A 56,724-nucleotide genomic window follows, 5' to 3' on the forward strand; every position below is an offset into this window, starting at 1 on the left:
TGGGTGCTGGCTCCCGCGCGATGGCGGGGCCATCGCAAAAAAAGCGCCCCCCGTCGCCCCCCAGCGGGAGCAAGCTCCCTCGCCACAAGCGCTCATCGACAAGACCTGATTCACCCGCTGTCCCGAGATTCAACAAGAACAACATTTCAGGAGAATCATCATGGGCGAAGTCGTCCTGGCTGCGAAAATCTGCCACGTTCCCTCGATGTACCTGTCGGAGCTGCCCGGCAAGCACCACGGTTGCCGCGCCGCCGCGATTGCCGGCCACAAGGAAATCGGCCGTCGCGCCCGTGAGCTGGGCGCCGACACAGCCGTGGTGTTCGACGTGCACTGGCTGGTCAACAGCGCCTATCACGTCAACAGCGGCGAGCACTTCAAGGGCGTCTACACCAGCAACGAGCTGCCGCATTTCATCAAGAACATGGAGTACGAATACGCAGGCGCGCCGGAACTGGGCGAACTGATCGCCGCCGAGGCCAATGCCGTGGATGTGCGCACCCTGGCCCACAACATTCCAAGCCTGGAGTTGGAATACGGCACGCTGGTGCCCATGCGCTACATGCACATGGATGTCCCCCAAGCGCAGAAATTCAACGTCGTGTCCATTGCCGCCTGGTGCGCCTGGCATCGCCTGCAAGACAGCTTCGCCTTTGGCGCCGCGGTGCGCCGGGCCATCGAGAAAAGCGATCGCAAGGTGCTGGTGCTGGCGTCCGGTTCGTTGTCCCACCGTTTCTCCGATGATCGCAACGCCGAAGCCAACATCCACAACTGGACGCGGGAGTTCGACAAGCAGGTCGACCTGCACGTCGGCGAGATGTGGCGCCAGGGTCGATGGAAAGAGTTCTGCGCCATGCTCCCGGACTACGCCGAACACTGCTTTGGCGAAGGCAAGATGCACGACACGGCGATGCTGCTTGGGCTGCTCGGCGGGCCGGACTACGACAAGCCTGCCGAAATCATCACCGAGCCGTTCGGTAGCTCCGGCACCGGGCAGATCAACGCTGTCTTCCCTGTTTGACACCCCGGCCGCACGGCGTCCCCGTGCGGCCTGAAGGAGCCGTTCATGCCGCATTTCATCGTTGAATACACCGACAACATCGAACGCCAAGCCGACCTCCCCGGCCTGTTTGAAAAGGTCCATGCCGTGCTGGGCGACAGCGGCGTGTTCCCCCTGGGCGGTATCCGCAGCCGCGGCGTACGCCTGGACACCTGGCGCATGGCCGACGGCAAGCATGACTACGCCTTCGTGCACATGACCTTGAAAGTCGGCCATGGTCGCGACCTGGCCACCCGCCAGAAAGTCGCGGAAAAACTCTTCGAGGTCATCACCGCGCACTTCGCCGAACTCCAGGCCCAACGCCTGCTGGCCCTGTCGTTCGAGATGATCGAGCTGCACGAACAACTCAACTTCAAGGCCAACAACGTCCACGCCTTCCTCAAGGGCCAGGCCAGCTGAATCCATCTGCCCCGCCCTCCCCATCGGCCTCTCTGACAAAAAGTACAAGATCATGAGCACAGCCAATACCGCCGACACTGTCGGCACCATCGCCCACGACCGCACCCATGCCACCATCACCTGGCGGTTGATGCCGCTGCTGCTGGTCTGCTACCTCTTCGCCCACCTGGACCGCATCAACATCGGCTTCGCGAAGATGCAGATGAGCGCCGACCTGCAGTTCAGCGACACGGTCTACGGCTTCGGCGCCGGCCTGTTCTTCATCGCCTATGCGCTGTTTGGCGTGCCCAGCAACATGGCCTTGGACCGGGTCGGCCCGCGGCGCTGGATCGCTACCCTGATGGTAGTCTGGGGCGCCTTGTCCACCGGCATGTTCCTCATCGAAAGCGCCGCCGGTTTCTACGTGCTGCGCTTTCTGCTGGGCGTGGCCGAGGCCGGTTTCTTTCCCGGCATCCTGGTCTTTCTCAACCGCTGGTATCCGGCCCGGCGCCGGGCCCAGGTGACGGCGTTGTTTGCTATCGCGGTGCCAATGGCCGGGGTGATTGGCGGGCCCTTGTCCGGCGGTATTCTCGAGCATTTCCATGACCTTGGCGGCCTACGCGGCTGGCAGTGGATGTTCGTCATCGAAGGGCTGCCGGTGATCCTGCTCGGCTTGGTTGTGCTCAAGTGCCTGCCGGACAGTTTCGAGGCGGTCAACTGGCTGACACCCCAGGCCAAGCAACAGCTGCGCGAACAACTGAGCCTTGAAGAGCAGCGCAAATCCATCACCTCGTTCTCGGCGATCCTCAACAACCCACAAGTCTGGTTGTTGGTGGCGGTGTACTTCGCCGTGATGCTGGCGGTGAACACCCTGGCGTTCTGGATGCCGACCCTGATCCACGGTGCCGGCATCGGCAGCGACGGCAAGGTCGGGCTGCTCAGCGCGGTGCCCTACCTGGCCGGCTGCTTCTTCATGATCGGCTGCGGGCGCTCCTCCGACCGCCATCGCGAACGCCGCTGGCACCTGTGCGTGCCGCTGTTGATGGCCGCGCTGGGCATCGCGGTCGCCGGGCTGTCCCCTGGCAACCCGACCCTGGTGCTCAGTGGCCTGATCGTCGCCGGCATGGGCGCCAGTGCGGCGTTGCCGATGTTCTGGCAACTGCCGCCAGCCTTCCTGTCCAACGGCACCCAGGCCGCCGGCATCGCGCTGATCAGCTCCTTCGGCAGCATCGCCTCATTCTTCGCGCCCTACCTGATCGGCTGGATGCGCGACACCACCCAGAGCGCCAGCCTCGCCCTGTACGTGCTGGCCCTGCTCATCGCCCTTGGCGGCTTGCTGGTGCTGCGCACCCGGGCTGCCATCGTCAATCCTCAATAAGAGACCCTTGCCATGCTTGACCAGACTTTCATCCAGCAAGCCGCCGCGCGCCTCGACCAGGCCGAACGCACCCGTGAGCAGGTGCGACAGTTTTCCCTCGACCACCCGGCCATCACCCTTGAGGACGCTTACGCCATCCAGCGGGCCTGGGTCGCGCAAAAGATCAAGGACGGGCGCAAGCTGGTCGGCCACAAGATCGGCCTGACCTCCCGGGCCATGCAGGTATCGTCGAATATCACCGAGCCGGACTACGGCGCGCTGCTCGACGACATGTTTTTCGATGAAGGCACCGACATCCCGTTCGAGCGCTTCATCGTGCCACGGGTGGAAGTGGAGCTGGCGTTCATCCTCGGCAAGCCGTTGAAAGGCCCGAACGTAACGGTGTTCGACGTGCTCGACGCCACCGAATGGGTGATCCCGGCGCTGGAAATCATCGATGCGCGCATCCAGCAGGTCGACCCACAGACCAAGGCGACCCGCAAGGTCTTCGACACCATTTCCGACAACGCCGCCAATGCCGGGGTGGTCATGGGCGGTCGTGCCGTGCGCCCGACCGAGATCGACCTGCGCAAGGTGCCGGCGGTGCTCTACCGCAACGGCGTGATCGAAGAATCCGGCGTCTCGGCGGCGGTGCTCAATCACCCGGCCAAAGGCGTGGCCTGGCTGGCGAACAAGCTGGCGGCCTATGCCGTCACCCTGCAACCGGGACAGATCATCCTCGGCGGTTCCTTCACCCGCCCCGTGGCCGCCAACCCCGGCGATACCTTCCATGTCGACTACGACATGCTCGGTTCCATCGCCTGCCGTTTCGTCTGATCGGAGACCGTCTCATGGACATGCCCATCAATACCTTCAAGCAACGCCTGCGCAGCGGCGAAGCGCAGATCGGCCTCTGGCTGGGGTTGGCCGATGCCTACTGTGCGGAGCTGGCGGCCAATGCCGGCTTCGACTGGCTGCTGATCGACGGCGAACACGCGCCGAACGACTTGCGCACCTTGCTCGGCCAGCTCCAGGCCGTGGCACCCTACCCCAGCCAGCCGGTGATACGTCCGGTGGTCGGCGACACGGCGCTGATCAAGCAAGTGCTCGATATCGGCGTGCAAACCTTGCTGGTGCCGATGGTGGAAAGCGCCGACCAGGCGCGCGAACTGGTGCGTGCCATCCACTACCCGCCCCACGGTGTCCGCGGTGTCGGCAGTGCGCTGGCCCGGGCGTCCCGCTGGAACAGCATCCCCGGCTACCTCGACAAGGCCGATGAACAGATGTGCCTGTTGGTGCAGATCGAGAGTCGCGAGGGCCTGGCCAACCTGGATGCCATTGCCGCGGTGGACGGTGTGGATGGGGTCTTTATCGGCCCGGCGGACCTGAGCGCGTCCATGGGTTTTCGCGGCAACCCCGGTCACCCGGATGTGCAAGCGGCCATCGAAGACGCCATCACCCGCATCCGCCAGGCCGGCAAGGCTGCCGGGATTCTCAGCGCCGATGAAAAACTGGCCCGGCGTTACCTCGAACTAGGCGCGGCGTTTGTCGCGGTGGGCGTGGATACGACGGTGTTGATGCGGGGCTTGCAGACACTGGCGGCGACGTTCAAGGACACACCAAAGCCGACGGTAGGCGGCGTGTACTGACACACCAATCTTTGTGGCTAGGGAGCTTGCTCCCTCGCCACAAAAGCTAGCTCCACTTGGCGGTCTCAGCGCCTGATCGCCTTCAGCTCATTGAGCAACCCCAGCAACGTCTGCAACTTTTCTTCCCCCAGTTTTTCCTGCAATCGCTGATAGTTCGCTTCCATGCTCTGGCTCATCGAATCGAAGCTCGCCTGCCCTTGCGGCGCCAGGCGCACCAGTACCCGTCGCTGATCCTGTTCGGCCTTGCGCCGCACCACCATGCCCGCCGCTTCCATGCGCACCAATACGCCGGTCATGCTGGGCTTGAGGATGCAGGCCAGTTCGGCCAGGCGATTGATCTCCAGTTCGTCGTGCTGGCTAAGGATACGGACGACCCGCCATTGCTGCTCGGTCAAGCCGTGTTGGTTGAGGGACGGCCGGAAAAACCCCATGGCCGCTTCGCGGGCCTGGAGCAGGGTCAGGGTCAAGGATTGGCGCGGCTGGGGCATGGATTAGGTTCGCGAGAAGATTTAGTTAATGAGTTAACTAAATCTTAACAGCTTCCAGCCGATGTCGAACTCATCCGTTCACAATATCCGGATTGGGCGATAGACCCTGTGGCGAGGGAGCTTGCTCCCGCTGGGCTGCGCAGCAGCCCCTGGATCAGTCGCATCGGAGTGTCAGGCAATCTGAGGTTGAAGTGTTGGGACCGCTTCGCGGCCCAGCGGGAGCAAGCTCCCTCGCCACAGGCAAGCGCTCGGTATCGATGCGAGCTCAAGCGCCCTTGATCACCCCCTTGAGCACTTGCTTGAAATGCTCGACCTGTTCCTCGCTGAACTGGCCGAACACCTTATCCTGCTGTTCCTTGGCAATCGCCCAGAGCCCCTCAGTCTCATCGATGCCCTTGACTGTCAGGCGTACCCGCTCGCCTTCATCGCTCACCAGGCCCTTGCGCTTGAGGTTGGCCACGGCTTCTTCGATCTCGCGCACCGGCATTGCCACTTCCCGCTGCAGGTCGCACAGGTTCAGTCCGGCGTCGTTCTCCAGCACCATCAACATCCGCGCTTCGCTGGTGCGCAAGCCGGTGGACAACTGACGCGGCTGGTAGCTGGCCTGGTAGGCTCGCAGCGCCTGGGTCATCAGGTAATACAGATTGTGGCTCAAGCGGCCTTGGAAATGACTGCTGGGGGACTGCCCCTCTTCCCGTCTGGTCATGCGGGTGTGGGGCAGCACCATCGAGTAGGCGCCCTGGTGGTAGAGCAACGGCGAACGCCCAAAATCATCAAAGGCCACGACCTTGCCGATCATGATCCAGTGATCGCCACCATCGACCTGCTGGAATTTTTCGCAGTGAAAACGCGCCGAGCAGTCCACAAACACCGGGGCACCGCCTTCGCCGGCCTCGAATTCGATTTCAGCGAAGCGATCATCCTTGGGTCGGGCGAAGTTGTTTGACAGGTCGATCTGGTCGGCGGCCAACACGTTCACCGCGAAATGGCTGGCGGCCTCGAACACTTCGTGGCTGCCGGAGCGCTTATCGATGCTCCACAGGATCAGCGGCGGATCCAGGGACACCGAGTTGAAACTGTTGGCCGTCACCCCGACCTTGCGGCCATCTTCAGTGGCGGCGGTGACCACGGTTACGCCGGTGGCAAAGTTACCCAGGGCCCGGCGGAACGCGCGGGTGTCGAAAGCGGTAGCATAAAGACTGGACATGCAAGACTCCCGGCCGTCTCAAGGGACGGCCTCGATTATTGTTCTAGGGACACGCGGTCAAACCATGGAAGGATCGGGATCGAGCCCCATCAGCTCACGACCGAGGATCTGCGCGCAGACGTCGTAGTCGGTGTAGGCATGGGCGCCGGTCAGGTGGGCGTCGCGAAACAGCCGTTGCAACTCGTTGCTCTCGAACCAGGCGCCGCCGCCGGCCGCCTCTATCAAGCGGTCGACGGCCTGGATGCACATCTTGGTGGCGTAACCCTGGTTGGTCCGCCAGAACGCCAGGGTTTCCCGGCTGGGGTACTCGTGGCGCTCGCCGTGTTCGGCGTGCTCCTGCCAGGTTTTTTCCAGGAAAGCACGGGCTGCCGCCACCTGATGGGTAGACTCTGCCAAGCGCATCAACGCCGGGGTGGCGGCACCGACGGCCGCGCCGGTGTAGGCCCGCACGCGGTTGCGGGTTTTCTCGCGAAAGACTTCCAGCATGCGCTCGGCCACACCCAGGCTGACCGTGGAGAAACCACTGGCGAAGTACGGCCGGTACGGCGAGTAGAAACTCTTGCTGTCCGGGTAGAGGCCGAACCCACCGGACTTGCCTTCCATCATGTCCTTGGCTTTCTGGATCCGGTGTTCCGGCACGAAAGCGTTGTCGATGATCAAGGTCTTGCTGCCACTGCCGCGCATGCCCACCGCGAACCAGTCATCGCGAATGTCATAGTCGCTGCGCGGCAGCACCGCAAAGCAATAGTCCTGGGTGCCTTCGGTGTTTTTGCGGCGGAACCCCACGATCGCCCATTCGGCATGATCGCAGCCGCTGCTCCAGCCCATTTCACCGCTGAACATCACACCGCCGTCGGCCTCTTCGGTGCGGCCAAACGGTGCGATGCTGCTGCTGGCGGTGGCATCCGGGTCATCACCCCAGATTTCCTCCTGGGCCTTGGCCGGGAACATTGCCAACTGATGGCTATGGGTGCACAACAGGCTCATGGCCCAAGCTGTGCTGGCACAGGCACCGGCCAGCAGCGCAATGCAATCGGCGAACTGCGGCAGGGAAATCTCCAGGCCACCGTAGGGTTTGGGCTGGAAGGCCCGGTGCATGCCGATGCTCTTGAGCAAGGCGATATTTTCGGCGGGCACGCTACGGTCTTTCTCCGCCTGGAAGGCGTTTGCGGCAATGGCCGGCAGGAGGGGCTTGAGGTCTTCGAGCAGCGGGTTTGGCTTTTTCATGGACGGGCTCTTTTATTATTGGCGTCTGCCGTTCTCGCCTTTGCCCGGCAACCCGGGGCGCACAAACAGCGGGATCAGTGATTAAGGCCGGTCCAGTATGGGCAATCGCGGGCAGGTGAAAAATGCACCTTCCAGATCCAAGATTGTACTTTTCATGGGGCAGGGTTCGGCGTCCGTGGCGCCCTCGGTCAAATCCCCCGGCACGGATGATCAAGACAAGCGCCTTGCCAAGGCTCTTAATAGGGCCATCCCTTGCGAAGCCTTGCGTAGACGTGGCAACGGCGTTTTCTTTCACTTTGTCAGGTTGCGTCATGATCACTATCGAAACGCCCACCTATTACACGGCCACCAAGAAATACAACCTCAGCTTCCCCACGTTGGAACAGGACGTGGACGCCGATGTCGTGATCATTGGCGGTGGTTTCTCCGGCATCAATACTGCGCTGGAACTTGCTGAAAAAGGCATCACCAACATCGTGGTGCTGGAGGCGCGTTACCTTGGGTTCGGCGGCACCGGGCGCAACGGCGGGCAGATCATGGCCGGCATCGGTCATGACCTGGAAAAGATCAAGAAGGACGTGGGTGAAGACGGCCTGCGCCAAGTCTTCGAGATCAGCGACCTGGGTGCCGACATCATCAAGGACCGCATCGCCAAGTACGCCATCGATGCCGATTTCTGCCACGGTTACGGCTACATGGGTTTCAACGCCCGCCAGGAAAAAACCCTGCGGGCCTGGGAAAAAGATTTCAAATCGATCAACAGCAAGCACGAGATCCGCTTCCTCGGCGGCTCCGACGTGCAGCAGATCATCGGTTCCAAAGCCTATGGCAGCGCCTTGCTGCACATGGGCGGCGGACACGTGCACTCGCTGAACCTGTTGCTGGGTGAAGCCAAGGCGGTGGTCAGCCACGGCGTGCGGATTTTCGAGAACAGCCCGGCCCTGGAAGGCAGCTATGGCGAGCGCATCACCGTGCGCACCGGGCGCGGCTCGGTCAGGGCCAGCAAGCTGCTTTGGGCCTGCGACAGTTTCCTCAACAAACTGGAACCGGAACTGCACCGCTCGACCATCAACACCTACGCCTTCCAGATGATGACCGAGCCGTTGTCGGACCAACTGATCCAGCGCATCAGCCCGATTCGCGGCGCCTACAGCGACATTCGCCCGGTGATCGACTATTACCGCGTCACCAACGAAAACCGCCTGCTGTTCGGTGCCGCGACGCCGTTGGTGGAACACATCCCCCAGGACCTCAAGGCCTGGAACCGGCGCCTGATGCTGAAAATCTTCCCGTACCTCAAGGACGTGAAGATCGACCTGGCGTGGGGTGGCCCGATGGCCTGCAGCCCGAACCTGTTCCCGCAGATCGGCACCCTGCCCGGGCGCAGCAACGCGTTTTTCGTCCAGGGCTACTCAGGCTTTGGCGTCACGCCGAGCCACATCATCTGCAAGGTGCTGGCCGAAGGCATGAGCGAAGGCTCGGCGCGCTACGACCTGGTCAGCTCGATCCACCGCCCGACCATTATTGGCAAAGACGCCATTCGCCCATTGTTGCTGACGGCCGGCAAGTCCTGGCATCAGCTGTCGGGCTACTGGAACGGCCGGCGCTGAAGGCCACGATGCCAGTCAGCCATGGGAAACCTTGTGGGAGCGAGCTTGCTCGCGAAGACGGTGCAACAGTCGACATCAATGCATCCTGGCCCACCGCTATCGCGAGCAAGCTCGCTCCCACAGGGTCCGGGGTTTGACTGACTGGTATTGGACACATCCACCTCTATTTTTTCAATCATCAGGAGTCACTGCCATGCCCCTTATCACCCTTGAAAAAGACATCCAGCTGTCCGACCTGGACGCCTGGGGCACCGTCGCCGATCTCGGTTCGCAGATTCTCGAAGGCGAGGTCAAGGCCTTCGGCAAGATGACCTTCGGCGCCCCCACCGACCCGGTCAGCAGCGCCTACTTCGGCACCACCCAAGGCAAGTTCCGGATGGTCTACCCCTTCGCCGAACAAGCCACCGTGGTCACCGGTGAAGTGGTCCTCACCGACGAGGCCACCGGCCAGAGCACCCGCTACAAGGCCGGCGACAGCTGGTTCGTGACCAAGGGCACGCCGGTGCTGTGGGAAGTGGTCAGCGAAAGTTTCGTCAAGCACTACTTCGCGGTAGCCTGACCGGACAGGGCTGCCGGCCCCACCGGCAGCCCATTTGCGAAGGTAGCGACCATGAACGTCATCCCGACCCAGGACATCGCCGGCCAGTGCCTGCACGCCTTCACCCAACTGGTCCCGGTCAGCCGGGCGGCGTTCTACTGCGTGGATCGACACCTGCAGGTCCATGACTTCAGCCTCCATGGGATGAGCGGCGAGATGCACCGCGACTACCTGGACAACTACCGCCAGTTCGACCCGCTGCACCCGCGCCGCTGTGCGCCCAGCGAACTGGCCGTGGTGCCGTTGGGCCTGGCGATGTCCCGCCAACCGCTGCGTGACAACCATCGTTATCGCGACTTCCTGCAACGCTACGGCGTGGTCGACGTGGTGGAAGTCTTCGCCCATCGCGACGGTCAGCCGCAAGCGGCTATTTCGTTGCTGCGCACCGCCGAGCAAGGCGTCTTCACCCCTCAGCAGTTGAGCCAACTCAGCGCGTTGCAGGCCTTGCTGCAACTGGCCGTGGCCCATTTGCCGGCCCATGAGGATGCGCTGGCCGACCTGACACCCAAGGAGCGCCAGATCGCCTGGCTGCTGCGCCAAGGCGTCAGCAACAAACAATTGGCCCGGGAACTGGAAGTGGGTTTGCCGACCATCAAGACTCACCTGATCCACCTCTTCCGCAAAGTCGGCGTGAGCAGCCGCACCGAGTTGGTCAGCGCGCTGTTCCTCTGATCAACCATTCGGTTGATAGGCCGCCGTTGCCCGGCGCCTCATGATCCGAGTGGTCAATTCAACCACCGGAGCCTTGCAATGAGCACATCTTCAGACTGGATCACCGTCGGCGCCCTGGCCGATGGCTTTGCCCCCGAAGCCTTCATCCTGCCCAACCTGGCCGACCTGGACGGCAAGACCTTCACCCTGCATTTCGCCAATGGCTGGCAGATCGAGCATCGCTTCGAGCAGGACACCCTGACCTGGAACGCCGCCGATGGGCACTCCAGCGGCACCGCGCCCTACCGGGCCACTTCGGTGCGCCCGGGCCTGTACCTAGTGGACTTCATCAAGCGCGAAGGCGAGCTGACGTCGTCGATAAGCCTGGTGCTCGATACCGCCAACGCCGCGTTCACCGCCGTGATCGGCCGCATGCCCAGCCAGGAACAGACCGGCGAAGGCCTCTACCTCCGCGCGTTGGCCGGCAAGCCACTGACCTCGGTTCAAGCGCAGTGCCTCCACGGCAGCCTCGCTCGTCCCTGGCAACCTGGCCTGTGCCCGCACGCGCCAACCACCGAACTGGTGGGGCTGCGCAACCTGTATCGCTACAGTCCGAGCGAAGTCTACGAACACATTTACCTCAACGACCAATTCTACTCCTGGCAGTGCCTGAAGGGCGTTGAACAAGGCCTGTGCGACACCGATCGCTGCGACACCTACAAGATCGCCGACCAGTTGTACCTCTTCGTCTGGCGGGAAAAGATCATCCCGACCCTGGGCCTGGTACTGATCGACCTGCAACAGCACCGCAGCGACGGCAAGATCTTCGGTTACGCCGGCGCGTCGTTCGATGAGTTTTCCAATTTCCCGGTCAGTTCCTACTGCCAAGTGCTCAATCAGACGGAGTATCCCGATGCCTGACTCACGCACCGTGGTGATCACCGGTGCCGGCACCGGCATCGGTGCCGCTTGCGCCCGGCTGTATGCCGGCGAAGGCGCCAACCTGGTGCTGATCGGCCGCCGCCGCGAGCCCCTGGAAGCACTCGCCGAGGACATTGGTGGCTTGGTATTGGTGGGCGATGCGGCCTGCCCGAGCACCTGGGACGGCTTCATCGAGCAGATTCATGCGCGTTACGGCCGACTCGACGTGTTGCTGGCCTGTGCCGGCGGCTTGGGCATGGGCAGCGCCACCGAGACTCAGCCATCGGCCTGGGAAGCCGCCCTGCGCAGCAATCTCGACAGCGCTTTCTATAGCGCCCGGGCGTGCCTGCCTCTGTTGCAGGAAAGTGCCGGCAACATCGTGCTGATCGCCTCCATCGCGTCATTGGCGGCAGGCCCCCACGTGTGCGGCTACACCACCGCCAAGCATGCGTTGCTCGGCCTCAATCGCTCCCTGGCCAGGGATTACGGGCCTCACGGCGTACGGGTCAATGCGGTCTGCCCAGGCTGGGTGCGCACGCCCATGGCCGATGAAGAAATGCAGGCATTGATGCAGTTCCATGGCGAAACGTTGCAGCAGGCCTACGACCGGGTCTGCGCCGACGTGCCGTTGCGCAGGCCGGCCAGCGCGGAGGAAATCGCCAACGTCTGCCGGTTCCTGGCCTCGCCTGATGCGTCGATCATCACCGGGGCGACGCTGGTGGCCGATGGCGGCTCCAGCATCGTCGACGTGCCGACCCTGGCCTTCAGCCGGATGGAGGCCCGCGATGCCTGACGATCTGGATTTCAGCGGCCAGACCGTACTGGTCACGGGCGGTGCCCAAGGTATAGGCCGGGCCATCGTTGAAGCGTTTGCCCTGCGCGGCGCTCGCGTGGTGATTGCCGACCTGGGCCTGGCCCGGGCCGAAGCAGTGGCCGGCGAATTGACCGCCGTGGGCTGTCAGGTACAAGCGGTGGCGGTTGACCTGGCCGACGCGACGGCGATCTTCGACATGATGACCGCGCTGGAACAACGCTTGGGGCGGCTGGATACCTTGGTGCACAACGCCGGGTATTTCCCGTTGACGCCGTTCGCCGAAATCACCCCGGCGATACTGGAACGAACGCTGGCGGTGAACCTGTCGGCGCTGTTCTGGCTGACCCAGGCCGCATTGCCGATGTTCCGGCGCCAGGGCCGAGGCTGCGTGCTGGTGACCTCCTCGGTCACCGGCCCGCGGGTGGCGTATCCGGGGCTCAGCCACTACGCGGCGTCCAAGGCCGGGGTCAATGGTTTCATTCGCAACGCCGCGCTGGAACTGGCGGCCGAGAATGTCCGCGTCAACGGGGTCGAACCGGGCATGATCGCCACACCGGCCATGGCCAACCTGGGCGACGACGAGGTCAACCAGGACATCGCCCGCCGGGTGCCGCTGGGTCGATTGGGCCAACCGAGCGACATCGCCGGGGCCATGTTGTACCTGGCGTCGAGCCTGGCTGGCTATGTGACTGGGCAGACGTTGGTGGTGGATGGGGGTTCGACTTTGCCGGAGGTTTGAACCTGTGTGGGGTAAGTCAGCTTGCGGTGAGGGTGGATGTACCACCGTCATCGCGAGCAAGCTCGCTCCCACCGGTTTTTCCGAGTTGTTCACAGCATCGGCGACCACCACCGATCCCCTGTGGGAGCGAGCTTGCTCGCGATAGCGATCGTCAAGCCAGCGACGCCTCCCTCAAGCCCCCCCCTGCCCCACCTGCAAACGACTGGAACGAAACGCCTTGGGCGCCTGCTCGAACTGCTTCTTGAACGAACGGCTGAAATGCGCCGAATCGGTGAAGCCCCACTTGTAGGCAATCGAGGTAATGGACTCGTCCCGCAGGAACGGGTTGATCAGGTCATCGGCGCTGCGCTTGAGCCGGGCTCGCTGGATGTAGCGGCACACGCTGTCATCCTGCTCTTCGAACAAACGATACAGATGCCGCACCGAAATATTCAGCCGATTGGCCAGGCCCACGGGGCTGAGGCCTGGCTGGGTAAGTGATTCGTCGATGACCTTCTGCACATAGCTGCGCAAATGGCTGCCCTGCAACGCCACCCCTTCGTCACGGCCATCGCTACCCTGTTCCAGGGCCGAGCCCAACAGCGAAACGAAGGCACTGTGCAAGGCTTCACCCTCGCCCGCCGCGCCCTCGCCGTCCGGTGTGTCCTTGCACAGTTGATCCATCAATACATGCAGCATCCGCCCACACGCCTTGCTGGACGAAACCTTGCCGAAGGTCTTGGTTTCCCCGCCCAGTTGCCGCGACACGTCCTGGCGAGACAAGGACAGCACCGCGTGCTCGATCAGGCCGAACGGGGTGATCTCAAGCGCGCCTGCCGAATCCATCAACAACAATTCACCGGGCGCCAACTGGATGCTCCGGCCGTTCTGGGTAATGCGGCAGTAGCCGCTGCGCTGGCTGACCAGGAGGCAATCCTGGTCATCATCATGATCGGCGTTGGGGGAGTGACGCTTGATGTTACCGGCATTGGTCCGCAGGTTGGCGAGGGCAAGGCCTCCCCGATGAAAATTCGACACTTCACCAATGAACAGCGCGCGATTGAAGGCCAGCTCGGTATCGAAGTGGCCGCAAGTCGCCCGCAGATCCCGGTTCCAGGTGTCCAGACCGTCCTGCCCAACCTGTTGCATGCTCATGGCATTCTCCGCAGTGGCTTTTTGTTTTTGTGCGGCAATAGTTAACATGTTATCTATATGCACGCAACAAGTACCTGATCGCCAGAGCCGTAGCAGGAATAATGCCAGGACAGCACAACAGAATCAGAGCGTTGCCAATACCCGCTGCAGGCCGCTCAAGGTCGCCAGCAGGACGCCGCGCTGCTCGCGGCTCAACGGGATATAACGACGAAAGGCCGGCATGCGATTGACCACTTCGCTACCGCCCATGTGTTCCAGGCGCACGCACCACTGGCGGCCCTGCAGATCGATGCGCAGCCGCTTGAAATCCAGCGGCATGAGGGCCTGATACACCACGCGGACCTTCTCCACGGCCGCCTGCACCCTGGCCGCCAGGTCGCAGCGCCCGTCACGCTGCCGGCAACGAATGCCACTGCGCCGGACAGCCCCGCCGTGGTGCAATTCCAGGCGCGCCGTGCCCTCTCGGGAAGCAGGCACGCGTAGCACGAATTCGGTCATCACCAGGTGCATCAACAACTGCGATTCGGTGCGCTCGACAACTTCCAACTGCAAGCTGCCGTCGTCGGTGACTGCCGTGGCGACGGTCGGGCCTGTGACCTCGAATCGCGCCAATGCGAGGTTGCGCCGCACATGTTCCAAGGTCACCCCGGGCCGATAACCGGCCGGGGCGCGCTGGGCGCTGAATACCTCAGACAGCTTTTGCAGCAGGGTCGACAAACTCGCCCACAGGTTGCCCTGGCTCATGGGAAAACTCCTTGGCCAGTACGTCTTCCACCAACGCTGGCTTGAATGGATTGACCTTCTGCACCACCAGGGTCCAGAACAAGGCGTACGCCGCGGTGCCGCCGAGCATCACCGCGAAGGGCACGTAGATGTCCGCCGGATTCATGCCGGGCGGTGTGATGAACCACATGCCCAGCAGAATGCCGACACTGGACAGGATCTGCGGCAACGGGAACCACGGTGAGCGATAGGCCCGCGGCAGATCGGGGCGACGAATCCGCAGGCTGACCACCGACACGGTCACCAGCAGGTAGGCAAAACTCCAGGCGCACACCGCCGCCAACACCAGGTGCATGATGTTGTCGGGATTGCCGCCCAGCCACCACGCATGCAGGCAAGGAATCAGCATCGCCACCAAGATGCACAGCAACGGCGTCTTGAAGCGAGGATGCAAATAAGTGAAGACCTTCGGCAATGCGCCGTCCACCGCCATGCCGTAGAGAATCCGTGGCACGCCGGCCATCAGGGTGTTGATGGTCGCCGCACCGGCGAACAGAAAGCCGATGCCCAGCCACATCGGGCCGATATCGCCCATGACCTGTTCGGCGAACCGCGGAATCGCCATGGGGGTGTCCAGCAGATGCACGCCGCTGGTGGCATCGAGCAGCACGTTTTCCACCTGGCGCTTCATCGCCGCACCGTAGATGAACATGCAGGTGGCGACGCTGAACAAGCCCAGCATCATGGCCCGGGGCATGGTCCGGGCGGAATTGCGCAGGTCCGGTGCCAGGGGCGTGACGAATTCGCAGCCGACGAACATGAACATGGCCATGCCCACCAACGACAACACCGTGACCAGATCGGTGCCCACCACGGAGGCGCCGAACCAGCCCTCCAGCTCCACCGCCGGCGCGGCGATCAGGCCCAACACGCCGAACACCATCAGGGTGGTCCACATGCCGAATGTCAGGATGATCTCCGCCCGGCCAAAGGCGCTGACGCCGAACGCATTGAGCACCCCAAACACCACCACGAAGCCCACGCCCAGCAACCAGGAACCGCCCGCCGATTCGGCCAGGGTGTTGAGGTGCTCGAAGTTCACCAGGGCCATGACCCCGGCCAGGATGGTCTCGGCGGTGCCGGCGAACACATGGACAATCAGATAGGCCGACAAGGTGCCGGTAATCGCGAAGAAACGGCCCATGCCACAGTTGATGTAGTCATAGACCGAGCCGGTGGTGGGAAGAATCGACGCGGCCTCGGCGAACGTCGTCGCCTGGGCCAGCATCATCACCACGGCGATCAGCATCGCCATGGCAAAGGCGCTGCCGCCGATGCCAAAGCCCATGGTCGCGGTGAGAATCACGGGGCTTGCCATGATCAGGCCAATGGTGCTGGCCAACGCGGTGGGAAACCCCACCGAACCCCGGTTCAAGTGCTCGGTGAGCCTGTCATTGATCGACATGGTGCAAGGTCCTCGAAAGCGCATTTTTAGTATGGATGCCACAGCCGTCCAGGACCCGGCGATCATGCCTTCCCCAACCGGTCCCTGATCGAAACGGCGTTGCGTGCAGCCTTACTCTGCGCCGCCCCGCCCCAGGCGTCTTGCCCGTGTCTGCCGGTGGTTTTGTTGCTGCCTGCCAACACCGCCACGCTGGCGGCCTGGGTCAACTCCTTGGCAGGCAGGTGAAAGACTTCCCTGGGTGCCGCTCCCTTTAATGCGCGCTCTGCTGTCCTATCACACTGGGGAATCCACCATGGAGCACACACGCCGTACACCTTTGCTGCGCAACGCCATCGGTTTGGGCATCGCCCTGCTGGTCGCCGACTCATCGGCCCAGGCCTATGAGCTTTACGCCGACGAAGACACTACCGTCACCGGTAACTTCCTGGCGGTCTACGGGCTGTTCAACAGCCGCAAGAACTATGACGGCACCTCCGGTGGTTCGAGCTGGCGCGAAGGTTTCATCAAGTATGGCCTGAGTATCGACCAGACACTTGGCAGCCTGGGCAGTGTCTACGGGACGGCCAATCTGGTCAGCTCCGGCACTTGGGGCGATGGCGATGCGGCCGGCCTGAGCGACGGTTCCGAACGCACCACCAAGTTCGACGAAGCCTTTGCCGGCTGGCGCTCGGGGGACTTGTTCCCGGCATTGGGCAAGGACGGTGTCGATCTGTCCTACGGCCGCCAAGTGATTACCCTCGGCGACGGTTTCATCATCAATGACGATGGCCTGAACCTGGGCAAAGGCGTGGCCGATGGCGAACTCAACCGTGGCGGCGCCTATTACCTGGCGGCCCGGCATGCCTTCGACGAAACCGCCGTCGTACGCCTGGGCGGCAAGGACGGCGTGCATGGCAGCCTGATGTGGATCAAGTCCGACAACCGCGCCCAGGCCAACACTGAAATGGCCGCCGGCACCCTGGAATACACCGCCGCACCAGGCACCCTGGGACTGACCTATATCCATGGCCTCGATGTCGACGACCGCTACGCCAGCGATTTCCAGAAGCAACGCGACGGCATGGACATCTACAGCCTGCGTGGCGCCGGCAATGCCGGCATCGAAAATGCTCATTTCTCTTTCGAGTATGCCTGGCAGGACAAGGACGCGGGCCCGGAGAAGGCCTGGTACGCCGAAGCCGGCTACACCTTCGCCGACCTGCCCTGGACGCCGGACCTGACCTATCGCTACAGCCGCTATTCCAAGGATTGGGACTCGATGTTCAACGGCCAGAACCGTGGCTACGGCACCTGGTTCCAGGGTGAAGTGGCGGGCAACTACGCCGGGCCATTCAACAGCAACACCGCCATCCAGCACGTCGGCCTCAAGCTCAAGCCGGCGGAAAACGTGACCCTTGGCGCGCTGTTCTTCGACTACCAGACCCTGCACAGCCGCCATGCGCTGAACCTCGATGCCCGGGAGCTGGACCTGTACGTGGAATGGGCGGTGAATGAACACTTGATCGTCACGCCGCTGGTGGGTTTGTACACGCCTGAGAAGGATGCGGACAACGGGGGCAATCAGGTGGGCGGCAACGGCACCAACGTCTACAGCCAGTTGGTGGTGGCGGTTCCGTTCTAGACGACCGACGGTAGGAGCTGCCGTAGGCTGCGATCTTTTGATCTTTCGCTTTCGATGCAAGTGTCTTTGGGAAGATCGCAGCCTCGTTGCACTCGTCAGCTCCTACGGGATAGCGATTGGTCTGTTATCTGTGTTGGTGCAACATGGTCTGGATCTGGTGGGTTGCCAGCCGGGTGCTTTGCGCCAGCTTGCGCACCTCATCGGCCACCACCGAGAAACCGCGCCCGACATCTCCGGCCCTGGCCGCCTCGATCGCGGCGTTCAAGGCGAGCAGATTGGTCTGGTCGGCAATGCCCTTGATCACCCCCACCACCATGGCAATCTGGGCGTAGGTCACCTGGTTCTGTTCCAGCATGCGCTGGTGGGTGGACTGGGCCGAGCGCTCATCGCTGATATCACGCACCGCACCGATGACCCGCACCAGTTGCCCATGGGGGTCACGTACCGCCCGACCGCGCTCGCGGCACCAGATGTAATCCCGGCTCTTGTGACGCATGCGGTATTCGAAGACGTATTCGCCGCTGCCCTGGGAACCGAGAATCTCGCGGTCGAAAATGGCCATGATCTTCGGCAGGTCGTCCGGGTGGGTGATGCCGACCTGGGCATCCCAGCCGTCGGGCAGGTCGCCAGGACCGTACCCCAGCAGCGCACGGAACTGACTCGAAAAACGCATGCCACTGGCCGGGTGCTGGAGATCGCCGTCGACCACGGTAATGTCCCAGCAGCCTTCCGTCAGGGTCGACTGCAGCAGTTCCCAGATCTGCGTGTCCTGCCGATGCTGATGCAACCGCAGGCAGTGTTCGTCCAGGCGTACTTCAAGCACCTGCTCCCGCTCGCGGGCTTGCTCCAGTTGCTGGCGAGCCAGGTTCAACTCATGCTCGCTTTGCTGCCAGCGCAAGGTTTGCGCTTGCACTTGTGCCTCGGCCTGGTGCAACTGCGCGGCAACGCTCGCCATTTGCCCCGCATACTGTTCAAGGACCATCCGCAGTGGCGGATACGCGTCGAGCATCGGCGTGGCCTCCGTTTCGCCGGCCAGCACACGCTGCACCTGTTCGATCAGCGCCAATTTCTGTTTGTTGGTCTGGAGAAACATCGCCCCCCCCCTTTGCCCATCAATTCGAAACCGAATCTGATCGCAAACCGGCCAGGCTGGCTTGTCCCTGGCTGCACAGGGCCTTGCTCCTGGCTGCCAATCGCTCGGGCTGGCAGCCACAGACATACCGCGCGGCAGGCACAGTCAAGCCGGGCGGTGGCACCGGGATTACCCTCGGGCTTTCCCTTGTTCGCGATCAGGAAACCCTCATGAGCGATATTGCCCTGCTGCCTCTGGTCGAAGCCTTCCTCGCTAGACATCCCGCCCTGTTCATCGACGGTGGCTACGTCGAAAGCCAGAGCCGCCAGACGTTGGACGTCGTCAACCCCGCCACCGGCCAAGTCATCGCCCAGGTCAGCGACGCCGCCCCCGGCGACCTCGATGGGGCGGTGGAATCGTCCCATCGCGGCTTCAAGCAGTGGTCGCAAACCGCGCCAGCGGTCCGCGGCCATGTGCTGCTCAAGTTGGCGGACCTGTTGGAGCGCAACCGCGAGGAACTGGCGCAGATCGAAACCTGCCAGTCGGGGAAGATCATCCACATCTCCCGGGCCTTCGAAGTCGACCAGGCCGCGCACTTCCTGCGTTACTACGCCGGCTGGGCGACCAAGATCGGTGGCGAGACGATCACCCCCTCGTTGCCTTCCTTCGCTGGCGAACGCTACACCGCGATCACCTTGCGTGAACCGGTCGGGGTGGTGGTCGGTATCGTGCCGTGGAATTTTTCCACCATGATCGCCATCTGGAAACTGGCCTCGGCCCTGGTCACCGGCTGCAGCATCATTATCAAGCCCAGCGAGTTCACCCCACTGACCATCCTGCGCATCGCTGAACTGGCCATGGAAGCCGGGCTGCCGGCCGGTGCCCTGAACGTGTTGACCGGTGGCGGCCAGGTGGGCAAAGGACTGATCGAACATCCTGGGACCAATAAGGTGTCATTCACCGGTTCCGTGCCCACCGGCCTGGCGGTGGGCCAGGCGGCCATGGGCGCCGGGTTGACCCGTGCGACCTTGGAACTGGGCGGGAAGAATGCCGCGGGGTTCCTGCGTGATATCGACCCCGAGGTGGCGGTCAACGGCATCATCGAGGCGGGCTTCCTGCATTCGGGACAAATCTGCGCGGCGGCGGAACGGTTCTTTGTCCATCGCTCGCAGATCGAGTCGATCATGGACAAACTGGCCCAGCGCTTGAGTAAGCTCACCATTGGCTCGCCCCTGGACGAACGCACCGAATTCGGCCCGGTGACCAACCGCCAGCACCAGCACAAACTCGGGGATTTCTTCGCCAAGGCCCGCGCGCAGAACAACACCATCGTCCACGGCGGCAAGCTGATCGAGGGGCCGGGTTGCTACGTCGAGCCGACCATCATCCTCGCCAACCGCCGCGACGACAGCCTGCTCAACGAAGAAACCTTCGGCCCGATCGCCACGTTTTTCCCTTACGACACAGAGGAAGAACTGCTGGAACTGATGAACGACACGCCCTACGGCCTCAGCGCCAGCCTCTGGACCAATGACCTGGGCAAGGCCCTGCGCATGGTTCCCGCCATCGAAGCCGGCACCGTATGGGTAAACATGCACACCCTGCTCGACCCGGCCGTGCCCTTTGGCGGCAGCAAATCTTCCGGGATGGGCCGTGAATTTGGCAGTGCATTCATCGATGACTACACCGAACTGAAATCGGTGATGATCCGCTACTGAGCAACAAAAGGGCTCTGGAGCAACATCCCAGAGCCCAACCCACCCAAAGCCCCTTAGCGGACTGTGTACTGCTACTTACTTAAGAAAAATGATGGGCCCGTGGCGAGGGAGCTTGCTCCCGCTTGAGTGCGAAGCGCTCACAAAGGGGCCGCTGCGCAGCCCTGCGGGAGCAAGCTCCCTCGCCACAGGTTTGTCGGCGGCCTTAAACAAACAGTCCCCCTGTGGGAGCAAGCTCGGCTCCCACAGGGTAATGGGCTGCACAAATTCCGGGGTTCGCCACAAATCCCCCCTGTGGGAGCAAGCTTGCTCGCGATGGCGGAGGGTCAGTCAATGATGAGCCCTCTGCCCCAACGCCTTCGCAAGCAAGCCCACTCCCACCGTTTCACCGCCGGCAGGCGTTGACCGGCGGTACTCGGCCGCGCCAGGGTTGGGCGCGTTCCAGTTGGGCGGCCAGGGCCAGCAAGGTGTTTTCTTCACCAAAGCGCCCGGCGAAATGCGCGCCCATCGGCAAGCCATTGGCGTTCCAGGACAATGGCACCGACATCGCCGGCTGGCCGCTGGCATTGAACAGTGCAGTGAATGGCGAATAGCTGTGGTAGCGCTCGATCAGTTGGTCCAGGCTCATGCACACATCCTGCAGGTCCAGCTCGCCAATCCGCACCGGCTCGCGGGTCAGCACCGGGCTCAGGATCACGTCGTAATCCTGCATGAATACCGCCAACTGCCGACCGAGGGCATGAATCCATCCCACCGCCGCGGCATATTGGGCGCCGCTGACGTTGCCCTTGTCCCGCAAGATAATCCGGGTACGCACCTCCAGTTCTTCCGCCTGCACGGCAAACCCGCGCATCTGGCCCAACAGGTCGACATAGTGCCGAGAGCTGGCGCCAATGATGGTGAACACATGGTCGAAAAACTCCAGCAACCCCACCGGCAGGCTCACCGGTTCGACACGATGCCCCAACGCCTCGCACAACCGTGCCGCCTCGCCCACCGCCTGGAGGCTTTGCGGCGAAGTAGGCCAGGGGTCGAGCTGCTCGACCAAGGCGATGCGCAGCGGCTTGGGATCCGCCTGCACCGCCATCACATACGGCAACGCCTGGACCGGCGCGGCATAGGGCGCGCCCAGGTCCATCCCGGCGGTGGCATCCAACAGCGCCGCACTGTCGCGTACTGACAGCGTGATCGCATGCGGCGTGCCCATCCCCGCCCAGCCCTCGCCCATTACCGGTCCCGACGGCATCAGCCCACGGCTGGGCTTGAACCCGAACACACCACAACAGGACGCCGGCACGCGCAATGAACCGCCGCCGTCGTTGCCATGGGCGAACGGCACCCCGCGGGCCGCCACCAACGCGGCAGCGCCGCCGCTGGCGCCACCGGCACTGTGTGCAAGGCTCCAGGGGTTGCGGGTGGCACCGAGGCGCGCGGACTCGGTGGAATACGACGTGCCGAACTCAGGCGAGGTGCTGGTGCCCATCACCTGGCATCCGGCACGGCGCAGACGCGTCACGACTTCCGATTCGAAATCCGCCCGACAGTCGCCCAGCGCGCGCGAGCCGTTGGTCATCGCCGCGCCAAGCACCGGCGAGAACAGATCCTTGATCAAGGTCGGCACACCGGCCAGCAGGCCTTGGCCAACCTGTGGCGTGCGCGCCGCCTGCCGGGCCGAATCGTACAAGCGCTCGGCCACCGCATTGAGCTGTGGCTCGACCCGTTCCAGGCGCTCGATGGCGGTTTCCAGCAGTTCGCCGGGCTGGACTTCGCCACGCCTGACCCACTCGGCCAGCGCCGTGGCATCTTCACTGTCCATCAGTTGGTGAATGTCTTGCATACCCATGTTTCAGGTTCCTTATGTCACGACGATTGATGTGAGCCGACGGTGCTTGCTTGTCCCTGAGCCCTTCTCCGCAGGCCGACAACGACCCAGAGCAGCGCCAAGGCAAAACTGCTCAGGGCCAGCCACTGGATGGCGTGACGCAGGTCGCCGGCGAAGACAATGACCAAGGCCACCACCAGCGGACTGACGAATTGGCCGATGTACAGGCACGAGGTAAACCCGCCCATGCCCCGGCCGCGGGTGCTGGCGGTCAAGGCATTCATCACCGGCGCCATCACGTTGGGCACCAGCAACCCCGCCCCCAGGCCTTGGACGAACACCGCCACCAGCACGTCGTTGTAACTTTGCCCGCGCATCCGCAGCCACAGCCCCAGGCCCATCAGGCCGAGCAGCAGTGCGTTGCAACCGGCGATGCCGAAGCGGCGGCGCAGCAACGGCCACATCATCGAACCGCCCAAAGTCGCCAGCAGGCTCAGCCCGGCGGCCAGGCCGATCATGGTGCTAGAGGTGATGCCCAGGCTGACCAACAGCGTCGGCGCCTGGATCGGCATGACGAACGTCAGGACCATGCCGCCCAGGATCATCAGGTAGCCGGCCAGCAGTGGCAGCACGGCGACCTTGGCCGGCCCCGACTCGTCGACGCGTGGCTCGGTCAGGTGTGGCTTCGCCACCGGCGGTTCCCAGAGCACTTTCAGCATCGCCGGCACCAGCAGCAACGGCAGCAGATACAGCAGGAACGGCGCACGCCATGAATGCTCGCCGAGCACACCGCCCACCACGAAGAACAGCGCGCCCACCAGGCCGATAGTCACCACCTGGCGATTGACGTAGCGCAGCCGCTCCTCGCCCTGCCAATAGTCGGCGATCAGCGTCGCGCAGCAGGTCATCACCGCCGCCTCCGTGCAGCCGAATAACAGCCGCGCCCCCACAATCGAAGGCAGGCTATCGAGCAGTGCCGGCAACGCGCCGAGCAAGGCGTAGAGCACCGTGGCAATTACCAGCAAGGCCTTGCGTCCAACCTTGTCGGCCAACCAGCCCGCCAAAGGCGCGCACACGGCAATCGCCAGGGCCGGGCCGGTGATCGCCAACGGCACCAGCAGATCGGCCCGAGGTTCCAAGGGGCCGAATTCGGCGCCCAGCCTGGGCAGGATGGGCGTGACCATCACCGCGCCCATGATCGTCAGGCTGCTGCCCAACATCAGCACCCCGCCTTCGCGCCAACCGGCCTGGCGCGACGGGGTGGCCGCCGGTGAAACGGAATTTGATTGGTTCATGGCGAGCCTCTTTTAGAAACTGTGAGAAATACGCAGCGCCGTGGTGTAGCCCTCGGCGCGGTTTCGCGCATCGAGCTCCTTGTAGACATGCAGCCACACCGGGGGTATGCCGGGCTTGAAGTAGCTCACCGCCGGCCCGCCCGCCAACACCCGGGCGCGATTGCCCGCTTCCAGGCCCGGCGCATCGTCGTCAGTGAATTGCCGGTAGTAAAAACCGCCCACGCCGACGGTGCATGGGCCGACGTGTTGGCCCACGGCGAATTCGTGACGGTACTCGACGCCATTCTTGTAGTCGGTGGCGTGGTTGCGCGTATTGATGTCGGCTTCGAAGCTCGAAGACACCTCGAAACCGCTGTCGGAGATGTACGTGGCGTTGAGGATCGGTGAGAAGGTCCAGTGGTTGAGACCCGGTGAGATCAAGCGATCCTTGTCGTAGTCGCCCGTGGGGGCCTGGATCTGGAACTGGGCGTTGACGAACAGGTTCGGCGACAAGGTCCACTGCAGGATCACCGGCAGCACCTGTATATCGGCCATGCGGAACAGATCGGCGTCCAGGTCCAGCGGCCCGACAGGGGTCTGCACCCGTACCGAGGCGTCCATCTGGAAGAACGGCACGACGGCGCCGAAGCCATACTTGGCGCCCAGCACGGTGTGATCGGTCATGTGCATGTAGGCGACGCCGAGGGACAAGATATCCAGGGACAAATTGTTGTCCACGGACTTGCCGTGACGATCCTTCTGCACGTTGGCCGAGTAGAACGCGGTGCGCAGGCCGACGGTGCCAAAGGGCGTGGCCGGCGGCATCATCCCCGCGCCGAAGTCGTAGACCCCGAACGCCGTGGTCGGCGCACCGTTTTCGGTGCCATGGGCAGCGCCACACGCACCGATCAGCCCCAAACTCAACCCAATACAGCGCCAGGCGTTTGCTTTTTTATTTTGATTCATCGAATGCCCCTCCAACCCTGTGGTGTTGGGGCCATCCTAGGGAGCCGGCCAGATCAGCCGTTATCCGTTTTCAGCACAGTTGGGTACGGCGCAGGGTTTGCGAAGGTGTCTCGCCGAACAGCACCCGATAATCGCTGGAAAACCGGCTCAAGTGCCAGAACCCCCAGCGTGCCGCCACCTCCTGCACACCTTGGGCATGGCCGCCGCTGCGCAGCTCACGGCGCACGGCATTGAGGCGCAACGCCCGCAGATAGGCCACGGGGTTGATACCCAGGGTCTCCTGGAAGCAATACTGCAGTTTGCGCCGGCTGGCACCAATGTGGTTGCACAGGTCGAGGATCGACAGCGGCTCATCGACATGGGCCAAGGCGTACTCCCGGGCGCGGTCGACCATGCGTTTGCGCGCCGTGGGGTTGAGCGGCGGCGCCGCGTCCGGCGCCACCAGTTCCAACAGGTGCAACATCACCGTGTCGCGCAGGCCACGGCGAATCGACTCGTAGCCGAGCAATGAGTCACGCCCCTGCACGCCCCCTTCAAGCTCATCGAACATCGCCGCAAGCTCGGCGGGCAGCGTCGAGTCGCCGAGACGGTAACACTTGGGAAGATCGGTAATTCGAAAGCGACTGCCTTGGCGCTCCAGCACATGCTCCAACGCCTGCTCGTCGACGGCGACACCGAGCAGGTCCAGATGTTGGGGCGTGCGCAACTCAGGCAGGTTATGGCCACGAGCAACCAACAGGCTCGACTCGACAATCGGGTGGCCGGAGCAAAAGACCGGCCCGTCCGCACTCAGCGGCACGCTGAAAGTGATGGAGCCCTCCCAGGCCATGCCTTGCTTGGTCAGGGCCTGGTTAGAGCGGTCGCGCACCAGCTGCATCCACTCCGAGCGGAACTCGATCAATTCGCCGTCGAAGCGCCCGGGGGTCAACTGGTCATAGCAAACCTGCCAACCGCCCATGTTCCGGGCGTGCTCGTCGATGTCCGTGGTGCGAAACCGATTGATCGGCAGCATCGGAAACCCATCCGACGAGACCACGGGCTGCACCATGTTGTCATTGTTCATTGACCCGACCTTTGATGATTCCAGGGCATACGGGTCAAAGCTCAGGCAAGTTCCATTCCGCCCCGTGGGCCGGTGGTGCAATTGTTCCGAAAACGGATAAGCGGCCCGGGTTCAGCTGCCAGCGTCGGCATGGGCCTCTTCGAAGAAATAGTCCTTCCAGCTGTCGGCCTTGTTTTTCAGCACGCCCAGTTCATGCAGTTTCTCGGCATAGATGTAGGTGCGTTGCGGAACGACGGTGAAGTCGATTTCAGGGTCAGTGACGATTTTTTCCACCAGCGCCAGCGGCAACTTGGACTGCTCTACACGGATATAGGTCTGGGCCGCGGCCGGCTTGTCGGCCTTGATGATGCGTTGCGCCTCCACCAGGGCGTCGTAGAACGCCTTGTAGGTCTTGGGATTTTCGTCGTGGAATTTTTCCGTGGTGTAGAGCACGTTGAACGTCGCCGGCCCGCCCAGCACGTCATAAGAGCTGAGCACCTTGTGCACGGTGGGGCTTTGCAGTGCCTGGTACTGGAACGGTGGGCTGGAGAAGTGCGAATTGATTTCCGACTGACCGGCGATCAGCGCCGCCGTTGCATCGGGGTGCGGAAGGCTGACCGAGATATCATCGAACTTCTTGAAGTGATCGTTCCCGAACACCTTGGCGGTTTCGATCTGCAACGTGCGCGACTGGAACCCGACGCCCGCCGCCGGGACGGCGATCCGGTCCTTGTCGGTGAAGTCCTTGAGGCTCTTCACGTTCGGGTTGTTGGTCAACAGATAGTTGGGCATCGACCCCAGCGAGGCGATGGCCTTGACGTTCTGCTTGCCGCGGCTCCGATCCCAGATCGTCAGCATCGGCGGAACGCCCGCCGACACCACATCCAGGGCGCCGGTCAGCAAGGCTTCGTTCATCGCCGTCGCGCCGGAAATGCTGTTCCAGTCCACTTTGATATCCAGGCCTTGAGCCTTGCCGTGCTTCTCGATGAGCTGCTGGTCGCGGACCACATCGAGGATCAGGTAGCCGATACCGAATTGCTGGGCGATGCTGATCTTGCCTTCGGCGTGGGCCAAGGGGTTGAGCAGCGCCGTCGCCGCCAGGGAAACCAACAAGGTGAGCGCAGAACGCTTGAAAGCCATGGTCTGGTGAACCTCACAGTAAATAGACAAGACGATCACGACTTTAAAGCTATAAGAATATTAATTTAAATACCTAAATAGCATATCAATAGCACCTGAATGTTCGACATGCGGCCCCATGAATTCGCACTCACGAGCGCGATCCCTTGATAACCTTGCAGACCTCCCTGACGAACACCCGGCGCGAAGCGATCATGAACGAGATGAGCCTGGACATCGGCATCGCCGCCGAGTCCATTACCCAACCGCGCACCGTGGTATTCCTCGCTTACCCGCAGATGGGCCTGCTGGACCTGACCGGCGCCCAGACCGTGTTCTGGGCCGCCACCAAAGCCATGACCGAACGCGGCCTGCCCGGCTACGCCATGCACACCGCCAGCCTGGCAGGCGGGTTGATGCAAAGCGCCGAGGGCCTGGTCGTGGACACCCGTGCCCTGCATGAACTCGATGGGACGCTCATCGACACCCTGATCGTCCCCGGTGCACCGGACATACAGCAAGCGATGATCGACTGTGTCGACCTGGTGCAATGGCTGCACGATGCTTCGGCCCACGCCAGGCGCACCGCATCGGTGTGCAGCGGCACCTTCCTCATGGCCCAAGCCGGGTTGCTGGACGGACGCCGGGCCGCCACCCATTGGGCCATGTGCGAGATGCTCAAGAGTGGGTTCCCGTTGATCGAGGTGGACCTCGATGCGATCTTCATCCAGCAGGGCAACGTGTGGACCTCGGCCGGGGTCAGCGCCGGCATCGACATGGCCCTGGCATTGGTCGAAGCCGACTGCGGTCGCGACGTGGCCTTGCAGGTAGCCCGTGAGTTGGTGGTGGTTCTCAAGCGCCCCGGCGGGCAGGCGCAGTTCAGCCAGTTGTTGCAATCCCAGACGCAGGACAGTGCCGGGTGCGACGAGTTGCACGCCTGGATGACCGATCTCCTGGACGACAATGACCTCACCGTCGAACGGTTGGCCCGCCAAGCCAGGATGAGCCCACGCAATTTTGCCCGAGTCTACAAACGCCATACCGGACGAACCCCGGCCAAAGCCGTGGAAATGTTCCGCCTTGAAGCCGCGCGTCGAATGCTCGAAGACTCCCAGCGCAACATCGACCAGATTGCCCGCGCCTGTGGCTTCGGGGACGAGGAACGAATGCGCCACACGTTCCAGCGCCACCTGTCGATTTCCCCCCGGGAGTATCGCAACCGGTTTTCCCGCTGAGCGCGAGCCCTGCGGCGTCGTCCTGTCAGGCCACTCGCCTGGATCCCTCCTGCGACTCGCCCTGCTCGGCCAGGAGCGCGCTGCACCGGGAACGCAACCACCGCTCCCCCGGGTCATTGTGCGAGGCACCGCGCCAGACCATGGAAAGCGCGTGCTGGGGCAAGCAGATCGGGGCCGCTTGCGCGCGCATGCCGGTCGTCACCGCCATGGCCTGGGCAACGTAATCCGGCACAATGGCGATCATATCGCTCTCGGCCAACAGCATGGGCAAGGCGCTGAACTGCGGCACGGTCAAGACCACCCGGCGCTGGCGGCCCATCAGGCATAACGCGCGGTCCGAATCATCGATGACATTGCCCATGGACGACACCACGGCATGGGGCCGACGGCAGAATTCGTCCAAGGTCAGTTCGCCGGGCTGCGAGTCGGCGCGCAACAGCACCGGCCGAATTGGCCGCAGTGTCTTGCGCCGGGCATTGGCCGGCAGTTCCAGGGTCGGGCTGATGCCCAGGGAAATCTCGCCGCTGGCCAACAGTTGGGATACCTGCCATTGATCGGCCCGACGCACCACCAAGGTGGTGCGAGGTGCCTCGACCCGCAGGCGGCGCAACAGCTCCGGCAGCAGCGCGTACTCGACGTCGTCGCAAAGGCCGACATGGAAGGTCGCCTCGCTGGTGGCCGGCTCGAATGCCTGGCAACGGCTCAAGGCAGCGGCGATGCCGTCCAGGGCCGGTGACAGATTGGAGAAGATTTCCCGCGCCCGGGAGGTCGGCTCCATCAACCGTCCGGAACGGATGAATAAGGGGTCATCGAACATCAACCGCAGCCGCGCCAGGGCGCTGCTGATCGTTGGCTGGCCGAGAAACAGCTTTTCGCTGACGCGGGTCACGTTTCGCTCGTGCATCATGGTTTCGAAGACCACCAGCAGGTTGATGTCAGCACGACGCAGGTCATTTCTGTTCATCATAGTCGTCGCCCCAGGCACCAGGCCATTGAGTCAGGAGTGGACACGTTCATCGCCTGCGTCCTCCATCAAGGCCTACGGCGACGAGGTGTTGAAAGCGTAATCCCCGCGGCGCACCCGGTCTGTTGTACGTGGGGACCCTCGCCTCACCCTTTGGGCCATGCCATCAATACTTCGGTATACACCCAGGCCCGGACAAACCCTGCCTTTGTGGCGAGGGCGCTTGCTCCCGCTGGGCGGCGCCGCGGCCCCAACACTGTCAACGCGGTGTGCCAGGTTGATCCAGTCCGCTTGGATTGGGGGTGCTTCGCACCCCAGCGGGAGCAAGCTCCCTCGCCACAGGTTTGTGTTTTGTTGGCCGATGGCGTGGATTGTTCAAATCCCATTATTTGCGCCCCCAACCTGTGGCGAACCCTGCCGTTGTGGCGAGGGAGCTTGCTCCCGCTGGGCCGCGCAGCGGCCCCCTCTTTGTCACGGCCTGGCGGAATTTCAGGGTTTTATGTCCTACCTCAAGCAAAGCGGCGCTTCGTAAGATACGAACCGATGCTCTGCCCCCGACATCCCAGAGCGAGACCACGTAATAACAGAAGGTCTGCCAGCGTGCCCCTACCCTCCGCGATGCTCAAGCATGTCTATGACAGCCTGCGATACACGCCAAGCCAGGGCGGGTCTCGGCCGTCGATGGGCATCAGCACCCACCCACTGCTCAACGCCCTGGGCTGGGCGGTGGGCCTGGTGGTGGCCTGCGGGATTGTCATCATCAATTCCGAAACCCATTCCGACCTGGCCCCGACCCTGCTGTACATCACCTTGTTGTTGATGGCGGCCAACCTGTTTTCCATCAACCTGGTGATCACCGTCGCGCTGATGTGCATGGGCTTGCTCACCGCGATGTTCTTGTACAACGGCGGCTATCATCGCTGGGAATCGACCACCGGTTTCTTCCGCTGCCTGACCGCACTGTCGGCCATTGCCTTCCTGGCCCTGCGCAGCAAGCAGGCATCCGACAGCCTGCGGCACAACGAGCTGTACCTGATCGGCGCACAGCGCCTGAGCCAGACCGGCAGCGTGGGTTTTCACGGCGATCGGCAAGCGATGTCCTGGTCGGCAGAGTCGGCGCGGATCTTCGAATACCCACCCAGCAGAATCCCCACGGTGTCGATGCTGCTAGAGCGCACCCATCCCGAAGACCTGGAGCTGGCGCGCGGGGTTTTCCAACAGGCCGCCGCTGGCGAACCGCAGATCGAGGTCAAGCTACGGCTGCTGATGCCTGATGGACGCATCAAGCACATCCACATGATCGCCAGCCCGCTGCTGGTCCAGCATGGCCGTTGCCAGTACCTCGGCGCACTCATGGACATCACCGCCAGCAAACAGGCCGAAGAAGCCTTGTTCCGCACCCAGAGCCAACTGGCCCATGTCACTCGCTTGACCTCCCTGGGGGAAATGGCCGCATCCATCGCCCACGAGGTCAACCAGCCGCTGACGGCCATCACCAGCAGCGGCGAGGCCTGCCGCCGGTGGCTCGAACGTCCCGAGCCGGACCTTGGAGAAGCCTTGGATTGCCTCGATCGGATCGTCGCCAACGGCTGTCGCGCCAGCGAGGTCATCAGCGGTATCAGGGCGCTGTCGCGCAAGTGCGACCCGCTGCGCCAGCCCGAGCGACTGGACGACATCGTCCGCGAGACCCTGAACCTGGTCCAGCAGCAACTGGCGCATCATAAAGTCCGGGCGAAGGTGGACCTGGCAGCGACCGACGGCGAAGTCAGCGCAGACCGGGTGCAACTGCAGCAAGTGATCATCAACCTGATCATCAATGCCTGCCACGCCATGGACGGGGTCAAGGTCCACGAACGAACCCTGCTCATACGCACCTGGACGGAGAATGACGAAGTGCTCCTGGAGGTGACCGACCACGGAACCGGCATTGCGCCCGAGGTCTTGCCGTCATTGTTCAATGCGTTTTTTACCACCAAGGAAAACGGCCTGGGCATGGGCCTCTCCATCTGCCGCTCCATCATCGACTTCCATGACGGCAGGATCTGGGCGACCAGCGAGGCCGACCAAGGCACCTCGTTCAAGTTCGCGCTGCCGCGGCTCACTTGCACCGCTCCGTCGGGAAACAGCCAATGAACGCCATACAGCCCACGAGTCCGGTCATCGACAACGACCCCATCGTCTATATCGTTGACGACGACGCACCGCTGCGCCAATCCCTTGGGAGCCTGCTGCGCTCCATCGGCTTGCAGGTCCATCTGTTCGGTTCGGTCCCGCAGTTCATGGACCATCCCAGGCCCGACGTGCCCAGTTGCCTGGTGCTGGATGTCCGGCTGCAAGGTACCAGCGGCCTGGTTTGCCAACGGCAGCTGGCCGCCGCCAATGTTCAATTGCCGATCGTGTTCATGACCGGTCACGGTGACATCGCCATGACCGTGCGGGCGATGAAAGCCGGTGCCGTGGACTTCCTCGCCAAACCGTTCCGCGAACAAGACCTGATCGACGCCGTGACCGCCGCCCATCACCAGGACCGCCAGCGGCGCGAGTCCGAACGCAGCCATCAGCAAGTGCTTGACCGCCACGCCACCTTGACGTCCCGGGAACAGCAGGTCATGGCGCTGGCGGTGTCGGGCCTGATGAACAAGCAGATCGCCGGGGAACTGGGCTTGAGTGAAATTACCGTAAAAATTCACCGCGGCCAGGCCATGCGCAAGATGTGCGCGCGCTCGTTCGCCGATCTGGTGCGCATGGCCCAGGTGTTGGAACTGCGCGGCGAGCATTAGAAAGTTCATACCCACGTATACTTGGCGGAACCATCGGACGGCGTATCTTGCAGTGACACGGGCGCCTTTATGGCTACCTGATATCACCTCCAGGTATCGACATGTCCAACACGGCAATTATTTCAATCATTGATGACGATGAGTCAGTTCGAATTGCATTGGATGGCTTGTTACGCTCCCACGGTTACCAAGTTAAAACATACGCCAGCGCCTTGGATTTTCTATCGTTCGGTGAACTTGAAAGCACGGCGTGCCTGATATCGGATATTCAAATGCCTGGCATGACCGGTATTCAAATGTACGATCGATTGGCGACCCTGGGCATTCTTATCCCGATCATCTTCATCACTGGATATCCCGGCGTCCCCCCTCCTGTCAGCGTTGCCGCACCCAAGCCAGTCGCATTTTTGCCGAAACCCTTCGACTGCGCTGAGTTGATCGCCTGCATCGAATCGGTATTTGCCCGGTCTGCTTGACCACTGCGCCCCCTCATACCTTTGTATAGATCACCCCTACCCAGGCATAGCCCCGATGACCTTATGTAGAAGTGTTAAACACAGGTCCTGCCAATAAGCTTTCCCACAGCGAACCGAAACTGAATGTGCTCGATATCAATTCATTGAAGCCAGGCGTTTTTGGAGTACTTCGCGACACGGTCACGCTGAAACAGTTAAACAAATCAACGTATCGATTTTGTCTTCGGGAGCTCATCATGAAACACCATATTCTGGTTGTTGGCGCAGGTTTCGGCGGGGTCTGGAGCGCATTGAGCGCCGCCCGGCTGCTGGACCAACACGATCGCAATGACGTGCAGATCAGCGTCCTGGCCCCCCAGGCTGAACTGCGCATCCGACCTCGCTTCTACGAGCCAGACGTCCATACCATGGCCGCACCGTTGGGTGACCTGTTCGACGCGGTGGGCGTGAAATTCGTCCAAGGCTCGGCGAGCAGTATCGATGTCGACAATAAGCGGGTTGGCTACGTGGATGCGTTCGGCACCCAGGGCACCCTGGGCTACGACCGCCTGGTGCTCGCGGCGGGCAGCCAACTGGTTCGCCCTGACCTCGAAGGCATGATCGAGCATGCGTTCGACGTTGATGAAATCGAACAGGCGGCCCGTCTCGAGGCCCACCTCAAATCCCTGAAAAATCTACCAGACAGCCCGGCCCGCAACACGGTGGTGGTGGCCGGCGGCGGCTTTACCGGGATCGAAACCGCCACCGAAATGCCCGCACGCCTGCGCGCAGTCCTCGGCGAGGATGCGGACATCCGCGTCATCGTGGTGGATCGCGGGCCGCAGATCGGCGCAGCGTTGGGCGACGGTATTCGTCCATCCATCGTCGAGGCGTCGGAGCACCTGGGTATCGAATGGGTCCTCAACGCCTCGGTCGAGTCGGTGGATGCCGGTGGCGTTACCCTGTCGAGCGGCCAGCGTATCGAGTCCCAGACCGTGATCTGGACCGTGGGGTTCCGCGCCAGTCCGCTGACCCAGCAGGTACCCGGCACCCGTGATCGCCAGGGTCGCCTGCACGTCGATGCCAACCTGAAAGTCTTGGGCCAGAACGACATATTTGCCAGCGGTGACGTGGCCTACGCCGCCACCGACACCCTGGGCAACTACGCGGCGATGTCCTGCCAACACGCCATCGCCCTGGGCCGCTATGCCGGCAATAACGTCGCGGCCGACTTGCTGGGCGTCGCGCCGATGGCCTACAGCCAACCCAAGTACGTGACCTGCCTGGACCTCGGTGCCTGGGGCGCGGTGTATACCGAAGGCTGGGATCGCCAACTCAAATTGGTCGGGCAAGAAGCCAAGGAGCTCAAGACCCAGATCAACACCGTGTGGATCTATCCGCCGGCGGCTGATCGCGCGACCGCCCTGGCCGCGGCCGATCCATCGATTCCGGTGGCCTGAGCCCCGTATCCGACCCCGGCCAGTCCCTCCTTTCTGCGCCGGTCTTTCCCGAACGCCTGCCAACGATGCTTGGGCAGGCGTTTTTTTTTGGCGCTCGTTCCCAAACCAGGTTGAATATCGTCACTGCCCAGCAAAATCCGTATCAATGCCCGCCCCTTACGCCTTGTGCACAAGGTAAGGTAGGCAGAAATCATTCGGATCGAGGTGTGCCGTGGCGTCCTATTCCTTGCGTCAGCTGAAGTACTTCGTCACCACCGTCGAATGTGGCAGCGTCGCTGAAGCGTCCCGCAAGCTGTACATCGCCCAACCGTCGATCGCCACCGCCATCAAGGGCTTGGAAGACAGTTTCGGCGTGCATCTGCTCATTCGTCATCACGCCCAGGGCGTATTGTTGACGCCTGGTGGCGCGCGTTTCTACCGCAAGGCCCAGGAGCTGTTGCGCATGGCCCGGGAGTTCGAGCAGAACGCGCTGGCCGACAACGACGTGATCAGCGGGCAGATCGACATCGGTTGCTTCGAAACCGTCGCCCCGCTCTACCTGCCACGGCTGATCGCCGGTTTCCGCGAGCGCTTTCCCGGGGTGGAGCTTCGCGTACAGGATGGCGAGCAACAAGAGTTGGTACAGGGCCTGACGGGGGGGCGTTTCGACCTGGCGATTTTCTATGAACACGACCTCGACAGCACCATCGAGACCGAAGCGCTGACGGCACCGCAACGCCCCTATGCGCTGTTGCCGGCGGGCCATCGTTTTGCCGATCAGGCCCAGGTGTCGCTGCGCGACCTGGCCCTCGAACCGATGATCCTGCTGGACGTGCAGCCCAGTCGCACCTACTTCGTGAGCATCTTCGAAGAGCTGGGCCTGACGCCCAACATTGTGTTCAGCTCACCGTCCATCGAGATGGTGCGTGGCATGGTCGGCCAGTCCTTCGGCTTCGCCGTACTGGTGACCCGCCCGCACTCCACCAGCACCTACGACGGGCAGCACCTGGTGTGCGTCGACATCGCCGAAGACGTGACCGGTTCGGCGCTGGTGGCCGGCTGGCTCAAGCGCGCCCACCTGACCAAACCCGCCCAATTGTTTGTCGATTACTGCAAAGAACAGTTCAAGCAATGGCTGGCCTGACGCCCCGTCAAACACCAGCCCCTGTGGCGAGGGAGCTTGCTCCCGCTGGGGTGCGAAGCGCCCCCATAAACAGGCTGCCCCAATCAACCTGGTACACCGCAGTGAACGCGTTGGGGCTGCTGCGCAGCCCAGCGGGAGCAAGCTCCCTCGCCACAAAAAACGGGGTTCGCCACAGGTTGGTGGTCGCCAAGAATGGATTTGAATAATCCCCACCACCGCCCAGTCAAACACCAGACCCTGTGGCGAGGGAGCTTGCTCCCTCGCCACAAAAAACCGATGATCGCCACAGGGTCGGTCTTTGCAAGTGAATGGGGTTTGAATGCCCCACCCACTCTCAGCCATACAAAAGGCGGTCTTCGTCACAAGCGCGATTCGCTGTCTAGCGAGCCGCCCAGGCATTGAACCGTTGTTCCAGTTCCTCGCCATGGTCGACCCAGAACTCCGCGTCCACGGCTTGGGCTTCAGCCAGGTTGGTCTCGGCGGTGGGCAACTGTTCCTGTACCGCCGCCGGCAACAACGCCAGTGTCTTGCGGTGCACCGGTCCATAAGGGATGTTTTCCGAAAACACCTTCTGGGTCTGCGGCTGGCTGGCAAAGGCAATGAACTGCTCGGCGAGAGCCTTGTTTGGCGTGCCCTTGACCACGGCCCAGTATTCCGGGTCGTACAGGCTCTGGGGCCAGACAATACTCAACTTCATGCCTTCCTTCTGCGCCGACGCGATACGCCCGTTGTAGGCCGCACTCATCGCCACGTCCCCCGCCACCAGCCATTGCGCCGGTTGCGCGCCAGCCTCCCACCATTGGATGTTCGGCTTGATCTGGTCCAGCTTGGCGAAGGCCCGGGATACGCCTTCTGGAGTGTTCAACACCTTATACAAGTCCTGCGCCTTGACCCCATCGGCCAGCAAGGCGATTTCCAAGGTGTACTTGGCCCCCTTGCGCAGGCCGCGCTTGCCCGGGTACTCGGCGACGTTCCAGAAATCCGCCCAGGACCTGGGTGCCTTGGCGAGCTTGGTCTGGTCATAGGCCAGGACCATCGACCACACGTAGGTAGCGACACCACACTCGTTGAGCGCACCCGGCACATAGTTCGCCGGGTCGCCAAGGCCTGTCAGGTCGAGCTTTTCGAACAAGCCTTCCTCACAGCCCCGCAGCAGCTCCGGGCTTTCCACTTCGACCACGTCCCAACTGGTGTGACCGGCCGCTACCATCGCCTTGATCTTCGACAGCTCACCGTTGTATTCGCCGGCCACGATGCTTCCTGCACCGCTGGCGTTGAAGGGTTGGAAGTAGGCCTTGTCCTGGGCCTGCTTGGTGGCACCGCCAAAGGAAATCACGGTCAAGCTCTGGGGCGCGGCCATGACGCTGGAACTCAACAACGCCAATGCACACGCAATATTGCAACGCAAGGATCTGGACATGGAGCGGTTCCTCGAAAATGCCGGCTCGCCCGCACGAGCCGGCGACGGGACTCAGAGGCGACCGTAAGCGCGGGCGGTGCGATCTACAGCTATACGGGTCTTGTCGACCAGTTCGTTGATGTCGGCATGGCTGGCGACCAGCGCCGGGGCCATGATCATCCGGCCCAGGGTGGAACGAATGATCAGGCCTTCCTCAAAACCAAAGGTGCGGCACTGCCAGGCCATGTCGTTCTCATTGGCGAAGCGCTTGCGACTGTCCTTGTCTTCGGCCAGTTGCAGGGCCGCCACCATGCCGGCGCCCTGGATCTCGCCAATCAGCGGATGGCCGCCGAACGCTTCGCGCAAACAGCGCTGCAAGTACGGCCCGGTGTCCTCCTTGACCCGCGTGACGATGCCCTCGTCGCGCAACGCCTTGAGGTTGGCAATCGCCACTGCGGCAGCCACCGGGTGTCCGGAGTACGTCAAGCCATGGGCGAACACACCGCCCTGCTCCACCAGCACCTCGGCCATGCGCTTGGACAGGATCAACCCGCCCATGGGGATGTAGCCGCTGGTCAGGCCCTTGGCGATGGACAACGTGTCGGGTTCGAAACCGAAATATTCATGGGCGAACCATTCACCGGTGCGACCGAAGCCGCCGATCACTTCGTCGGCGCACAACAGCACGTCGTACTGGCGGCAGATGCGCTGGATTTCCGGCCAGTAGCTTTCAGGCGGAAAGATCATGCCGCCGGCACCCTGGAACGGTTCGGCGACGAACGCCGCGATATTGTCGGCGCCCAGTTCGAGAATCTTTTCCTCCAGTTGTCGAGCAGCACGCAGGCCGAACTCGGCAGGCGTCAGGTCACCTTCATGGGCGAACCAGTACGGCTCATCGATGTGCGCCACATCCGGAATCACCCCGCCCATCTCGTGCATGAACTTCATGCCGCCCAAGGCCGAAGCGCCCAGTGTCGAGCCGTGGTAGCCGTTCCAGCGACCGATCATGACTTTTTTCTGGGGCTTGCCGAGGATCTGCCAGTAGCGACGCACGGTGCGAATCAGCACCTCGTTCGCCTCGGAGCCGGAGTTGGTATAGATAGCGTGGCTGTAGTGACCCGGTAAAAGGCTGAACAGCAGTTCCGACAGTTCCACCACGGCGGGGTGGGTGGTGTGGAAGAACATGTTGTAGTAAGGCAACTGCTCCAACTGACGGCTGGCAGCCGCCGCCAGGTCCTGGCGACCGTAGCCCAGGTTGGTGCACCACAGGCCCGACATGCCGTCCAGGTAACGCTTGCCGTCGTTGTCCCACAGCGCCAGGCCTTCACCCCGAACGATGACCCGTGGGCCTTCGGCATTGAGCGCTTTCTGGTCGAGGAACGCATGGATGTGGTGCGCCGCGTCCAGCGCCTGGTATTCGCGGGTCGTGCGGTTTGGATTCAGTGGCGCGTTCATCAGAGTTCTCCTTGCTTATTGGTCTTGAAGGCTTCGGTGGCCAGGGCAGACGCCAGTGGCTCGGGCTTGAACAGGGGTTTGCCCATCACGCACTTGACCCACACCACCGCGATCAGCGAAACGATGCCCAGCACCGCACCGGCGCTGGCAAAGATCGGAACGGTCATTTCGGGGCTGGGGGAAACATGCCAAATGGCAAAGAGCATGCCGGCGATGCCGAACAGCTGCGGCAACGGGTAGAACGGCGTCCGGAACGGCCGGTGCACATGGGGGTAGCGGCGACGCAGGGCAATCACGTTGATGTGGGTAATGATGTAGGCCAGCAGCCAGGCCAGGGCCGCAGCCAGTAGCAGAAGGTTGATGGCGTCAGGGCTGTCGTGCATCAGCAACAACGGCAAACCGGTCACCGCCGCGACAAACAGCACCGCGACCCACGGTGCGCCGCTGCGCTTGCCCTGCCGCTTGAAGACCCCGAACGCCTGCCCACTGCGGGCCATGCCCAGCAGCATGCGCGGGATGGCGGCGAGGGAACTGTTGAGCGTGCTGCACGTAGCGGTGATCGCGGCGGTCACCAGGAATACCTGCCCTGCTTCGCCGAACACCGTGGTGGCGAACAGATAATGAGGCAGGCCGTTACTGGCCAACTCCGCTTGCGGCACGGTGAGCAGAGCCCCCAGGCAATACAGGCAGATGACCACAAAGATCACGGTGAGGCCGATCATCATCGAGGCCGGAATGTTGCGCTCCGGACGTCGGGTCTCTTCCACCAGCGGACAGACGAACTCGGCCCCGACGAAGCCCCATACCGCCATCGCCGCCAGGGCAATCACGCCGAGCCCCAAGGGATTCCAACCAGAAGCCGTCACCAGCGTCGACACGTTGCTGGCGCCTTCGCTTGCCAGCGCCCCCAGCCCCATGACCACCAGCAGCACCGTCATCACCAGCGCCAACACGGTCTGCAAGCGCGAGAAAATATCGATGTTGAACAGGTTGAGCACGGTGAACAGGCACAGCACGCCAAGGGCTACGCTCAGGGGTGGCATCGAATGCGGATAGACCTTGTCGATGATGAATTCCATCAGCAGCAACTCCGCCGACAGGGCAAACATCGCCACCACCACATAGCCGGAGAAGGTCGCCAGGATGGCCGGGAACTGGCCGATTGCGACTTCGGTGTAGCTGCTCAGGCTACCGGCCCGAGGAATCATCAGCGCCAGTTCCGAGAACGAACAGGCGTAACTCAGGGCCAGCAGCCAGGCCAGGATCAACGGAATGACAAAGCCCAGGCCGGCCATCCCGGCGCCTTGCAGCATCAGCACCATGACGCCCTGGGAAACCACCAGGCCCACGGCCACCGCCAACAGGGCGCTCAGGCCCAGGCGGCGGCGCGGGCCTGCCAGGGATGGGGTAACGGTTTGTAGCGGCACGCTTGAGGAACTGTCCATCGGTTGCTCCGTTTTCTTGTTTTAGGGAGAACAAATCGATTGCGAGTGAAACCTGTGCTTGGGTCGTCAGCTACGCAGTTGGATCCAGGTGGTCTTGAGTTGCGTGTATTTGTCGATCGCATGCAGCGACAGGTCGCGACCGAAGCCCGACTGCTTGCCACCACCGAAGGGCACCGTGACGTCCAACGCATCCACGGTGTTCACCGACACCGTGCCGGCGTTCAGGCGCCGCGCCACGCGATGGGCGCGGTTCAGGTCGTCGGTCCACACGGACGCCGCCAATCCATAGATGTGCTCATTGGCCAGGGCGATGGCCTGTTCTTCGTCATCGAACACACTGATTGCCAATATCGGCCCGAACACCTCTTCCCGGGCCAACTGCATGGCCGGGTGCACGTGGGTAAAAATCGTCGGTTCAATGAAGTTGCTCGAACCTTCCAAGGTCAACTGGCGCCCGCCACAGACCAGGCTCGCGCCTTCGGCCTGGGCCTGCTGGATGTACTGCATGATTCGCGCGGTCTGGCGCGTATCGACAATCGCCCCGGCCCGACTCGCGGGGTCCAGTGGGTTACCCGGCTGCCACAGACGCGCCTGATCGATCAGGCGCTCGACGAACTCATCGTGGATCGAACGCTCCACCAGCAGCCGCGAGTTCGCCGAGCAGACTTCGCCCTGGTTGAAGAAAATCCCGAAGGCCGCTTTTTGCGCCGCCAGGTCCAGGTCCTGGCAGTCGGCAAACACCAGGTTCGGGCTTTTGCCACCGCACTCCAGCCAGACCTGCTTGAGGTTCGACTGGGCCGAGTACTGCATGAAGTATTTGCCGACTTCGGTGGAGCCGGTGAACACCAGCGAATCAACGTCCGGGTGCAAGCCCAGCGCCCGCCCCGCTTGTTCGCCCAGGCCCGGTACGACATTGAGCACGCCCGGTGGCACGCCCGCTTCCAGCGCCAGTTCAGCCAGGCGCAAGGCTGAGAAAGGCGATTGCTCGGCGGGCTTGAGCACCACGCTGTTGCCCGCCGCCAAGGCCGGTGCGAGTTTCCAGGCGGCCATGTCCAATGGAAAATTCCAAGGCACTACCGCCGCGATCACGCCCAGCGGCACACGAGTAATAGTGGCCAGGACGTTGGACGCCGAAGGGGCCACCTGGTCGTAGAGTTTGTCGAGGCTTTCGCCATACCAGGCAAACACATGGGCGGCGCCAGGCACGTCGATGTTCCAGGCATCCATGACCGGCTTGCCCATGCTCAAGGAATCCAGCAGCGCCAGCTCCTCGCGATGGGCCAGCATCAATTGCGACAGGCGCAACAGCACGGCTTTGCGCTCGGTCGGGGCCATGCGCGCCCAAGGGCCACACTCGAAAGCCTTTCGCGCACTCACTACGGCAAGGTCAACGTCCCGTTCACCACAGGCCACCACATTTGCTAGCCGCTGGCCATTGGCAGGGTTGATGACCTCCGAGCGCGCGCCGTCGAGTGCCTCGCACGGCTCGCCATCAATCAGGGCGCTGTCACGCAGGCGCAGGTGTGCAGCCCGGTTTTTCCAGTCATTGAAATCGTTCACCGCGATGTCCTTCGGTCAGATGTCGTTGGGGTTGCAGAGATAGCTCGCCAACCGATCCATCAAGCGATCGCAGGCAGCCATTTGTTCAACGCTCACGTTCTCGTCGGGCTTGTGCCCCTGGTCCATGCTGCCGGGTCCACAGACCACCGTCGGCACGCCGGCCTGGTGAAGCAGGCCGCCTTCGCTGCCAAAGGCGACGGTGCTGAAAGCGTCGCTGCCGCACAGGCGCGCAACCAGTTGGGCGGCCGCGCTTTCAGGCGAAGTGGCCAGGCCCGGGTAGGCCGACAGCGGCTCGAAACGAATCGCCGTATCCCCCACCACCGCCTGCATCGCCGGCAGCAGGGTCTGTTGCGCATAACCTTGCAACTGCTCGACCACCACGTGCGGATTGAAATCCGGCAAGGCGCGCACTTCGAAGTCGAAACGGCAATCGGCCGGGACAATGTTCAATGCCGTACCGCCCTGGATCACCCCGACCTGCACCGTGGAAAACGCCGGGTCGAAGCGCGGGTCGTGCCGTGACGGCTCGGCCAGTTCTGCACCGATCTCGCCCAGTCGCCCCATCAGGCGCGCGGCCTGCTCGATGGCGTTGACACCGTAAGGTGCATAGGCCGAATGGCAGGCCGCGCCTCGAACATGGCAACGCATCGCCAACTTGCCTTTGTGCCCCAACACCGGTTGGAGTTGGGTGGGTTCGCCGATCAGGCACAAGGCTGGTTGAGGGATGCGTTGTGGCAACACCTCCAACAGGCTGCGCACGCCCAGGCAACCGATCTCTTCGTCATAGGAAAACGCCAGGTGCACCGGCCGGCTCAGCGGGCTGGACAGAAACATCGGCACCGCCGCCAGCACCGAAGCCAGATACCCCTTCATGTCCGCCGTACCGCGCCCGAACCATTTGCCGTCTATCTCGGTCAGTCGGAACGGATCGACCGTCCAGGCCTGCCCATCCACCGGCACCACATCGGTGTGCCCGGACAACACCACGCCACCGGGCACCGACGGACCAATGCTCGCCAGCAAGTTGGCCTTGGTTCCCTCGGCGTTGTAGATCAGCTCGCTAACCACGCCCAGCCCTTGCAAGTAGTCGCGCACAAACTCGATCAAGGCCAGGTTCGAATCGCGGCTGACCGTGGCAAAGCCCACCAACCGTTCGAGCAACGCCCGGCTGCGCAGCTCACTCATCACCCGGCACTCCATAACTCGGCGCCAAGGTCGGGTTGAGCGCACGGGTCAGGTAATCCTGCAGTTGCGGCTGATAGGCGAGCCAGAGCTTTTCCAGCTCGCCTATGGGGTTTTCCTCGGCCCAGTCCACCCGCAAATCGACGATGGGCCACGTCAGGTCATCGACCACCGACAGCGCTGCCGAATGCACCGCCCCGGCCTCCCCGCCCGCCGCCTGCCCGGCCTGCAACGCGCTCATCAAGCGTGATGCAAGGCAGCCACCGCCCTGCTCGAAGGCGGTGACCATGGCCTCGATCACCGCAGCGTTGGCCAATAGATTGCCGGCGGCCACGCATTGCTCACCGGCCACGGCGTTGTGAGTGCCCAAGGTATGTTCGCCGCTGAACATCGCCGTGCGGCCCTCGGCATCGATTACCGCCACCTGGCGGTATTGGCTGTAGCCGTTGCGCCCCAGGGTCCGCTCCAGCGCCGCTTGCGCCACCTGGCCGCCGGCCAGTTCATCGAGCACCTGCGGCCCCAGGGCCGGCAGGGTAATGTTCTGGCTCGACACCGCGCCGACACCCGCCCGCAACCAGGGGCACCGGGCGCCGACGGCAATGCTCGAGGAACTGATGGCGATGCCCAACTGGCCGGTTTCGGCACAGCGTCCAACGATGGAAAAGGTCATGCTCCGCTCCTTATTCAGGGATTACCGCGATCACGTCGATTTCCATCAGCCACTGCGGCTGGCCCAAGGCGCTGACCACCAACCCGGTGGAAATCGGAAACACGCCCTTGAGCCACTTGCCGACCTCCTGGTACACCGGCTCGCGATAACGTGGGTCGATCAGGTACGTCGTGGTCTTGACGATGTGGCTCAGGTCGCTGCCGGCCTCTTCCAGCAATTGCTTGACGTTGCGCATGGCCTGCTCGGCCTGGGCGCGAGGATCGCCAAGGCCCACCAGTTGACCGTTGAAGTCGGTGCCAACCTGGCCGCGCACGTAGACGGTGTTGCCGGCGCGCACGGCCTGGCACAGGTCGTTGTCCATCGTCTGGTTCGGGTAGGTGTGCTTGGTGTTGAACATGCGAATACGTGTATGAGTAGGCATCAGCGGACTCCCGAGAGACTGGTTTTCGAACGGTGCGAATCGCTGTCCAGGGCCGGGGCCTGGCGCTGGGCGGCATCTTGGTAGGCGAGGTAAATGCGTTGCTTCACGATGTGGTCGGCAATGTGCCGGGCGTCATGCCAGACACCCCAGATGAACGCCGAGCCTCGACGTGACAGCCAGGGCAAGCCGACGAAATACAGGCCCGGCTCGCTGGAAACGCCGCGCTGATGGCGAGGCTTGCCATTGGCGCCGAGGGCGTCGACCTTCAGCCAGCTGTAATCCACCGAGTAGCCGGTGGCCCAGATGACGCTGGTCACGCCGGCGGCCACCAGGTCCAGTTCCAGGATCGGCTGGGTCATGCATTGCGGGTCGGGCAGCAAGTGACGGGCCTCAGGTTCGAGGGGCAGGTCCAGGCCGTTGCGGGCAATGTAGGCGTCGGCGGCATCCAACAGCGCCAGGTAGTTTTCGTCGCCACGGGCGATGTTTTCAGCGAGATTCGGTTCGAAGGTCACCACGCTGCCGTTGAACGATTGGGTCAGCCCCACCAGGGTGATGCCCTCGTGGGCCAACCGGCGAAAATCCACGGTATGGCCGCCGCGGGCACCGCTCACCGCAATGGTGACGTGCTCCTTGCCCGGCTTGACCGCCTCCGCATCCCACTCGCCCAGCACGCCCAGCCACCAGCAGAAATCGCGGTTGCGATAGGCCCGGGGCGGACGGTCATGGGCTCCCACCGAGAGATAGACCTGCTTGCCGGCGCGCTGCAGCTCATCGGCGATCTGCACCCCCGACGACCCGGCACCCACCACCAACACCGCCCCTTCGGGCAATTGCCGGGGGTTGCGATACTGGGCCGAGTGAAGCTGGGTGACCGACGTCAGATCCGGCGCAATCGGTGGAATCACCGGCCGTTGGAAAGGCCCGGTGGCGACCACCACATGGATCGCTTCGATCTGGCCTTCGGAGGTTTCGACAGTGAAGCCCGGCCGGCCGATATTGCGCTCGACGCCCCTGACCTCCACGCCGGTACGGATCGGTGCGGTGAACTTACGGGCATAGGCTTCGAAGTAATCGGCCACCTGGTCCTTGGTCGCGAACGCATCCGGGTCGAGCCCTTCGAATTCCAACCCTGGGAAGCGGTCATGCCAGGCCGGCCCGTTGGCCACCAGGGAATCCCAACGCGCCGTGCGCCAGGCCTCGGCAATGCGGCTTCGCTCCACGACGAGATGAGGCACGCCTTGACGGCTCAAGTGCTCACTCATGGCCACGCCGGCCTGGCCGGCGCCTATCACAAGCGTATCGATACGTAGGGTTTCATCGGGCATGTCTGTGCACTTCCGGCAGTAGGTTTGGTTCAGGCGGGCATGGCGCCGCCTCGGGTTTGGTTTTCTTGTTGTTCTGCGGTTGCGGTGATCGAGATGAGGTGTCGAGGCGATTGTGTTGGCAGGCGGGGATTTGCGAAACGAGGGTTTTTGTCGTTGCTGGGAAGGAAAAAAATGGGCTACTGCGCGGGAGCGATGGTCACGGCAACAAGGCGCGTCTCATTTGGACTTGATACCGGGCACCTGTGGCGAGGGAGCTTGCTCCCGCTGGGCTGCGCAGCGGCCCCAAACCCGTCACCGCGGCCAGTCAGACAGATAGCGTTCAGCTTTTTTAGGCTGCTGAGCAGCCAGCGGGAGCAAGCTCCCTCGCCACGGTATTCCGGTGCGGCAGACAATGGTTTATCCCGCCACGACGCCGGCCTGAGGGACTCACTCACTGCATCCGCGCCGGAAACGCCTTGAGCTCAAGCTTCTCCATCACCAACCCAATGAATGCCGAAACCGCCAGCGGCAACTGCCGCCGGCTCGGATAGAGCACATTCAGGCCGAAGCCGATGCGTTGGTATTGCGGCAGCACACGCACCAGCCTTCCGGCTTCCAGGTCGAGGCGGCTCAGCGCCCCTGGCAACACGGCGATGCCCAGGCCGGCGACGGTCGCCCGGCGCAACGCTTGGGCGGTGTTGGCGTGGAATCGGCTGGCGATCTGCACGTGCTCCTCGATGCCGCCCGGACCGACGAATCGCCAGTCGGTCAGGCCGCTGGGCTGGGCGAAGCTCACGCCGTCGTGGTGAGCCAGGTCCTGCAGCGAACGCGGTGCGCCACGTGCGGCAATGTAGGCGGGACTGGCAACCATGCCGTCGCCGTCATTGCTGAGCAGTTGGCGACCGACATACCCCGAGTCCTGCAACGGACCGCCGCGAAAGGCCACGTCGATGCGGTCGGCAATCAGGTCGACCCGGGCATCGCTGAGCACGAAATCAAGTTGCACTCGCGGATGCGCGGCTAAAAAGTCGGCCACCCACTCCATTGGGAAAAAGTCGAAGAAATCCGCCATCGCCGCAATGCGCACCAGGCCACCAGGCGCTTCGCCGCCCATCATCAGTTCCTGCCCTGCGTCCATCAAGCCGTCCACAGCGTCCACGCAACGCTCATAGAACGCCTGGCCCGCATGGGTCAACGTGAGCTTGCGGGTCGAGCGCTGCAGCAGGCGTGACGCCAACTGCGCCTCCAACTGCTGGACCCGTCGGCTGACCGTGTTCGAAGGCATGCCCAGCCGTCTGGCCGCTTCAGCGAAGCTGCCGCTGCGGACCACCTGGACGAACAGCGCAACATCGTTTAGATCGAGCATGGCGCCGACATTCCTTCGATTTATGGATGAGTTCAATCCGATTGTATCGACTAATCAAACCATTGGCAGGCCCTTATTCTTCGCCCATCGAGGCCCAACGCCCATGATTCGGAGGCAAGACCCATGAACAGCATCGTCGCAGCGCCACCCCGCGCCATCGTCCATCGCACTGCTGGCAGCAGTCATGGGCCAAGCAACCGGCTCATGAGCCCCGGCGACCTGGGCCAACTCTGCAAGCCATTCGTGTTTCTCGATCACTTCGCCTTCAACGCCGATGCCCTGCAAAGAGGTTTCGGCATGCACCCGCATTCCGGGATCGCCACGCTGACCTACCTGATCGAAGGCCAAGTGATCTACGAAGACACCACCGGCCAGTCCGGCACCCTGCCCAGCGGCGGCATGGAGTGGATGCAAGCCGGCAACGGCGTATGGCACACCGCTCGACCGGTTGCGGGTTCGCCGATCCAAGGTTTCCAGCTCTGGGTTGCGCTGCCGGCGGCAGAAGAAAATGCCCCATCCCGCAGCGTCTACCTGGCCCCCTCCGAGATCCCCCGTGAAGGTCCGGCGCTGGTGTTGCTTGGCGAATACGGCGCAGCCCGCAGCAGCGTCGCCTCCCCGGCGGGCATGAATTACCTCGCCGTGCAGGTGCAGGACAACGCGCACTGGCGCTACACGCCGCCGGCCGGGCACACCGTCGCCTGGCTGGCGGTCACCAGTGGCAGCCTCAGCGCCCACGGCAACGTGAATGCCGGGGAAATGCTGGTGTTCGAAGAATCCGGCACGGCCATCGACATCGTTGCCCGGGGCGCGACCTCCTTCGTGCTCGGTTCGGCGGTCAAGCATCCCCATGACCTGGTGATGGGCTACTACTCGGTGCACACCAGCGAGGCCGCCCTGGAAAAAGGCGAGAAAGAAATCCAGCGCATCGGCGCCCTTTTGCAACAAGAGGGTCGGTTGGCCTGACCGACCCTCGACTCAATCCCTCATTCATACCCGATCCCTTAGAGGTGAATCATGACTGACACCGGTCTCGATCTTCTGTTGTCCCGTACTCAAGTCGGCAAGCTGTCCCTGAAAAACCGCATGGTCATGGCGCCGATGACCCGCAGCCGCGCAGGCGCGGGCGATGCCGCCACGCCCTTGATGGCCGAGTACTACAGCCAACGGGCCAGCGCCGGCCTGATCATCAGCGAAGGCTCCCAGGTGTCGGCCCAGGGCAAGGGTTACCTGAGAACGCCGGGGATTTTTACTCCTGAGCAAGTCACCGGCTGGAAACAGGTGACCGATGCGGTCCATGGCGAGGGTGGGCAGATTTTTTTGCAGCTCTGGCATGTGGGTCGTCTTTCCCATCCTTTGGTGCAAGTCAACGGCGCCCAACCCGTCGCCCCTTCGGCGATCAAGGCCGATGGCGAGATCTATACCCCCGAAGGTCTCAAGCCCTACGAACTGCCACGGGCGCTGGCACTCGATGAAATCCCCGGCGTGGTCGCCGACTTCCGCCAGGCGGCCGTCAACGCGAAGGTCGCCGGTTTCGACGGCGTGGAGATCCACGGCGCCAATGGCTATTTGATCGATCAGTTCCTGCGTGACGGCACCAACCAACGCACTGATGCCTACGGTGGTTCGATCGAGCATCGCGCCCGTTTCCTCAAGGAAGTGGTCGAGTCGGTGATCGAGGTCTTCGGCGCCAGCCGTGTCGGCGTGCGCCTGTCGCCGATCTTCAGCTACTTCTCGATGAGCGACGGCAACCCGCAAGCAACATTTGACTACACGGCCAGGATGCTCAGCCGCTATGGCCTGGCTTACCTGCACATCGTGGAACTGGGCGAAGGCCCGTTCGACTTCCTGGAACTCAAGCGTCGCTTCGGCGGGACGTACATTGCCAATGGCGGCTACAGCGCCGAACGCGCCGCCACGGCCATCAGCCGTGGCGAAGCGGACCTGGTGGCGTTCGGCACGCCGTTCCTGGCGAACCCGGACCTGGTGGAACGGTTCAAACAGGGCCAGGCGCTGAACACCCCTGACGCCTCGACGTTCTATCAGGGCGACGAGCGTGGGTATACGGACTATCCGACTTTGGCCGGGGCTCAAGCAGGCCAAGAGGCGTAATGCCCGAGACCTGTGGGAGCTTGCTCGCGAAAGCGGGATGTCAGTCAACGATGATGTTGAATTTGGAATTGCCTTCGCGAGCAGGCTCGCTCCCACAAGATCTCCGGTTGACCGCTATATCTGCATTCACCACCAATCCCCTGTGGGAGCGAGCTTGCTCGCGAAAGCGGATTGTCAGTCAAGGATGATGTTGAATCTGATATTGCCTTCGCGAGCAAGCTCGCTCCCACAAGAGCTCCGGTTGACCGCAGAATTTACATTCACCACCAATCCCCTGTGGAAGCGAGCCTGCTCGCGAAAGCGGAATGTCAGTCAACGATGATGTTGAGATAGCGGTGGCTCAGAATGCAGCGGGCGCTCAAGTACTTTCCGACACATCAATCTGAAGCGGCACCACCCGTCTCGGCGCCGAGCCTGGTGGCGTGGCTGTCGCCGCCTCGACCAGTGCTTCGACCGCCTGTTCGGCCATTGCCCCGACGGGATGAGACAACACCGCCTGAACCAACCCCGTCTTCAACGCCTCGCGTGTCAACGGCGTCAGGTCGTGGCACACCACCACCGGCAGGCGAAGCTGCTGCTCCTGGAGACTGCGCAAGGCCCGCAACACCCCGGCGATGCCGCCACCAGCCACATACAGCCCGGCCAGGTCGGGCTCGGCCGTGAGCAAGTCCAGCGTATTGCCATACGCGAACTCATCGTCCTCCAGGGTCAGGCGCGAAGCGAGCAACTCCCATTCGTTGGAGTGCTCGGCCAGGTAACTGCGAAAGCTCAGTTCACAGAGTTCCTGGCACTGGAAACGCTGACTGCTGAGCATGACAGCCGCAGCGCCAGGTCGATCCGCCAGGCGGCTGATGAACCAGCCTGCCGTGCGACCGGTGAGTCGATTGTCCAACCCGACGTACCCCGTGCCGCTGGCGCTGGACAGCTCCGACAGCAACGCCACCACCGAAACGCCCGTCTCGCGCAATTGCGCAACCGCCTCCCGAACCCGTGGATGGTCCACTGCCACCACGCCCAGGCCCTCCACCTGATCGCGCAGGGCCAGGATGCGTTGCGCGACGATGACCGGGTCGAGATCGTCCAGATAACCAATGACCACGCGGATCCGTGCTCGCGTGCAGGTCGCGGCGGCATTCGATAGCGCATGGGCGAGCCCCTGGTAAAAAGGCACGCCACTTTTCTGCAACAAGAAGCCAAGCCGCAAGGTCGGGCGGTCGTTGAGCACCCGTTGTTCGATCACGCCCTTGGCATGGAACCCCAACCGCGCAGCAGCCGCGGCGATGCGTTGGGCGGTATCGGCACGCACATCGGCGCGAAGGTTCAGCACCCGGTCGACGGTGGACAGGCTGACCCCCGCCTCCCGGGCGACATCGGCCATGGTGGGGCGCAGTTTACGGCGGCGTTCTTCTGACATGTTTTGACACCTCCATTCGGTATCATGAGGGGTTTTGACAGATTAAGCCATCGCCCCATGGCCCCCTTTCCGCCAACTCAATAGCATCAGGCCAAGCACATAAAAACAATCACAGCCGGAGTGCCCCATGACGATTCATATCTGCACCGCGCCCTGCTGCTGGGGCGTCGACGACGTCAAGAACCCTTTCCTGCCTCCGTGGCGGCGGGTGCTTGGGGAAGCGGCCGAGGCCGGCTATCGCGGGATCGAGCTCGGGCCGTACGGTTACCTGCCGCTAGACCCCGATACCATCAGTCCGGCCCTGTCCGAACAGGGTCTGCAGGTGGTCGCCGGGACGATCTTCGACGACCTCGTCAGCCCCGCCAACCTGCCCGAACTGCTGCGCCAGACCCATGAAATCTGCACGCTGCTCAAACAGCTGCCGCCCATGGAACAGCAAGCCGGCCAGCGCCATGCCGGGCCCTATCTGGTGATCATCGACTGGGGCCACGAAGTGCGCGACTACGCAGCCGGTCATTCGGACCGCGCCCCGCGCCTGGACGATGCACGCTGGAACGCAATGATGGCGCACATCCGCGCCATCGCCGACATCGCCTGGCATCAATACGGCATTCGCGCCGTCATCCACCCCCACGCGGGTGGATACATCGAGTTCGCCGACGAGTTGGCGCGCCTGGTGGAAGATATTCCCCATGAAGTCGCCGGGCTGTGCCTGGACACCGGGCATCTGTACTACGCCGGCATGGACCCGGTTGCGTCGCTGCGCACCTACGCCCATCGCCTGGATTACCTGCATTTCAAGGACATCGATCCGGTGGTGTTCGATCAGGTGCTGAATGAACACCTCCATTTTTTCGCGGCCTGCGCCCGGAGCGTGATGTGCCCTATCGGGCGCGGTGTCATCGACTACCCGGCGCTGTACGACCTCGTGCATGAACTCGGCTACGTCGGCTGCATCACCGTCGAACAGGAGCGCGACCCACGCAATGCGGGGAGCAGCCTCGACGACGTGGCCGCCAGTCGCGCCTACCTGGCCGGCATTGGTTTCTGATCACACAAGGACAACGACATGATCAACGGCAGCAAAACCCTCACGCGCCCCATCCGCTGGGCCATGGTCGGTGGCGGCGAACACAGCCAGATCGGCTACATCCATCGCTCGGCCGCCCTGCGCGACCGGAACTTCGAATTGGTCGCCGCGGCGTTGGATATCGACCCCACCCGGGGCCAAGTCTTTGGCCAACAACTGGGCATCGACCCCGAGCGCTGCTATCCGGATTACCTGAGTCTGTTCGAGCTGGAGGCGCAACGTCCCGATGGGATTGAAGCGGTGTCGATCGCCACGCCCAACGGCACCCACTACGCCATTACCCGCGCCGCCCTGGAAGCCGGGCTGCATGTGGTCTGCGAGAAACCGCTGTGCTTTACCCTCGAACAGGCCGAGACCCTGCGCAGCCTGGCGCACGTCAAGGGGCGCATCGTTGGCTTGACCTACGGCTACGCGGGGCACCAGTTGATCGAACAGGCCCGGGCGATGATCGCGGCCCAGGAACTGGGCGAGATCCGCATGGTGCACATGCAGTTCGCCCATGGTTTTCACAGCGCGCCGGTGGAGGCCCGGAACCAGGCGACCCAGTGGCGCGTCGACCCGCGCCAGGCCGGGCCCAGCTACGTATTGGGAGACGTCGGCACGCACCCGTTGTATTTGTCCAAGGTGATGCTGCCTGATCTGAAGATCAAACGCTTGATGTGCAGCCGGCAAAGCTTCGTCGCCAGCCGCGCGCCGTTGGAAGACAACGCCTACACCTTGATGGAATACGAAGGCGGCGCCATGGGCATGGTCTGGTCCAGCGCGGTGAATGCCGGTTCGATGCACGGGCAGAAGATCCGCGTGATCGGCGCCCGTGCCAGCCTGGAATGGTGGGACGAGCGGCCCAACCAACTGAGCGTCGAGATCCAGGGCCAACCCGCGCAGATCCTGGAGCGCGGCATGGGCTACCTGCACGCCGACGCGCTGCAAGACGACCGCATCGGTGGCGGCCATCCTGAAGGGCTGTTCGAAGCCTGGTCCAACCTCTATCGCCGCTTCGCCCTGGCCATGGATGCGGCCAACCGTGGCGAAAGCGAAACGCTGGCCGCCCTGCGCTACCCCGACATCGATGCGGGTGTGGAAGGTGTGCGCTGGGTCGAGCGCTGCGTGGAGTCCGCTGACAACGATGCCGCCTGGGTCGCGTATTGATCCCGGTAATTCAGTCAACGCAATACCCCTGTGGCGAGGGAGCTTGCTCCCGCTGGACTGCGCAGCAGTCCCAAAAGGGGGCCGCTTCGCGCCCCAGCGGGAGCAAGCTCCCTCGCCACGGGCAATGAGTATTCCTCAATGGAGAACAACCATGAAAATCGCCCTCGACCCCTACATGCATCGCCACCTGAGCCTGCCGGACCTGTGCCGCAAGACCGCCGAGCTCGGCTTCGAGTACCTGGAGCTGTCGCCACGGGAGGACTTCCTGCCCTGGTGGGTACGCCCCCGCGCCCATAAGGAGCGCATCGCCGAGTTCAAGAAAGCCCTGCGCGTCCACGACCTGCAACTGGCCTCGCTGCTGCCGATGTACCGCTGGGCCAGCCCCCATGAAGACGAACGCCGGGCAGCGGTGAACTACTGGAAGGAGGCGATCCAGGTCGCCGTGGACATGGGCTGCCCGACGATGAACTCGGAGTTTGGCCGTGGGCCTTCGCCTGATCGTGGGCATACCGTCAGTTGCTGCGGTGGCGTGCACAGCCATGAGTCGAGCGAAGCGGCGTGGTGGCGCTCGATGGAGGAACTGGTGCCGATCCTGGAAAGCGAAGGCGTCACGCTGAACGTCGAGCCTCACCCGGAGGATTGGTGCGAGACCCTGCACCCGGCCCTCGACATGCTCAAGACCATTGGTTCGGACAACGTCAAGTTCCTGTACTGCACGCCGCACACCTTCTACTTCGGCGACGACATGCAGGCCATGATCGCCGAGGCCGGGTCGATGATCGCCCATGTCCACATCGCCGACACCTACAACCACAAGGCCTCGTCCGGCCTGCGCTACATCGTCAATCCCCCGGGCGCCAAGGTCACCGTACACCAACACATGGACATGCACCAGGGCGAGATCGACTGGGACCTGTTCTTCAGCGAACTGGCCAAGACTGGCTTCGACGGCATCGTCACCGCATGCGTGTTCGGCTGGGAAGAACGGGCGGACGACTCCGGGCGTTTCATGCGCAAGGAAATCCAGGCCTACGTGGACAAGTATTTCAGGTAGATCGTCACGGGAGCAATGGCACGATCCGCGGCTCGATCGCCTGCTCGCTCACCTCCAGCAGCGCCAGCGTCACCGGCAACTTGAACCGTCGCCGGCCGGCGCTGCCTGGGTTGAGATAGAGCCGCTCGCCACGCCACTCGATCAGCGGCTTATGGGAATGGCCGGTGATCACCAGCCGCACGCCTGGGTCGAGTGGCGCCGGCACGTCCGCGATGTCATGGACCAATAGGGCCTGCCATCCCATCAGGTCGAATTGCAGGCAATCGGCAAGGTACCCTGCCCATTCGGCGTCCAGATCGTTGTTCCCACGCACCACCTGCAGCTCGCCAATGGAAGCCAAGGCATCAAGGATTTCCGGGCTGCCGATATCACCCGCATGAATGATCCGCTCACAGCCTTGCAGCGCCGCAAGCGCTTCAGGGCGCAGCAGGCCGTGGGTATCCGAAATCACACCAATTTTCACGAAACCTTTCTCCTCAATCGTGTGTCGCCGGTTATACCTGCCTCGTCGCAGTTAGCTAACGTGCTGAAATCGAATAGGATAGGCTACGCCTGGAAAGGCGCAGACCCGTCGTGGAAAGGATATGTGAATGCTCGGACGCAAGCAGCCAGAGCCCAAGATCGAAAGCCCGGATGAAGCCTTCTCCCAGCAGGCTGTGCGGGCCGGAGCTGCATTTCGGCTGACCGTGAGTTTCATGCTGGTGGTGGTCATCGCCTTCCTGGCCGTCGAAGGCTGGCGAACCTGGCGCGATTACCGTGCCGCGTTTGCGTCTGCCCGGGACTCGGTGACGAACCTGGCACGGGCGACGGCCCAGCACGCCGAAGACACCATTCGACAAGTGGATGTGGTTACCGCCGCCCTCGCCGAACGGGTGGAGGGCGATGGCCTGCAGAACATGGACGTCCCGCGCATCCATAAGCTCTTGGTGCAACAGGCCGCGATCATGCCGCAGTTGCACGGGCTATTCATATACGGCCCGGACGGCCAATGGCTGGTGACGGACAAGGAAGTCATTCCGGAAATGGCGAACAACGCCGACCGCGACTACTTCCAATACCACCGCACCCATGAAGATCGAGGCGTGCGCATCGGTGACGTGGTCCAGAGCCGTTCCACCCACGACCTGATCATTCCCATTTCCCGCCGCCTGAACAACCCCGATGGCTCGTTTGCCGGCGTAATGCTGGGGACCGTGAAGGTCAGCTATTTCGTCGACTACTACGGCGACTTCAAAATCGATGGCAAAGGCGCGCTGGTCCTGGCCAAGCGCAGCGGAACGATCCTGGTCCGACGTCCCTTCGTCGCCTCGGTGATTGGCAAGAGCCTCGTCAACAGCGTGATCTTCAGGGAGCATTTACCCACCTCCAACCAAGGGGTTGCCGAAGCCAGGGCCGTCGTCGACGATACCGAGCGCCTGTATGGCTACCGGGCCTTGACCACGTATCCGCTGGTGGTGGAATCCGGCTTGTCCCGCGAGTCGATCATCGCGCCCTGGCGCCGGGACCTGCTCAAGACCGGCCTGGTGTTGATTTTCCTGATCGCGATACTGGTGGGCTTCGGGCTCATCGTGTTGAGCCAACTGCGCTACCGCATGACCATGGAAAAGCAGATTCGCAGCGCCCACCAGGCCATGCGCGACATGGCGCTGACCGACAGCCTGACCGGGCTGGGCAACCGCCGGCGGCTGGACATCACCCTGGCCGATGAGCTGCGCCTGGCCAGGCGCCAGGGCTCATCCCTGGCCCTGATCATGCTCGATGTGGATTACTTCAAGCGTTTCAACGACCGGTACGGCCATGCCGCCGGTGACGATTGCCTGCGGGCGATTGCGGGCGCGATCGGGCAGACCATCAAGCGGCCGGGCGACCTCGCGGTGCGCTACGGCGGTGAGGAGTTCACCGTGTTGTTGCCCAACACCGACAGTGCCGGGGCGGCCAGGGTCGCGCAGCAAATCCTCGAAGCCGTCAGGGCCTTGAACATTGAACATGGCGATCATCCCCTGGGCATCGTGACCATCAGCGCCGGCATCACCACCAGCCAGCCGAGCGACGAGGATGCAACCCCGGCGGTGCTGATCAAGGCCGCGGACGCCTTCTTGTACCTGGCGAAAAACACCGGGCGAAACCGTTGGTGCAGCGCTGGCGCAACGTCGGGGTGAACGCCGCGAGCGCGCCGCGCATCGGTCAGAATCGTGCAAACCCAAGTCCACAGGTGCCGGCGAGGCGCCTGGCGGCTACAATGCGCGCTTCGACCGTGACCAGCCTGACTAAAAACAAATGTCCTTGCCCAAACATCATCTGGAATTGCTCAGCCCCGCCCGCGACGTGACCATCGCCCGCGAGGCCATCCTGCATGGCGCCGACGCCGTGTACATCGGTGGCCCGAGTTTCGGCGCGCGTCACAACGCCTGCAACGAGGTGGGCGATATCGCCCGGCTGGTGGAATTCGCCCACCGCTACCACGCCCGTGTGTTCACGACCATCAACACCATCCTGCACGACAACGAGCTGGAGCCGGCCCGCCAGCTGATCCACCAGTTGTACGATGCCGGCGTCGACGCGTTGATCGTCCAGGACCTGGGGGTGATGGAGCTGGATATCCCGCCCATCGAGCTGCACGCCAGCACCCAGACCGACATCCGCACCCTGGCCCGGGCCAAGTTCCTCGACCAGGCCGGTTTCTCGCAACTGGTCCTGGCCCGTGAGCTGAACCTGCAGGAAATCCGCGCCATCGCCGACGAGACCGATGCGGCCATCGAGTTCTTCATCCACGGCGCGCTGTGCGTGGCCTTTTCCGGCCAGTGCAACATCTCCCACGCCCAGAACGGCCGCAGCGCCAACCGTGGCGACTGCTCCCAGGCCTGTCGCCTGCCCTACACCTTGAAGGACGACCAGGGCCGGGTGGTCGCCTATGAAAAACACCTGCTGTCGATGAAAGACAACAACCAGAGCGCCAACATCCGCGCCCTGGTGGAAGCCGGCGTGCGTTCGTTCAAGATCGAAGGGCGCTACAAGGACATGGGCTATGTGAAGAACATCACCGCCTATTACCGCCAGCGCCTGGACGATGTCCTCGAAGACCGCCCGGACCTGGCCCGCGCTTCCAGCGGCCGCACCGCGCACTTCTTCGTTCCCGACCCGGACAAGACCTTCCACCGTGGCAGCACCGACTATTTCGTCAGCGAGCGCAAGATCGACATTGGCGCCTTCGACTCGCCAACCTTTACCGGCGTGCCGGTGGGCGTGGTGGAGAAAGTCGGCAAGCGCGACCTGCAAGTGGTGACCTTCGATCCGCTGTCCAACGGCGACGGCCTCAACGTGCTGGTCAAGCGCGAAGTCGTCGGTTTCCGCGCCAACATCGCCGAGCCCAAGGGTGAGTTCGAAGAGGACGGCCAGAAACGTTACCGCTACCGCGTCGAGCCTAACGAGATGCCGGCCGGTATGTACCAGTTGCGCCCCAACCACCCGTTGAGCCGCAACCTGGACCACAATTGGCAGCAAGCATTGCTCAAGACCTCTTCCGAGCGTCGGGGCGGCCTGGCCTGGGTGGCGCGCCTGCGTGAAGAACGCCTGGAACTGACCGCCACCAGCGAAGAAGGCATTAGCGCCAGTGTTTCCCTGGATGGGCCGTTCGGCCTGGCGAACAAGCCGGAACAGGCCCTGGAGCAACTGCACGACCTGCTCGGCCAACTGGGCACCACCGAATACCACGCCACCGCTATCGAGCTGGATGCGCCCCAGGCGGTCTTCATCCCCAACTCGCAGCTCAAGGCGTTGCGCCGCGAAGCCATCGAAGCCCTGCCCGCCGCCCGCATCAAGGCCCACCCACGCGGTGGCCGCAAGGCCGAGACCAGCCCGCCTCCGGTGTCCCCGGAATCGCACCTGTCGTTCCTGGCCAACGTCTACAACCAGAAGGCCCGGGACTTCTACCATCGCCACGGGGTCAAGCTGAGCGACGCGGCCTTCGAAGCCCACGAGGAAACCGGTGAAGTGCCGGTGATGATCACCTAGCACTGCCTGCGCTTCTCGTTCAACCTCTGCCCCAAGCAGGCCAAGGGCGTCACCGGCGTGCGCACCAAGGTCGCGCCGATGCAGCTGATCCACGGCGATGAAGTGCTGACGCTGAAGTTCGACTGCAAACCTTGCGAGATGCACGTGGTTGGCAAGATCAAGGGCCACATCCTCGACCTGCCATTGCCCGGCAGCACGGCGCAGCCCGTGGTAGGCCATATCAGCCCGGAAGCCCTGCTCAAGACGATCCCGCGCGCACCGCATTAAGCAATAGCAAGCCCACATTGGGTTTCGGGCGTTCACAAAACATGCATCCACCACAGGTCCCTGTGGGAGCGGGGGTTGAAGCGGAGGGCGGGGAAAAGTCGACGAGAGGGTTGGATTTTGGGGGGCGGTGGCGGCGGAGGCCCGGGCCCGACAGCAGAAGGG

At 63.0% G+C, this 56,724-nt stretch carries 48 protein-coding genes and 3 pseudogenes; 26 read left to right on the forward strand and 25 right to left on the reverse strand.

The genetic code is table 11. The features are described from left to right. Window positions 1–160: 160 nt before the first annotated feature. Genes hpaD through hpaI form a run of 5 tightly spaced genes read left to right on the forward strand, consistent with a single transcriptional unit; the run spans window position 161 to window position 4,441 of the window. Window positions 161–1,018 (forward strand): 3,4-dihydroxyphenylacetate 2,3-dioxygenase, encoded by an 858-nt coding sequence (gene hpaD / locus HGO40_RS18140; RefSeq protein ID WP_250964124.1) that lies wholly within the window; start codon window positions 161–163, stop codon window positions 1,016–1,018. 45 nt (window positions 1,019–1,063) lie between these two features. After that, complete coding sequence (locus HGO40_RS18145; RefSeq protein WP_250964125.1) at window positions 1,064–1,456, forward strand: 5-carboxymethyl-2-hydroxymuconate Delta-isomerase; 393 nt, start codon at window positions 1,064–1,066, stop codon at window positions 1,454–1,456. Between the two features lie 52 nt (window positions 1,457–1,508). Beyond that, window positions 1,509–2,813: an MFS transporter gene (locus HGO40_RS18150; RefSeq protein ID WP_186730908.1), complete on the forward strand. Its 1,305-nt coding sequence runs from the start codon at window positions 1,509–1,511 to the stop codon at window positions 2,811–2,813. 12 nt (window positions 2,814–2,825) lie between these two features. Beyond that, window positions 2,826–3,629, forward strand: a complete 804-nt coding sequence (gene hpaH / locus HGO40_RS18155) for a 2-oxo-hept-4-ene-1,7-dioate hydratase (RefSeq protein ID WP_250964126.1) — start codon at window positions 2,826–2,828, stop codon at window positions 3,627–3,629. A 14-nt stretch (window positions 3,630–3,643) separates the two neighbouring features. After that, window positions 3,644–4,441 carry a 4-hydroxy-2-oxoheptanedioate aldolase gene (hpaI, locus tag HGO40_RS18160; RefSeq protein ID WP_250964127.1) on the forward strand — a complete coding sequence of 266 codons (798 nt, stop codon included), beginning with the start codon at window positions 3,644–3,646 and terminating at the stop codon, window positions 4,439–4,441. A gap of 65 nt (window positions 4,442–4,506) precedes the next feature. On the opposite strand, the gene hpaR is transcribed toward hpaI, so the two are convergent. The 3 genes from hpaR to HGO40_RS18175 all read right to left on the reverse strand — a co-directional run bounded on the left by hpaR (window position 4,507) and on the right by HGO40_RS18175 (window position 7,363). Next, window positions 4,507–4,929, reverse strand: coding sequence for a homoprotocatechuate degradation operon regulator HpaR (gene hpaR, locus HGO40_RS18165; RefSeq protein ID WP_250964128.1), 423 nt, complete (start codon window positions 4,927–4,929; stop codon window positions 4,507–4,509). A gap of 265 nt (window positions 4,930–5,194) precedes the next feature. Then, window positions 5,195–6,136: a p-hydroxyphenylacetate 3-hydroxylase reductase component gene (locus HGO40_RS18170; protein WP_250964129.1), complete on the reverse strand. Its 942-nt coding sequence runs from the start codon at window positions 6,134–6,136 to the stop codon at window positions 5,195–5,197. A gap of 57 nt (window positions 6,137–6,193) precedes the next feature. Then, window positions 6,194–7,363 carry a p-hydroxyphenylacetate 3-hydroxylase oxygenase component gene (locus HGO40_RS18175; protein ID WP_250964130.1) on the reverse strand — a complete coding sequence of 390 codons (1,170 nt, stop codon included), beginning with the start codon at window positions 7,361–7,363 and terminating at the stop codon, window positions 6,194–6,196. A gap of 311 nt (window positions 7,364–7,674) precedes the next feature. Here HGO40_RS18175 and HGO40_RS18180 point away from each other — a divergent pair, with 311 nt between their 5' ends. The 6 genes from HGO40_RS18180 (at window position 7,675) to HGO40_RS18205 (ending at window position 12,696) form a co-directional block, all read left to right on the forward strand. Beyond that, window positions 7,675–8,973, forward strand: a complete 1,299-nt coding sequence (locus HGO40_RS18180) for an NAD(P)/FAD-dependent oxidoreductase (protein WP_250964131.1) — start codon at window positions 7,675–7,677, stop codon at window positions 8,971–8,973. A gap of 193 nt (window positions 8,974–9,166) precedes the next feature. Beyond that, the gene (locus HGO40_RS18185) at window positions 9,167–9,532 is read left to right on the forward strand and encodes a cupin domain-containing protein (RefSeq protein ID WP_046065473.1); all 366 of its coding nucleotides are present in this window, start codon (window positions 9,167–9,169) and stop codon (window positions 9,530–9,532) included. Between the two features lie 51 nt (window positions 9,533–9,583). Next, window positions 9,584–10,243, forward strand: a complete 660-nt coding sequence (locus tag HGO40_RS18190) for a helix-turn-helix transcriptional regulator (protein WP_250964132.1) — start codon at window positions 9,584–9,586, stop codon at window positions 10,241–10,243. A 78-nt stretch (window positions 10,244–10,321) separates the two neighbouring features. Beyond that, window positions 10,322–11,143 carry a molybdenum cofactor biosynthesis F family protein gene (locus HGO40_RS18195; RefSeq protein WP_250964133.1) on the forward strand — a complete coding sequence of 274 codons (822 nt, stop codon included), beginning with the start codon at window positions 10,322–10,324 and terminating at the stop codon, window positions 11,141–11,143. Continuing rightward, window positions 11,136–11,936, forward strand: a complete 801-nt coding sequence (locus tag HGO40_RS18200) for an SDR family NAD(P)-dependent oxidoreductase (RefSeq protein WP_250964134.1) — start codon at window positions 11,136–11,138, stop codon at window positions 11,934–11,936. The genes HGO40_RS18195 and HGO40_RS18200 overlap by 8 nt, the downstream gene beginning before the upstream one ends. Further along, window positions 11,929–12,696 carry an SDR family oxidoreductase gene (locus tag HGO40_RS18205; protein WP_250964135.1) on the forward strand — a complete coding sequence of 256 codons (768 nt, stop codon included), beginning with the start codon at window positions 11,929–11,931 and terminating at the stop codon, window positions 12,694–12,696. The genes HGO40_RS18200 and HGO40_RS18205 overlap by 8 nt, the downstream gene beginning before the upstream one ends. Window positions 12,697–12,867: 171 nt before the next feature. Here the strand turns inward: HGO40_RS18205 and feaR are convergent, their stop codons facing one another. From feaR to HGO40_RS18220, 3 genes are all read right to left on the reverse strand, one after another. Beyond that, on the reverse strand, window positions 12,868–13,830 hold the full coding sequence (feaR, locus tag HGO40_RS18210; RefSeq protein ID WP_250964136.1) for a transcriptional regulator FeaR: 963 nt from the start codon (window positions 13,828–13,830) through the stop codon (window positions 12,868–12,870). Window positions 13,831–13,953: 123 nt separating this feature from the next. Continuing rightward, window positions 13,954–14,574 carry a DUF3156 family protein gene (locus tag HGO40_RS18215; RefSeq protein WP_250964137.1) on the reverse strand — a complete coding sequence of 207 codons (621 nt, stop codon included), beginning with the start codon at window positions 14,572–14,574 and terminating at the stop codon, window positions 13,954–13,956. Beyond that, the gene (locus HGO40_RS18220; protein ID WP_250964138.1) at window positions 14,519–16,018 is read right to left on the reverse strand and encodes an APC family permease; all 1,500 of its coding nucleotides are present in this window, start codon (window positions 16,016–16,018) and stop codon (window positions 14,519–14,521) included. Before HGO40_RS18220 ends, HGO40_RS18215 begins: the two co-directional genes overlap by 56 nt. 292 nt (window positions 16,019–16,310) lie before the next feature. Between HGO40_RS18220 and HGO40_RS18225 the strand changes: the two genes are divergently transcribed. Then, on the forward strand, window positions 16,311–17,639 hold the full coding sequence (locus HGO40_RS18225; RefSeq protein WP_250964139.1) for an alginate export family protein: 1,329 nt from the start codon (window positions 16,311–16,313) through the stop codon (window positions 17,637–17,639). A gap of 133 nt (window positions 17,640–17,772) precedes the next feature. Here HGO40_RS18225 and HGO40_RS30900 read toward each other — a convergent pair. Together HGO40_RS30900 and HGO40_RS30545 are read right to left on the reverse strand one after the other, a co-directional pair. Continuing rightward, window positions 17,773–18,042, reverse strand: a pseudogene (locus HGO40_RS30900) (methyl-accepting chemotaxis protein); the annotation flags it as partial. Beyond that, window positions 18,022–18,858, reverse strand: a pseudogene (locus tag HGO40_RS30545) (PAS domain-containing protein); the annotation flags it as partial. The pseudogenes HGO40_RS30900 and HGO40_RS30545, both read right to left, overlap by 21 nt. An 83-nt stretch (window positions 18,859–18,941) precedes the next feature. On the opposite strand from HGO40_RS30545, the gene HGO40_RS18240 reads away from it, so the two are divergent. Next, complete coding sequence (locus tag HGO40_RS18240) at window positions 18,942–20,429, forward strand: aldehyde dehydrogenase family protein (protein WP_250964140.1); 1,488 nt, start codon at window positions 18,942–18,944, stop codon at window positions 20,427–20,429. 382 nt (window positions 20,430–20,811) lie between these two features. Here the strand turns inward: HGO40_RS18240 and HGO40_RS18245 are convergent, their stop codons facing one another. From HGO40_RS18245 to HGO40_RS18265, 5 genes are all read right to left on the reverse strand, one after another. Then, a complete protein-coding gene (locus HGO40_RS18245; RefSeq protein WP_250964141.1) occupies window positions 20,812–22,269 on the reverse strand; it encodes an amidase in 1,458 nt (485 codons plus the stop codon). A gap of 17 nt (window positions 22,270–22,286) precedes the next feature. Beyond that, window positions 22,287–23,543: an MFS transporter gene (locus HGO40_RS18250; protein WP_250964142.1), complete on the reverse strand. Its 1,257-nt coding sequence runs from the start codon at window positions 23,541–23,543 to the stop codon at window positions 22,287–22,289. 12 nt (window positions 23,544–23,555) lie between these two features. Beyond that, window positions 23,556–24,488, reverse strand: coding sequence for a SphA family protein (locus HGO40_RS18255; protein WP_250964143.1), 933 nt, complete (start codon window positions 24,486–24,488; stop codon window positions 23,556–23,558). A 70-nt stretch (window positions 24,489–24,558) separates the two neighbouring features. Continuing rightward, window positions 24,559–25,551, reverse strand: a complete 993-nt coding sequence (locus HGO40_RS18260; protein ID WP_250964144.1) for a helix-turn-helix domain-containing protein — start codon at window positions 25,549–25,551, stop codon at window positions 24,559–24,561. 111 nt (window positions 25,552–25,662) lie between these two features. Further along, window positions 25,663–26,670, reverse strand: coding sequence for an ABC transporter substrate-binding protein (locus tag HGO40_RS18265; protein ID WP_250964145.1), 1,008 nt, complete (start codon window positions 26,668–26,670; stop codon window positions 25,663–25,665). Between the two features lie 203 nt (window positions 26,671–26,873). Between HGO40_RS18265 and HGO40_RS18270 the strand changes: the two genes are divergently transcribed. Further along, window positions 26,874–27,884: a GlxA family transcriptional regulator gene (locus HGO40_RS18270; protein WP_250964167.1), complete on the forward strand. Its 1,011-nt coding sequence runs from the start codon at window positions 26,874–26,876 to the stop codon at window positions 27,882–27,884. A 25-nt stretch (window positions 27,885–27,909) separates the two neighbouring features. On the opposite strand, the gene HGO40_RS18275 is transcribed toward HGO40_RS18270, so the two are convergent. Then, window positions 27,910–28,851 (reverse strand): LysR family transcriptional regulator, encoded by a 942-nt coding sequence (locus HGO40_RS18275; RefSeq protein WP_284739155.1) that lies wholly within the window; start codon window positions 28,849–28,851, stop codon window positions 27,910–27,912. 678 nt (window positions 28,852–29,529) lie between these two features. Between HGO40_RS18275 and HGO40_RS18280 the strand changes: the two genes are divergently transcribed. The 5 genes from HGO40_RS18280 to HGO40_RS18300 all read left to right on the forward strand — a co-directional run bounded on the left by HGO40_RS18280 (window position 29,530) and on the right by HGO40_RS18300 (window position 34,666). Then, window positions 29,530–30,981 carry a sensor histidine kinase gene (locus HGO40_RS18280; RefSeq protein WP_250964169.1) on the forward strand — a complete coding sequence of 484 codons (1,452 nt, stop codon included), beginning with the start codon at window positions 29,530–29,532 and terminating at the stop codon, window positions 30,979–30,981. Next, a complete protein-coding gene (locus tag HGO40_RS18285) occupies window positions 30,978–31,628 on the forward strand; it encodes a response regulator transcription factor (RefSeq protein ID WP_250964146.1) in 651 nt (216 codons plus the stop codon). The genes HGO40_RS18280 and HGO40_RS18285 overlap by 4 nt, the downstream gene beginning before the upstream one ends. A gap of 101 nt (window positions 31,629–31,729) precedes the next feature. Further along, window positions 31,730–32,104 carry a response regulator transcription factor gene (locus tag HGO40_RS18290; protein WP_250964147.1) on the forward strand — a complete coding sequence of 125 codons (375 nt, stop codon included), beginning with the start codon at window positions 31,730–31,732 and terminating at the stop codon, window positions 32,102–32,104. A 236-nt stretch (window positions 32,105–32,340) separates the two neighbouring features. Further along, window positions 32,341–33,543 carry an NAD(P)/FAD-dependent oxidoreductase gene (locus HGO40_RS18295; RefSeq protein WP_250964148.1) on the forward strand — a complete coding sequence of 401 codons (1,203 nt, stop codon included), beginning with the start codon at window positions 32,341–32,343 and terminating at the stop codon, window positions 33,541–33,543. Window positions 33,544–33,754: 211 nt separating this feature from the next. Continuing rightward, the gene (locus HGO40_RS18300) at window positions 33,755–34,666 is read left to right on the forward strand and encodes a LysR substrate-binding domain-containing protein (RefSeq protein WP_250964149.1); all 912 of its coding nucleotides are present in this window, start codon (window positions 33,755–33,757) and stop codon (window positions 34,664–34,666) included. 379 nt (window positions 34,667–35,045) lie between these two features. Here HGO40_RS18300 and HGO40_RS18305 read toward each other — a convergent pair whose 3' ends face one another. From HGO40_RS18305 to HGO40_RS18345, 9 genes are all read right to left on the reverse strand, one after another. Then, window positions 35,046–36,026 carry a gamma-aminobutyric acid-binding protein gene (locus tag HGO40_RS18305; RefSeq protein ID WP_502943327.1) on the reverse strand — a complete coding sequence of 327 codons (981 nt, stop codon included), beginning with the start codon at window positions 36,024–36,026 and terminating at the stop codon, window positions 35,046–35,048. A 111-nt stretch (window positions 36,027–36,137) separates the two neighbouring features. Further along, window positions 36,138–37,520: an aspartate aminotransferase family protein gene (locus HGO40_RS18310; protein WP_250964151.1), complete on the reverse strand. Its 1,383-nt coding sequence runs from the start codon at window positions 37,518–37,520 to the stop codon at window positions 36,138–36,140. Beyond that, on the reverse strand, window positions 37,520–38,965 hold the full coding sequence (locus tag HGO40_RS18315) for an APC family permease (RefSeq protein WP_250964152.1): 1,446 nt from the start codon (window positions 38,963–38,965) through the stop codon (window positions 37,520–37,522). Before HGO40_RS18315 ends, HGO40_RS18310 begins: the two co-directional genes overlap by 1 nt. A 66-nt stretch (window positions 38,966–39,031) precedes the next feature. Further along, window positions 39,032–40,525 carry an aldehyde dehydrogenase gene (locus tag HGO40_RS18320; RefSeq protein ID WP_250964153.1) on the reverse strand — a complete coding sequence of 498 codons (1,494 nt, stop codon included), beginning with the start codon at window positions 40,523–40,525 and terminating at the stop codon, window positions 39,032–39,034. Window positions 40,526–40,540: 15 nt separating this feature from the next. Further along, a complete protein-coding gene (argE, locus tag HGO40_RS18325; protein WP_250964154.1) occupies window positions 40,541–41,710 on the reverse strand; it encodes an acetylornithine deacetylase in 1,170 nt (389 codons plus the stop codon). Continuing rightward, the gene (locus HGO40_RS18330) at window positions 41,703–42,377 is read right to left on the reverse strand and encodes a DUF1028 domain-containing protein (RefSeq protein WP_250964155.1); all 675 of its coding nucleotides are present in this window, start codon (window positions 42,375–42,377) and stop codon (window positions 41,703–41,705) included. Before HGO40_RS18330 ends, argE begins: the two co-directional genes overlap by 8 nt. A 10-nt stretch (window positions 42,378–42,387) precedes the next feature. Further along, on the reverse strand, window positions 42,388–42,798 hold the full coding sequence (locus tag HGO40_RS18335; RefSeq protein ID WP_250964156.1) for a RidA family protein: 411 nt from the start codon (window positions 42,796–42,798) through the stop codon (window positions 42,388–42,390). Next, entirely contained in the window at window positions 42,798–44,123 is a 1,326-nt protein-coding gene (locus HGO40_RS18340; RefSeq protein WP_250964157.1) for a flavin-containing monooxygenase, read from the reverse strand. The genes HGO40_RS18335 and HGO40_RS18340 overlap by 1 nt, the downstream gene beginning before the upstream one ends. A 430-nt stretch (window positions 44,124–44,553) precedes the next feature. Then, on the reverse strand, window positions 44,554–45,468 hold the full coding sequence (locus tag HGO40_RS18345; RefSeq protein ID WP_250964158.1) for a LysR family transcriptional regulator: 915 nt from the start codon (window positions 45,466–45,468) through the stop codon (window positions 44,554–44,556). A gap of 123 nt (window positions 45,469–45,591) precedes the next feature. Here HGO40_RS18345 and HGO40_RS18350 point away from each other — a divergent pair, with 123 nt between their 5' ends. Further along, on the forward strand, window positions 45,592–46,431 hold the full coding sequence (locus HGO40_RS18350) for a pirin family protein (protein WP_250964159.1): 840 nt from the start codon (window positions 45,592–45,594) through the stop codon (window positions 46,429–46,431). A gap of 51 nt (window positions 46,432–46,482) precedes the next feature. Beyond that, window positions 46,483–47,577, forward strand: a complete 1,095-nt coding sequence (locus HGO40_RS18355; RefSeq protein ID WP_250964160.1) for an alkene reductase — start codon at window positions 46,483–46,485, stop codon at window positions 47,575–47,577. Between the two features lie 358 nt (window positions 47,578–47,935). On the opposite strand, the gene HGO40_RS18365 is transcribed toward HGO40_RS18355, so the two are convergent. Then, window positions 47,936–48,991, reverse strand: coding sequence for a LacI family DNA-binding transcriptional regulator (locus tag HGO40_RS18365; RefSeq protein ID WP_250964161.1), 1,056 nt, complete (start codon window positions 48,989–48,991; stop codon window positions 47,936–47,938). A gap of 127 nt (window positions 48,992–49,118) precedes the next feature. On the opposite strand from HGO40_RS18365, the gene HGO40_RS18370 reads away from it, so the two are divergent. The 3 genes from HGO40_RS18370 to HGO40_RS18380 all read left to right on the forward strand — a co-directional run bounded on the left by HGO40_RS18370 (window position 49,119) and on the right by HGO40_RS18380 (window position 52,284). Then, window positions 49,119–50,042, forward strand: coding sequence for a TIM barrel protein (locus HGO40_RS18370; RefSeq protein ID WP_250964162.1), 924 nt, complete (start codon window positions 49,119–49,121; stop codon window positions 50,040–50,042). Window positions 50,043–50,060: 18 nt separating this feature from the next. Continuing rightward, window positions 50,061–51,230, forward strand: coding sequence for a Gfo/Idh/MocA family protein (locus HGO40_RS18375; RefSeq protein ID WP_250964163.1), 1,170 nt, complete (start codon window positions 50,061–50,063; stop codon window positions 51,228–51,230). Between the two features lie 151 nt (window positions 51,231–51,381). Continuing rightward, a complete protein-coding gene (locus tag HGO40_RS18380) occupies window positions 51,382–52,284 on the forward strand; it encodes a sugar phosphate isomerase/epimerase family protein (RefSeq protein ID WP_250964164.1) in 903 nt (300 codons plus the stop codon). A 4-nt stretch (window positions 52,285–52,288) separates the two neighbouring features. Here HGO40_RS18380 and HGO40_RS18385 read toward each other — a convergent pair whose 3' ends face one another. Next, complete coding sequence (locus HGO40_RS18385) at window positions 52,289–52,747, reverse strand: metallophosphoesterase family protein (protein ID WP_250964165.1); 459 nt, start codon at window positions 52,745–52,747, stop codon at window positions 52,289–52,291. Between the two features lie 127 nt (window positions 52,748–52,874). Here HGO40_RS18385 and HGO40_RS18390 point away from each other — a divergent pair, with 127 nt between their 5' ends. Next, complete coding sequence (locus HGO40_RS18390) at window positions 52,875–54,443, forward strand: sensor domain-containing diguanylate cyclase (RefSeq protein ID WP_250964166.1); 1,569 nt, start codon at window positions 52,875–52,877, stop codon at window positions 54,441–54,443. A gap of 118 nt (window positions 54,444–54,561) precedes the next feature. Then, window positions 54,562–56,562 (forward strand): annotated as a pseudogene (locus tag HGO40_RS18395) (peptidase U32 family protein). Window positions 56,563–56,724: the final 162 nt, after the last annotated feature.

This window comes from Pseudomonas sp. CG7, from assembly GCF_023701885.1.
GTDB lineage: Bacteria > Pseudomonadota > Gammaproteobacteria > Pseudomonadales > Pseudomonadaceae > Aquipseudomonas > Aquipseudomonas zanjanensis.

Coding starts and splice junctions, on each gene's coding strand:
- HGO40_RS18205 (WP_250964135.1), top strand. CDS start 11,929: ATGCCTGACGATCTGGATTTCAGCGGCCAGACCGTACTGGTCACGGGC.
- HGO40_RS18310 (WP_250964151.1), bottom strand. CDS start 37,520: ATGAACGCGCCACTGAATCCAAACCGCACGACCCGCGAATACCAGGCG.
- HGO40_RS18255 (WP_250964143.1), bottom strand. CDS start 24,488: ATGAATCAAAATAAAAAAGCAAACGCCTGGCGCTGTATTGGGTTGAGT.
- HGO40_RS18285 (WP_250964146.1), top strand. CDS start 30,978: ATGAACGCCATACAGCCCACGAGTCCGGTCATCGACAACGACCCCATC.
- HGO40_RS18340 (WP_250964157.1), bottom strand. CDS start 44,123: ATGCCCGATGAAACCCTACGTATCGATACGCTTGTGATAGGCGCCGGC.
- HGO40_RS18390 (WP_250964166.1), top strand. CDS start 52,875: ATGCTCGGACGCAAGCAGCCAGAGCCCAAGATCGAAAGCCCGGATGAA.
- HGO40_RS18220 (WP_250964138.1), bottom strand. CDS start 16,018: ATGTCGATCAATGACAGGCTCACCGAGCACTTGAACCGGGGTTCGGTG.
- HGO40_RS18295 (WP_250964148.1), top strand. CDS start 32,341: ATGAAACACCATATTCTGGTTGTTGGCGCAGGTTTCGGCGGGGTCTGG.
- HGO40_RS18375 (WP_250964163.1), top strand. CDS start 50,061: ATGATCAACGGCAGCAAAACCCTCACGCGCCCCATCCGCTGGGCCATG.
- HGO40_RS18265 (WP_250964145.1), bottom strand. CDS start 26,670: ATGGCTTTCAAGCGTTCTGCGCTCACCTTGTTGGTTTCCCTGGCGGCG.
- HGO40_RS18250 (WP_250964142.1), bottom strand. CDS start 23,543: ATGAACCAATCAAATTCCGTTTCACCGGCGGCCACCCCGTCGCGCCAG.
- hpaH (WP_250964126.1), top strand. CDS start 2,826: ATGCTTGACCAGACTTTCATCCAGCAAGCCGCCGCGCGCCTCGACCAG.
- HGO40_RS18225 (WP_250964139.1), top strand. CDS start 16,311: ATGGAGCACACACGCCGTACACCTTTGCTGCGCAACGCCATCGGTTTG.
- HGO40_RS18345 (WP_250964158.1), bottom strand. CDS start 45,468: ATGCTCGATCTAAACGATGTTGCGCTGTTCGTCCAGGTGGTCCGCAGC.
- HGO40_RS18275 (WP_284739155.1), bottom strand. CDS start 28,851: ATGATGAACAGAAATGACCTGCGTCGTGCTGACATCAACCTGCTGGTG.
- HGO40_RS18190 (WP_250964132.1), top strand. CDS start 9,584: ATGAACGTCATCCCGACCCAGGACATCGCCGGCCAGTGCCTGCACGCC.
- HGO40_RS18365 (WP_250964161.1), bottom strand. CDS start 48,991: ATGTCAGAAGAACGCCGCCGTAAACTGCGCCCCACCATGGCCGATGTC.
- argE (WP_250964154.1), bottom strand. CDS start 41,710: ATGAGTGAGCTGCGCAGCCGGGCGTTGCTCGAACGGTTGGTGGGCTTT.
- HGO40_RS18215 (WP_250964137.1), bottom strand. CDS start 14,574: ATGAGCCAGGGCAACCTGTGGGCGAGTTTGTCGACCCTGCTGCAAAAG.
- HGO40_RS18145 (WP_250964125.1), top strand. CDS start 1,064: ATGCCGCATTTCATCGTTGAATACACCGACAACATCGAACGCCAAGCC.
- HGO40_RS18270 (WP_250964167.1), top strand. CDS start 26,874: ATGAGCCTGGACATCGGCATCGCCGCCGAGTCCATTACCCAACCGCGC.
- HGO40_RS18245 (WP_250964141.1), bottom strand. CDS start 22,269: ATGGGTATGCAAGACATTCACCAACTGATGGACAGTGAAGATGCCACG.
- HGO40_RS18370 (WP_250964162.1), top strand. CDS start 49,119: ATGACGATTCATATCTGCACCGCGCCCTGCTGCTGGGGCGTCGACGAC.
- HGO40_RS18185 (WP_046065473.1), top strand. CDS start 9,167: ATGCCCCTTATCACCCTTGAAAAAGACATCCAGCTGTCCGACCTGGAC.
- HGO40_RS18240 (WP_250964140.1), top strand. CDS start 18,942: ATGAGCGATATTGCCCTGCTGCCTCTGGTCGAAGCCTTCCTCGCTAGA.
- HGO40_RS18200 (WP_250964134.1), top strand. CDS start 11,136: ATGCCTGACTCACGCACCGTGGTGATCACCGGTGCCGGCACCGGCATC.
- HGO40_RS18335 (WP_250964156.1), bottom strand. CDS start 42,798: ATGCCTACTCATACACGTATTCGCATGTTCAACACCAAGCACACCTAC.
- HGO40_RS18150 (WP_186730908.1), top strand. CDS start 1,509: ATGAGCACAGCCAATACCGCCGACACTGTCGGCACCATCGCCCACGAC.
- HGO40_RS18170 (WP_250964129.1), bottom strand. CDS start 6,136: ATGTCCAGTCTTTATGCTACCGCTTTCGACACCCGCGCGTTCCGCCGG.
- HGO40_RS18175 (WP_250964130.1), bottom strand. CDS start 7,363: ATGAAAAAGCCAAACCCGCTGCTCGAAGACCTCAAGCCCCTCCTGCCG.
- feaR (WP_250964136.1), bottom strand. CDS start 13,830: ATGAGCATGCAACAGGTTGGGCAGGACGGTCTGGACACCTGGAACCGG.
- HGO40_RS18315 (WP_250964152.1), bottom strand. CDS start 38,965: ATGGACAGTTCCTCAAGCGTGCCGCTACAAACCGTTACCCCATCCCTG.
- HGO40_RS18305 (WP_502943327.1), bottom strand. CDS start 36,026: ATGGCCGCGCCCCAGAGCTTGACCGTGATTTCCTTTGGCGGTGCCACC.
- HGO40_RS18330 (WP_250964155.1), bottom strand. CDS start 42,377: ATGACCTTTTCCATCGTTGGACGCTGTGCCGAAACCGGCCAGTTGGGC.
- hpaI (WP_250964127.1), top strand. CDS start 3,644: ATGGACATGCCCATCAATACCTTCAAGCAACGCCTGCGCAGCGGCGAA.
- HGO40_RS18290 (WP_250964147.1), top strand. CDS start 31,730: ATGTCCAACACGGCAATTATTTCAATCATTGATGACGATGAGTCAGTT.
- HGO40_RS18380 (WP_250964164.1), top strand. CDS start 51,382: ATGAAAATCGCCCTCGACCCCTACATGCATCGCCACCTGAGCCTGCCG.
- hpaR (WP_250964128.1), bottom strand. CDS start 4,929: ATGCCCCAGCCGCGCCAATCCTTGACCCTGACCCTGCTCCAGGCCCGC.
- HGO40_RS18355 (WP_250964160.1), top strand. CDS start 46,483: ATGACTGACACCGGTCTCGATCTTCTGTTGTCCCGTACTCAAGTCGGC.
- HGO40_RS18260 (WP_250964144.1), bottom strand. CDS start 25,551: ATGAACAATGACAACATGGTGCAGCCCGTGGTCTCGTCGGATGGGTTT.
- HGO40_RS18280 (WP_250964169.1), top strand. CDS start 29,530: ATGGGCATCAGCACCCACCCACTGCTCAACGCCCTGGGCTGGGCGGTG.
- HGO40_RS18180 (WP_250964131.1), top strand. CDS start 7,675: ATGATCACTATCGAAACGCCCACCTATTACACGGCCACCAAGAAATAC.
- HGO40_RS18350 (WP_250964159.1), top strand. CDS start 45,592: ATGAACAGCATCGTCGCAGCGCCACCCCGCGCCATCGTCCATCGCACT.
- hpaD (WP_250964124.1), top strand. CDS start 161: ATGGGCGAAGTCGTCCTGGCTGCGAAAATCTGCCACGTTCCCTCGATG.
- HGO40_RS18195 (WP_250964133.1), top strand. CDS start 10,322: ATGAGCACATCTTCAGACTGGATCACCGTCGGCGCCCTGGCCGATGGC.